General features: G+C 46.1%; 51 protein-coding genes and 3 pseudogenes (2 of these 54 cut by a window edge). 11 read left to right on the forward strand and 43 right to left on the reverse strand.

What is annotated here, in order from left to right:
• The 9 genes from L6442_RS15500 to L6442_RS32850 all read right to left on the reverse strand — a co-directional run.
• On the reverse strand, positions 1–123 hold the 5' portion of the coding sequence (locus L6442_RS15500) for an ABC transporter ATP-binding protein (protein ID WP_212977912.1). The gene continues 903 nt to the left of window position 1, outside the view; the window shows 123 of its 1,026 coding nt (coding positions 1–123); the start codon lies at positions 121–123; the stop codon falls past the left edge of the window.
• Positions 120–932, reverse strand: coding sequence for an ABC transporter permease (locus L6442_RS15505; RefSeq protein WP_212977911.1), 813 nt, complete (start codon positions 930–932; stop codon positions 120–122). Before L6442_RS15505 ends, L6442_RS15500 begins: the two co-directional genes overlap by 4 nt.
• On the reverse strand, positions 929–1,777 hold the full coding sequence (locus L6442_RS15510; RefSeq protein WP_212977910.1) for an ABC transporter permease: 849 nt from the start codon (positions 1,775–1,777) through the stop codon (positions 929–931). The genes L6442_RS15505 and L6442_RS15510 overlap by 4 nt, the downstream gene beginning before the upstream one ends.
• A gap of 41 nt (positions 1,778–1,818) precedes the next feature.
• Positions 1,819–2,883, reverse strand: coding sequence for an ABC transporter substrate-binding protein (locus tag L6442_RS15515; protein WP_212978061.1), 1,065 nt, complete (start codon positions 2,881–2,883; stop codon positions 1,819–1,821).
• 223 nt (positions 2,884–3,106) lie between these two features.
• Complete coding sequence (rsiV, locus tag L6442_RS15520; protein ID WP_212977909.1) at positions 3,107–3,982, reverse strand: anti-sigma-V factor RsiV; 876 nt, start codon at positions 3,980–3,982, stop codon at positions 3,107–3,109.
• A 2-nt stretch (positions 3,983–3,984) separates the two neighbouring features.
• Positions 3,985–4,488 carry an RNA polymerase sigma factor SigV gene (locus L6442_RS15525; RefSeq protein ID WP_212977908.1) on the reverse strand — a complete coding sequence of 168 codons (504 nt, stop codon included), beginning with the start codon at positions 4,486–4,488 and terminating at the stop codon, positions 3,985–3,987.
• Positions 4,489–4,825: 337 nt separating this feature from the next.
• Positions 4,826–5,803 (reverse strand): hypothetical protein, encoded by a 978-nt coding sequence (locus tag L6442_RS15530; protein WP_212977907.1) that lies wholly within the window; start codon positions 5,801–5,803, stop codon positions 4,826–4,828.
• Positions 5,804–6,152: 349 nt separating this feature from the next.
• A complete protein-coding gene (locus L6442_RS15535) occupies positions 6,153–8,123 on the reverse strand; it encodes an acyltransferase family protein (RefSeq protein ID WP_373871797.1) in 1,971 nt (656 codons plus the stop codon).
• Between the two features lie 244 nt (positions 8,124–8,367).
• On the reverse strand, positions 8,368–8,502 hold the full coding sequence (locus tag L6442_RS32850) for a hypothetical protein (RefSeq protein WP_272880342.1): 135 nt from the start codon (positions 8,500–8,502) through the stop codon (positions 8,368–8,370).
• A 20-nt stretch (positions 8,503–8,522) separates the two neighbouring features.
• Here L6442_RS32850 and L6442_RS33105 point away from each other — a divergent pair.
• Positions 8,523–8,699: pseudogene (locus tag L6442_RS33105) on the forward strand (transposase); the annotation flags it as partial.
• Positions 8,700–8,770: 71 nt separating this feature from the next.
• Here L6442_RS33105 and glsA read toward each other — a convergent pair.
• The 16 genes from glsA to L6442_RS15620 form a co-directional block, all read right to left on the reverse strand.
• The gene (gene glsA / locus L6442_RS15545; protein ID WP_212977905.1) at positions 8,771–9,700 is read right to left on the reverse strand and encodes a glutaminase A; all 930 of its coding nucleotides are present in this window, start codon (positions 9,698–9,700) and stop codon (positions 8,771–8,773) included.
• A gap of 607 nt (positions 9,701–10,307) precedes the next feature.
• Positions 10,308–10,886, reverse strand: coding sequence for a DinB family protein (locus tag L6442_RS15550; RefSeq protein WP_212977904.1), 579 nt, complete (start codon positions 10,884–10,886; stop codon positions 10,308–10,310).
• A 162-nt stretch (positions 10,887–11,048) separates the two neighbouring features.
• Positions 11,049–11,387: an alpha/beta fold hydrolase gene (locus L6442_RS15555; protein WP_212977903.1), complete on the reverse strand. Its 339-nt coding sequence runs from the start codon at positions 11,385–11,387 to the stop codon at positions 11,049–11,051.
• A gap of 407 nt (positions 11,388–11,794) precedes the next feature.
• Positions 11,795–12,328, reverse strand: a complete 534-nt coding sequence (locus L6442_RS15560) for a hypothetical protein (protein ID WP_212977901.1) — start codon at positions 12,326–12,328, stop codon at positions 11,795–11,797.
• A 377-nt stretch (positions 12,329–12,705) separates the two neighbouring features.
• Entirely contained in the window at positions 12,706–13,161 is a 456-nt protein-coding gene (locus L6442_RS15565) for a DinB family protein (RefSeq protein ID WP_212977900.1), read from the reverse strand.
• Positions 13,162–13,840: 679 nt separating this feature from the next.
• Positions 13,841–14,365, reverse strand: a complete 525-nt coding sequence (locus L6442_RS15570; protein ID WP_212977899.1) for an AAA family ATPase — start codon at positions 14,363–14,365, stop codon at positions 13,841–13,843.
• Between the two features lie 251 nt (positions 14,366–14,616).
• Positions 14,617–15,495, reverse strand: coding sequence for an EamA family transporter RarD (rarD, locus tag L6442_RS15575; RefSeq protein WP_212977898.1), 879 nt, complete (start codon positions 15,493–15,495; stop codon positions 14,617–14,619).
• A 634-nt stretch (positions 15,496–16,129) separates the two neighbouring features.
• Positions 16,130–16,501 carry a VOC family protein gene (locus tag L6442_RS15580; protein WP_212977897.1) on the reverse strand — a complete coding sequence of 124 codons (372 nt, stop codon included), beginning with the start codon at positions 16,499–16,501 and terminating at the stop codon, positions 16,130–16,132.
• 234 nt (positions 16,502–16,735) lie between these two features.
• The gene (locus L6442_RS15585) at positions 16,736–17,191 is read right to left on the reverse strand and encodes a DinB family protein (protein ID WP_212977896.1); all 456 of its coding nucleotides are present in this window, start codon (positions 17,189–17,191) and stop codon (positions 16,736–16,738) included.
• A 57-nt stretch (positions 17,192–17,248) separates the two neighbouring features.
• A complete protein-coding gene (locus L6442_RS15590) occupies positions 17,249–17,602 on the reverse strand; it encodes a hypothetical protein (RefSeq protein ID WP_212977895.1) in 354 nt (117 codons plus the stop codon).
• Between the two features lie 395 nt (positions 17,603–17,997).
• Positions 17,998–20,355: a M13-type metalloendopeptidase gene (locus tag L6442_RS15595; protein ID WP_212977894.1), complete on the reverse strand. Its 2,358-nt coding sequence runs from the start codon at positions 20,353–20,355 to the stop codon at positions 17,998–18,000.
• 199 nt (positions 20,356–20,554) lie between these two features.
• Positions 20,555–21,304, reverse strand: a complete 750-nt coding sequence (locus L6442_RS15600) for an ABC transporter permease (RefSeq protein ID WP_212977893.1) — start codon at positions 21,302–21,304, stop codon at positions 20,555–20,557.
• Positions 21,301–22,065 (reverse strand): ABC transporter permease, encoded by a 765-nt coding sequence (locus tag L6442_RS15605; protein ID WP_212977892.1) that lies wholly within the window; start codon positions 22,063–22,065, stop codon positions 21,301–21,303. The genes L6442_RS15600 and L6442_RS15605 overlap by 4 nt, the downstream gene beginning before the upstream one ends.
• Complete coding sequence (locus L6442_RS15610; protein ID WP_212977891.1) at positions 22,062–22,775, reverse strand: ABC transporter ATP-binding protein; 714 nt, start codon at positions 22,773–22,775, stop codon at positions 22,062–22,064. The genes L6442_RS15605 and L6442_RS15610 overlap by 4 nt, the downstream gene beginning before the upstream one ends.
• Before the next feature lie 92 nt (positions 22,776–22,867).
• Complete coding sequence (locus tag L6442_RS15615; RefSeq protein ID WP_212977890.1) at positions 22,868–23,890, reverse strand: sensor histidine kinase; 1,023 nt, start codon at positions 23,888–23,890, stop codon at positions 22,868–22,870.
• A complete protein-coding gene (locus L6442_RS15620) occupies positions 23,887–24,564 on the reverse strand; it encodes a response regulator transcription factor (RefSeq protein ID WP_212977889.1) in 678 nt (225 codons plus the stop codon). The genes L6442_RS15615 and L6442_RS15620 overlap by 4 nt, the downstream gene beginning before the upstream one ends.
• A 128-nt stretch (positions 24,565–24,692) precedes the next feature.
• Here L6442_RS15620 and L6442_RS15625 point away from each other — a divergent pair, with 128 nt between their 5' ends.
• The 4 genes from L6442_RS15625 (at position 24,693) to L6442_RS15640 (ending at position 27,895) form a co-directional block, all read left to right on the forward strand.
• A complete protein-coding gene (locus L6442_RS15625; protein ID WP_212977888.1) occupies positions 24,693–25,034 on the forward strand; it encodes a hypothetical protein in 342 nt (113 codons plus the stop codon).
• 150 nt (positions 25,035–25,184) lie between these two features.
• The gene (gene rsgA / locus L6442_RS15630; protein WP_212977887.1) at positions 25,185–26,258 is read left to right on the forward strand and encodes a ribosome small subunit-dependent GTPase A; all 1,074 of its coding nucleotides are present in this window, start codon (positions 25,185–25,187) and stop codon (positions 26,256–26,258) included.
• A complete protein-coding gene (locus tag L6442_RS15635; RefSeq protein WP_212977886.1) occupies positions 26,255–27,271 on the forward strand; it encodes an aminoglycoside phosphotransferase family protein in 1,017 nt (338 codons plus the stop codon). The genes rsgA and L6442_RS15635 overlap by 4 nt, the downstream gene beginning before the upstream one ends.
• Positions 27,272–27,505: 234 nt before the next feature.
• Positions 27,506–27,895, forward strand: coding sequence for a hypothetical protein (locus tag L6442_RS15640; protein WP_194233184.1), 390 nt, complete (start codon positions 27,506–27,508; stop codon positions 27,893–27,895).
• A gap of 29 nt (positions 27,896–27,924) precedes the next feature.
• On the opposite strand, the gene L6442_RS15645 is transcribed toward L6442_RS15640, so the two are convergent.
• Positions 27,925–29,820: an IS1182 family transposase gene (locus L6442_RS15645; protein ID WP_237100333.1), complete on the reverse strand. Its 1,896-nt coding sequence runs from the start codon at positions 29,818–29,820 to the stop codon at positions 27,925–27,927.
• Positions 29,821–30,227: 407 nt separating this feature from the next.
• Here L6442_RS15645 and L6442_RS15650 point away from each other — a divergent pair, with 407 nt between their 5' ends.
• The gene (locus L6442_RS15650; RefSeq protein WP_212980799.1) at positions 30,228–31,514 is read left to right on the forward strand and encodes a bifunctional DedA family/phosphatase PAP2 family protein; all 1,287 of its coding nucleotides are present in this window, start codon (positions 30,228–30,230) and stop codon (positions 31,512–31,514) included.
• A 326-nt stretch (positions 31,515–31,840) separates the two neighbouring features.
• Here the strand turns inward: L6442_RS15650 and L6442_RS15655 are convergent, their stop codons facing one another.
• Positions 31,841–32,065: a hypothetical protein gene (locus tag L6442_RS15655; RefSeq protein ID WP_237100334.1), complete on the reverse strand. Its 225-nt coding sequence runs from the start codon at positions 32,063–32,065 to the stop codon at positions 31,841–31,843.
• A gap of 155 nt (positions 32,066–32,220) precedes the next feature.
• Between L6442_RS15655 and L6442_RS15660 the strand changes: the two genes are divergently transcribed.
• Positions 32,221–32,424 (forward strand): hypothetical protein, encoded by a 204-nt coding sequence (locus L6442_RS15660; protein WP_237100335.1) that lies wholly within the window; start codon positions 32,221–32,223, stop codon positions 32,422–32,424.
• 17 nt (positions 32,425–32,441) lie between these two features.
• Positions 32,442–33,332, forward strand: coding sequence for an alpha/beta fold hydrolase (locus L6442_RS15665; protein ID WP_212980797.1), 891 nt, complete (start codon positions 32,442–32,444; stop codon positions 33,330–33,332).
• Between the two features lie 279 nt (positions 33,333–33,611).
• Here the strand turns inward: L6442_RS15665 and L6442_RS15670 are convergent, their stop codons facing one another.
• The 9 genes from L6442_RS15670 to L6442_RS15710 form a co-directional block, all read right to left on the reverse strand.
• Positions 33,612–34,889, reverse strand: coding sequence for a response regulator (locus L6442_RS15670; RefSeq protein ID WP_212980796.1), 1,278 nt, complete (start codon positions 34,887–34,889; stop codon positions 33,612–33,614).
• Positions 34,867–36,636, reverse strand: a complete 1,770-nt coding sequence (locus L6442_RS15675) for a sensor histidine kinase (RefSeq protein WP_212980795.1) — start codon at positions 36,634–36,636, stop codon at positions 34,867–34,869. The genes L6442_RS15670 and L6442_RS15675 overlap by 23 nt, the downstream gene beginning before the upstream one ends.
• A 233-nt stretch (positions 36,637–36,869) precedes the next feature.
• Positions 36,870–37,754 (reverse strand): carbohydrate ABC transporter permease, encoded by an 885-nt coding sequence (locus L6442_RS15680; RefSeq protein ID WP_228101281.1) that lies wholly within the window; start codon positions 37,752–37,754, stop codon positions 36,870–36,872.
• Between the two features lie 13 nt (positions 37,755–37,767).
• Positions 37,768–38,667, reverse strand: a complete 900-nt coding sequence (locus L6442_RS15685; protein WP_212980794.1) for an ABC transporter permease — start codon at positions 38,665–38,667, stop codon at positions 37,768–37,770.
• A gap of 92 nt (positions 38,668–38,759) precedes the next feature.
• Positions 38,760–40,436 (reverse strand): extracellular solute-binding protein, encoded by a 1,677-nt coding sequence (locus L6442_RS15690; protein WP_237100336.1) that lies wholly within the window; start codon positions 40,434–40,436, stop codon positions 38,760–38,762.
• A gap of 756 nt (positions 40,437–41,192) precedes the next feature.
• A complete protein-coding gene (locus L6442_RS15695) occupies positions 41,193–41,450 on the reverse strand; it encodes an alpha/beta fold hydrolase (RefSeq protein WP_212980793.1) in 258 nt (85 codons plus the stop codon).
• A 370-nt stretch (positions 41,451–41,820) separates the two neighbouring features.
• On the reverse strand, positions 41,821–43,413 hold the full coding sequence (locus tag L6442_RS15700; RefSeq protein WP_212980792.1) for a SagB family peptide dehydrogenase: 1,593 nt from the start codon (positions 43,411–43,413) through the stop codon (positions 41,821–41,823).
• Between the two features lie 42 nt (positions 43,414–43,455).
• Positions 43,456–45,405, reverse strand: a complete 1,950-nt coding sequence (locus L6442_RS15705; RefSeq protein ID WP_212980791.1) for a TOMM precursor leader peptide-binding protein — start codon at positions 45,403–45,405, stop codon at positions 43,456–43,458.
• Positions 45,402–47,360, reverse strand: a complete 1,959-nt coding sequence (locus tag L6442_RS15710) for a putative thiazole-containing bacteriocin maturation protein (RefSeq protein ID WP_272880343.1) — start codon at positions 47,358–47,360, stop codon at positions 45,402–45,404. Before L6442_RS15710 ends, L6442_RS15705 begins: the two co-directional genes overlap by 4 nt.
• A gap of 269 nt (positions 47,361–47,629) precedes the next feature.
• On the opposite strand from L6442_RS15710, the gene L6442_RS15715 reads away from it, so the two are divergent.
• Positions 47,630–47,833: a hypothetical protein gene (locus L6442_RS15715; RefSeq protein WP_212980809.1), complete on the forward strand. Its 204-nt coding sequence runs from the start codon at positions 47,630–47,632 to the stop codon at positions 47,831–47,833.
• On the opposite strand, the gene L6442_RS15720 is transcribed toward L6442_RS15715, so the two are convergent.
• Positions 47,775–48,026: a heterocycloanthracin/sonorensin family bacteriocin gene (locus L6442_RS15720; RefSeq protein WP_194233170.1), complete on the reverse strand. Its 252-nt coding sequence runs from the start codon at positions 48,024–48,026 to the stop codon at positions 47,775–47,777. The two genes, L6442_RS15715 and L6442_RS15720, sit on opposite strands and share 59 nt — an antisense overlap.
• A gap of 265 nt (positions 48,027–48,291) precedes the next feature.
• Here L6442_RS15720 and L6442_RS15725 point away from each other — a divergent pair.
• Positions 48,292–48,658: pseudogene (locus tag L6442_RS15725) on the forward strand (glycoside hydrolase); the annotation flags it as partial.
• Between the two features lie 71 nt (positions 48,659–48,729).
• On the opposite strand, the gene L6442_RS15730 reads toward L6442_RS15725, so the two are convergent.
• From L6442_RS15730 to L6442_RS15745, 4 genes are all read right to left on the reverse strand, one after another.
• On the reverse strand, positions 48,730–50,121 hold the full coding sequence (locus tag L6442_RS15730; RefSeq protein WP_212980790.1) for a sensor histidine kinase: 1,392 nt from the start codon (positions 50,119–50,121) through the stop codon (positions 48,730–48,732).
• A complete protein-coding gene (locus tag L6442_RS15735) occupies positions 50,114–50,761 on the reverse strand; it encodes a response regulator transcription factor (protein ID WP_212980789.1) in 648 nt (215 codons plus the stop codon). The genes L6442_RS15730 and L6442_RS15735 overlap by 8 nt, the downstream gene beginning before the upstream one ends.
• A gap of 567 nt (positions 50,762–51,328) precedes the next feature.
• Entirely contained in the window at positions 51,329–52,429 is a 1,101-nt protein-coding gene (locus tag L6442_RS15740) for an undecaprenyldiphospho-muramoylpentapeptide beta-N-acetylglucosaminyltransferase (RefSeq protein ID WP_212980788.1), read from the reverse strand.
• Entirely contained in the window at positions 52,408–53,403 is a 996-nt protein-coding gene (locus L6442_RS15745) for a polysaccharide biosynthesis protein (RefSeq protein ID WP_212980787.1), read from the reverse strand. Before L6442_RS15745 ends, L6442_RS15740 begins: the two co-directional genes overlap by 22 nt.
• Before the next feature lie 216 nt (positions 53,404–53,619).
• On the opposite strand from L6442_RS15745, the gene L6442_RS15750 reads away from it, so the two are divergent.
• Positions 53,620–55,938 carry a glycoside hydrolase gene (locus tag L6442_RS15750; protein ID WP_212980786.1) on the forward strand — a complete coding sequence of 773 codons (2,319 nt, stop codon included), beginning with the start codon at positions 53,620–53,622 and terminating at the stop codon, positions 55,936–55,938.
• 442 nt (positions 55,939–56,380) lie between these two features.
• Here L6442_RS15750 and L6442_RS15755 read toward each other — a convergent pair.
• Both L6442_RS15755 and L6442_RS15760 read right to left on the reverse strand, forming a co-directional pair.
• Positions 56,381–56,743, reverse strand: a pseudogene (locus L6442_RS15755) (aminopeptidase); the annotation flags it as partial.
• A gap of 326 nt (positions 56,744–57,069) precedes the next feature.
• On the reverse strand, positions 57,070–57,671 hold the end of the coding sequence (locus L6442_RS15760) for an acyl-CoA carboxylase subunit beta (RefSeq protein WP_212980805.1). 943 nt of this gene lie beyond the right edge of the window; the window shows 602 of its 1,545 coding nt (coding positions 944–1,545); the start codon falls outside the window, past its right edge; the stop codon is at positions 57,070–57,072.

Raw genomic sequence — 57,671 nt, forward strand, 5'->3', positions numbered from 1 at the left:
GCCGCAGCCGCTGGGTCCAAGCAAGGTAACAAACTCCCCTTTTTCTACGCTGAGACACACCTGCTGCAAAACAACGGATTTCCCGAATTGTTTAAAGGCCTGATCAATTTGTACATAACTCATGCTGCATTCTCCTTGTTCACTTCTTTCTGATTGAAACGTGTGCCCAGCTTCAGCATCAGCCAGGAAATCATCAACACGATGACGAAATAGGCAATTACGATGGCACTCGATAAATGTCCGTTCTCATTCAAACGCCGCATCAAATACATTTGAATCGTTTCGTAACTGCCGCCGACGAGAAAATTGGCCATGACAAATTCTCCGATCAAGATCGAAAACGATAATAGGGCGGAAATGATAATTCCGTTCATGATGTTGGGCACGATAATTCGAGAAAATGCCTTCATCTTACTTGCCCCGAGTATTTCGGCGGCTTCCATCAGCCTTCTGGCATCAATCGTACGCAAGCTGTTGCGGATGCCTTGATACATATAAGGGATAATCAACACATAATAAGCGCCGACCAGGATCCAAATGGTCCCGGACAACACGATCGGACCGCTGGAGTATACTTTAATCAATCCTACGGCGGCAACCACGCCTGGAACGGCGAACGGGATCATCGTAATAGCTTGCAGATAACGCTCCAGTTTGGGTAGATACATATATACGACAAACACCGTCACCGACATTGTGACAACGCTAGCCACGAGTGCGATAACAGATACAGTTAGCGTTCTACCAACCGCCGATAAAAAGCGTAAATCAGTAAACAATTCCTTGTACCAGTCGAGCGTGTACGAAATCGGGAGCACCGTATGGCTCCATTCCTTGGCAATTGAATACATAAAGGTTGCTGCAAGAGGTAATACAAGATAAATCAATGTTGCGGAAACAATTAGTAAAGACAACCATTTTTTATTTTTCATCGCAAATCTCTCCTGAACCGCTGCATCAGGCGTTCATTGATCCACATCGCCGCAACCATCATCAGTCCCAAAATAACAGCAAGTGCACTTCCAAGCTGAGGCTGCGTGGCTACGTCCCCCGCAATCAGCGAACCGATACGTATCGTCAATAAATTATAGTTGCTTCCTACAAGGGCATAAGCTGTTGCATAGGCCCCCATCGCATTCGCGAATAGGATGCTGAAAGTTCCGACGATGCTTGGCAATAACACGGGAATGCCAATCCGCGTCCAAAATTGGAGATTCGACGCTCCGAGTAATGCGGCCGATTCGCGCCATTGCTTATGAATGCCTGAGTATGCCGGATAAAGCAGCAAAATGGCCAGCGGGACTTGAAAATATACGTAGACGAGGACCAGTCCGCTCCAACTGTAAAGACTGAACGCATCCGTCATACTCCATCCCCATTCTTTGAACAGGAGCGTGAAAAGTCCGCTGTTGCCTAGAAGAATAATGAATGCAAACGCCAGCGGTACGCCTGAGAAGTTAGACGTCAGATTGGAAAACGTAATCATAAAGTTCTGGATCTTTTTAGACATTCGCGTAATGGAATAGGAGACAACGAATGCGATCACCATGCCAATGAAGCTGGAATAAAGCGAAATCTTCAAGCTGTTGACGATGCCTTTGGAATAATAAGGGCTGGTCAAAGCGGCAATATACTGCTCGAGCGTGTATGTCCTGCCGTCGGCGGCGAGGAAGCTGTCATGGATCATGGCGAACAATGGCAGCATCAAGAACCCGACGACAAGCAGGGCAAACGGAAGCAGCGCAATGATAGCAAACAGCGTTACCTTACGATTCATTCGGATAACCCTCACCTGTCCTTCCGTCAAGCTATGAAAGTTTAGTTCATGTGAATTAAGACTTGATCCTGCCACATCATGGGCAATTGCTTGGATAATTCTTCCCACGCCTTGTAATCTTTGATCGGCTTCGCATTTTTGTATTGCTCGGCAGGAATCAGCTTCTTGACTACATCATCCGGCAGCTTCACGCTCTCGCGGATCGGACGGGCATAACCTTTCGCCAGGTTAATCTGTCCTTCGTCGCTCAGAATATATTCGCGCGTAAGTTTGGCCGCATTCGGGTGTGGCGCATACTTGTTGATGATTGTCGTATATCCGCTGACAACACTGCCTTCTTGAAGAATGCTCACTTCGAAACGGTTCGGATCGATTTGGTCGCGATAGCCCAAAGCATTAAAATCCCACAATAATGCAACGGACACTTCCCCTTTTTCCAAAACCCCCGTGTTGATTTCTAATGTCGTTAATCTATGCTGCTCAGCCAATTTTGCAAAAAAGTCCAAACCAGGCTGTATGTTGCTCTCGTCGCCACCATGCGCCATCGCTGCCGCCAATACGGCCATTTGTGCCTGCGTTCCTTTGGTGACGTCCGTAATCGAAACTTTGTAATCGCCTTTCAGCAGGTCGTCCCAGGTTTTCGGCGGATTCTTCACCTGATTTTTATCGGTGATTACCGCAATCGTTCCCTGATAACCAACCATCCAGTGTCCATCCTTGTCTTTCGCCCAGTCCGGGATTTCATCCCAGTGAGCAGGCTTGTACGGCAGCGTTACCCCTTTGTCCTTTGCGATCGGTCCGAATGAAATGCCCACATCGCCGATATCGGCCGTCGGGTTATTCTTTTCCGCTTCGAATTTGGCGATTTCCTCTGCACTGGACAAATCAGTATCCGAGTGGGTTAAACCATATTTGGCAGAAATGTCGCTCCAGGTTCCCTTCCAATTGGCCCAGTTGTCAGGCATTCCGACACTAACGATCTTTCCTTCTTGTTTTGCTTGTTTTTCTATCTCGTCTAACGTCATTTCTTTGGCAGGCGCGGCGTTGTCATTTGAAACAGGAGCCGCTTGCTGAGCGGAACCGCATGCCGAAATACCCAAAGCCATTACACTAATAACTAAGGCTGATTTCCATGAATGTTGTTTGTTCACGTTGTTCTCTCCTTCATGATTTTGGTAAAATGTTTGTTTATGTTGGTTTTAATGACACTTTAATTATGAATTCGCAACATTAACCACAAATCAACGGGCTGTAAAAGTTTTGTAAATTGGCTTCTTTCAGAAAAAAGAAAAAGACACTAACAAAACGTTAATGTCTTCTTCTGAATTATTATTTTATATACGCATTACTTACTAAAGCATCGGCAATCACATGGGTCGGTATGATAAACTCGACCACGCCCATGTACCCTGGAGCGACTTCGTATTTATCAAAGGAAATGACAAGTTTACCTTCATTGTTTATATAAAAGCTTTGATCTTTTTTGATAGGGTCAATGTCTAACTCACCCTTCCCATCTATATCTTTCGTCCAATATGTCTTGTCAGGGTCTGACTTCATCTGCTGTCTCATTTGTTCTTTAATATTTTCACTGATCAGTTTGATATAGCTGTCATCCTTAAATAAGCTTGGTAAGGTAATTAAAAGTTGATTTTTCTTGTCGATCGTGTCGTATTTAAATGTTGTCGACGATGAACCAACCGTATTGACGACATATCTGCCGATGGCCAGAATCTGATCATTGTCGGTTTTGACTTCATAGCCGCTCTCTACCCCTGTATGACCCCCGCCATTTTTCTTTAATTCCTCCATTTCAGCCGTGAAATCGCTGTACAGCTTTTTGCTTTCTTGCAGGTATTTGTTATTAAGAGAAGCTTCTAACGTCTTATTTTCCAAATTTGTAATGGCAGGTACTTTGATATCGGCATTCGCAGTTTCCTCATCTACTTTAAATTCCGTGAAAGTCAGCACCTTGACGAGTGAACCGACCAATGGCACATCTGATAAGGCTTTTGCGAAGGCCGGGCTGGCATTAATCCCTGTTACAAAAATAATCGCCACTGCCCCGACACCGACGAGACTCTTCATCCAACCACCATGTCTTTTTTTGCTTTGTTTAATGGCTTTCTTGACAACGAAGTCAAGTTCATCAGGGATAGGCGTACTTTTATATTTGTCTTTTAACTGTTCCAGTTGTTCGTTCATTCCTATTTTACCTCCTCTAAAATTTCATCGCTCATTTTGATTCGGAGTTTGCGGAGCCCTTGATACAATCGTGTTTTGACAGTATTGACGTTTTCATTCATGACTTCCGCAATTTCGTCGATTTTTAAATCTTCAAAATATCTAAGAACAATCACAGTACGAAACGCATGGGGCAATTCCTCCAAAGCTTTCTCCAGATCCATGTCAGGGTAGGCATCTTCACCTGTAGGGCTGTGCAATTCCAAGGTCTTGTCATCTACAAATTGAATCCGTTTATGCTTTCTTAGGAAATCGATCGATGTATTCACCAGTATCCTATATAACCAGCTTTTGATTGAACCATCGGATTTCAAGGTTTCTGATGATGTCAGGGCTTTATGGATCGTATCCTGAACAATATCCAGTGCATTTTCAGTATTTTTTACATAACTGAAGGCTAAGCGATACATATTTTCTTTATTTTCCGTGATAAAATGGATGAGTAACTTTTCAAACTTTTTATTCATTATAAAGACTCTCCCTTTGATATGCGCATATCATTTCCTTGCTATACAAATAAGACGTGGATGGTACCTAAAAAAGTTTGTTTTCGTCTAATGAGTATGAGATGTAAAAATTTCAAGTTCAATTTCAACTCGCAAAGTAAAATACATTCCCAAGTGTAAATAGAAACGGCTAAAAGTGCCGACGGAATAAAAAACTCGATGTTCCTTATCTTAAGGAAATCGAGTTTTTCATGCAATTCCAATTATCTCCATCTTATGTTTTATATCTGTATAGATCCTTTTTCATATCTTTTCTATGATAAGTATTGAATTATCGGGTTCTTGAATCTGCAAAAATCTATTTTAGCAATTTGAAAGAACTTTTAATATTCAAATCACGATAGAGTTGGTCAAACAGCTTGCCGTCTTTCGATTGTGGATCAAACGGATTGGACTGCGGAGTTGTATACACATACACCATTCCGTTGGCTTCCGTAATTACGCTGCCTACAGGCGGGCCTTGTTGTTCGCTGGAGAGGCGACTCCAATCATTTTTGGAAAATACGGAGATCATCAGCAACATCTCACTGTCTTTTCCATTTTTCCCCTTGTAATCGAACTGGACCACATGCTTAGCCGATGGCATGATTTTATTTGCGCTTGCTCCTGCATATTGGTTTGCCTTGTAATATCCCTTCCATGAAACGGGCAATTTCAAACTGAAGTTGGCCTGAGAATTCGCGTATAGTTCTTGGTTATCGGCCACAACGCCTTTTGCCAAAACATCTTTAAGTTTATTCCCCTCCCAGGTTAAGATCAGATGATCCACGTATCCGCCATTTCCTCCTTGAGGGGCAGTTACGATAATATCGTTCACTTTGTTACCTGTATAGTCACCAATAATCAAATTCGGTTCTCTTCCAAGCTCTCCGTACAATTTTCCGTCAGTTCCTTTGGACAACCAATCATATTTAACGTATTTTTTGGTTTTCCCATCTTGCACGATGACGGATAAATTACTCGCATAAGCATCTAGTTTTCCGTTAATCTTTTCTTTTGTACCGACCAATATCACTTGATCTTTAACGGAATCCCCGGTAACATCGGATATTTTGTAATCAAGTGCATACGTATTTTCCTTCAGTTTAAGTTCGGGCACTCTAATTTTTTGACCAATTTCTATTTTCTGCAGTGTTTTTTGAGACTGCTGATTCACCACTTTTGGAGCTGCGTTTCCCTGTTTTGCTAATGAAATTTGTGGCGACCCGATTCCAACCGCACAAATGAAACCCGCCAGGGCTAAATATGGAATTTTTTTTGCAATCTGCTTTTTCATCTTACAGACCTCCGTTTATTCTTGTTTGTCCCTTACATAAGTAAGACGAATGAGGTAACCTAAAAAGTTTGTTTCCGAGTTGGAGAAAAATTTATTTTTTTACAAGTTGATCTTAAAAGAGGAGATGAAGTGCCTGCCACGCTAACCCGATCCATTCCCCATTATTTTTGAAAATGGTATAGATTTGATTGTTCATCTTACTTGCTCTCCTTTAAGGATTGGACTTTCATCTTTATTCATAACATCTGACGTCCCCTGATTGAGTCTTATTAATCACCGAACATGTGTTTACAGGAGTAGCATGTTTAAATTAGAGGGAAAGTTGGTGTTATCAAAGTATCTTTTTTTATTATTCCTTCCCTCTGATGGCATTAACAAGAATCGTGGCGTAAAATTCCGCCCCCTCCCGTTTCAAATGTACTCCGTCGCGGTAGAAGTAGTCATCTTTTCCTTCACTAGCCGAATACCAATCTACTACCGTCGTATTGCTGAATTCCTTGGAAACTTTTTCAATCGCTGCATTAACGGTATCCTGCCAGTTTCTGGGGACACGGGAATTGACCAATATAATCTGTTTGGCACCGTCAAGGGATTGGAGCAATTCCCGTAATTGCTTGGTATTAAACGGTCCGTTGGTACCAAGCTCAATAATGACACGATCCCCCATCTTACCTCCGGCTTTCAATTGGTCAACGACATCCTTGGCCTGCCGCATTTGGCGACCGACTTTACCGTTCACGACGATACCCGGCAGCATTTTTTCCAAAAACGGCTTTGCGTCCAATATGACGGAATCTCCAATGGCTGTGATCCCCTCTCCGGATTGGATCCCTGCTGTGATGGACTTCTTGGTTTCAGACCGATGCGGGTTGTCTGATGCAGAAGATACGGACGTTTCCTCCGTCTTCTTGGTTTCGTTTATCTCTGTAGTGGATTTTGATGGATTGGAAGTTTCCCCTTTATTGGGACTTTCTATTTGTTGATGCATTGCGTTACTTTCATTTGACCCCAAACTCTGCTGTATTTCGCCAGCCTCTTCGTTTTCAACTGGTGCCTTGGAATTGGACAAATTCGCATTGCAAGCAAGCGGAATGAAAATAACCAGCAATATCGCCGCGAGAATAACCGGACGAAGTCGGCGACGGTGACGGCGACGGCGAACCGGGAACCCATGGGCCCGGGATTCTCTGAATCTCCCGCGTCTCAGCGGCTCTTCGATATATTTAAAGGATAAAGCCGAAAGGATCAGGCTGGCGGCGAGCTGCAATATGATTCGGCCCACGCTGATACCGTCCGTATTGACGGCAGGGCTCGTTAGAATAATAACGGGATAATGCCAGATATACAGGCTGTAAGATCGGATTCCGACCCAGCGCAGCGGCCTAAGGCCCATGATTCTGCCCACGAAGCTGGAAGGATGCGCAAGCACGGCAATGACCGCCGCAGTAATAAAGGAAACGAGCACAAACCCTCCGCGGTAAAGCGAGTCATCGTATTCATTAATGCGGTTCATCAGGACCAAAAGAACTGCAATCCCCAGCACCCCGGTGATATCAAGTACGCCGCGGGCTACGCCGGATACTTGCTCGCTGAGTTTTTGGCTCGGCCATACGATGGCCAGCGCTGCACCGATCAGAAGGGCGAAAGCGCGGGTGTCCGTTCCGTAATAAACTCTGCTTGGATCCGTACCGGGTACATAGGTGATAGCCATGGCCAAAGCGGATACAGCCGCCAAACCCAAAATCATTAGGACCAGTTTTCTCCGACGGCGTGTGAGCTTGAGTCCAAACACGAGCAGCAGCGGCCAAACCACATAAAATTGCTCTTCTATGGACAGCGACCAAAGATGGCCAATCGGCGAAGCCGGTCCAAAACTTTCAAAGTAAGATACTTCATGAAAAATGAGATACCAGTTGTTGAAGTAAAACAGGGATGACAGATAATCTCCTTTTAATGCTTCCAGGCGGGAAGCATCTATGCAGAGCAGCCATAATGCCACGAATAGCAGCATGGCAATCATCGCCGGCAGCAGTCTGCGGGCTCTACGGATCCAGAAATTCATCAGGTCGAGACTATCGTTCTTCTTCCATTCGTTTACGATTTGGTCTGTAATGAGATAACCTGAAATGACAAAAAAGATCCCAACGCCAAGAAGTCCTCCCTGCGCCCACTTCAAATTCAGGTGGTACGCTATGACGGCAAGCACGGACAAAGCTCTGAGGCCATCGATTCCCGGCATATAACGTTTACTATTTGTTCGCTGAAGAGATGACATTCTATGAAAGTTTTGCTGTCTGAACAGCCTCGTGTTGTCTATCATTCTAGTTCAGTCCTTACCCATGATTTCGTTGTATATAAGTAGGACGAAAGAGTGGATACAAAAAGTTTTTATTATTGTTAAAGTTGATTTTTCCATTTATTTCTATATAACTGTAAAGTTACATTCGGTTCCATATATAGTGGGAATATCAACATAAGTTCTATGTAGTAAAAAACTCGATATTCCTTAACTACAGGAAATCGAGTTTTTTATAACCGAAATACTCTTCTCTTATCGCGGTTCATTATAAAGTGACGCATGCTTTTGGGGCTGATGTTGCCTCTTTTGCAAATGAAACTTGAGGCGCACTCATGCTTACTGCACAAATGAAACTTGCCAGCGCTAAAAGAGGGATTTTCTTTGCATATTGATTTTTCATTTCCTAAACCTCCATTTCTGACTTGTCAGCTTGGAGCGCCTGAGTGCCGATCCGAATCGAGTCGTGATTTTTAAAGCCTTGAAGGTCGTGAAATTCGAGTGGTTACCGATTTGTTGCAAGTAACTGCCGAGCAAATTGCTCAAATATACAAGGCCCGCTGGCAGGCAGAGGTCTTCTTTCGTTGGATTAAACAACATGACATAAAAAACGAACTATGTATTTATCCTTGAGAATGTGTATCGTCCTATTGAAGGGATGAAAAAATAACTTAAAACATGCTTAAGGAGTATTTATGAGACATCTTCTCCAATAACTTAATACCAGCTATACTATTCCCCTTTTCATCTAATGATGGACCGAATAATCCGATCCCGCATTTTCCGGGTACTGCACCCATAATCCCACCTGAAACACCGCTTTTTGCCGGAATACCAACTTTTATTGCAAATTCGCCAGAAGCATTATACATTCCGCAGGTGACCATAAATGTCTTGCAGATGCGGGCAATGTCTTTGGGAATTATTTGCCTCCCGGTAGACATTTCAAACCCATCCATCGCTAAAACGCAACCGATTTTTGCTAAATCCATGCAAGTTACTTCAATAGCACACTGCTTAGTATAAAGGTTTATCAAATCCTCCACGTTTTCATCGATGACATTATGCTGTTTCAAAAAATAACAAAGCGAACGGTTTAAGTTGGCTGTCTTAAATTCAGAGCTAGCGACCTCTTCATTTACTTTTATTTGATCATTTCTTGTAATGTCATGTATGAAGGTCATTAATCTGAGTAATCGCTCCTCTATATTAGCACCTTTTATCATATGAGTAACAGCTAAAGCACCTGCATTAATCATTGGGTTCAACGGTTTCGAAGGTTTATTCGTTTCTAATTTTGCAATCGAATTAAACGGATCTCCCGTTGGTTCTTGGCCTACTCTTTCAAAAACATATTCAGCACCTCTATCCATGATTGCAAGTGCTAAGCTTATCACTTTTGAAATACTTTGCAGCGTCATGGATTGATGGCAATCTCCAGCTGAAAATCCATGACCATCTGGGTAAAATATAGAGATTGACAAATCATCTTGTTTTGCTTTTTTTAAAGCGGGAATATAATCTGCCACCTTCCCTTGTTTTGCATAAACTCTGCATTCATCCACTAATGCTTGTAATTCTTCGCTTGATTGACAATTCAAGTTTATCCCCCACCTGCAATGTTTTCTTCATTTTTCTCCAAAAATAAGTATACACTACCACATGGAAAATAAAAGGTAGAAAAGCTAGCGGGTAGTCTCGTCTCCTTCGTTCCATTCATACAGCAGTCCATCACCGTCATAACGATAATATGCCAAAGAAACCATATGGAAAAAAGTACTTCCATGTGCTTAATTACTCCCTAGTTTACCTCTTATTCCATTGTTAATAAATATAAAGATCAAAGTCAAACTCAGCCTTTATTCTGTTGGCAAATGAAATCGTATCATGTTCAAGACTCATCGCCGGAGTTTCGTTATTTTCGATTCTAATTGACAGGCTAAAAGCGAGACCGATCCCAAGATAAGAAGAATTGCAATCTCTGAGTTGTATCCTGGGAACTGCCGGGTGTATGATCCGTGTCATATTATATTCCCCATTTTTTCAGATGCAAAATAATAAGTTGGTTTTGAACATAAAACTGTTTAAATAAGCGATACAACTAAAACAGTTTTTCTATTCATGGACATTACTTGAGATACAATTACTGTTCAAGTCCTACAAAATTGCATCGCCAATTTTAACCGTAACTTAAAAAAGCTGCTCCTGTCAGTAAACAGAAGCAACTCGCTCGATACAAGCATCAATATGATAGTATTTTTCAATTATCTTAAAATGATGCATCTCATGAATCGCCAAGAGCTGAACGGCCTGAATGAGGTTAGGATACTTGGCAATCGGATCCAAAAACACAATATGTCCCGCAATATCTTCTTCAATATTGCCTACTAATGCTCGCATTTCATTTGTCTCCTTCAACAGCAATTGCACCAATTCTCGTCCATCCATAGCATAACGAATCTTTTTAGGCGGGATTAGAATCCAAGGAGCTTTCATCCCTCTTCCTTTTTTTTCTTTAAATTCTGTGTAAATATCATGTATTTCAGTCGCAAACGGTTTGTTTCTTTTCATTTTGGCATATGGAATCAGCACAAATGACCATTTTGTTGCGATTTTAACCATTCTCATAATTAAATATAAATGGTATACATGCTCCCCGACAGACCATTTCCCCTCTTCGTTTCGATTCCATAACTTTTCTTGCGAGAGGTATGGTATTTTGATCAAAAATTGATTTCTCTGCTCGGTTAATGTTTGAAAATGTTTTGATATACTTTCAGACTTCATTCGTAAGAATCCTTTCGTCATAAAAATACTTCACGTAATCCTTCGTCGGTGGTGAAGACGACATGCCGATGGTTCACTTTTCAAAAGCCGCGCAAAAACTTAAAAATCATTTCATTTACTAATGTCGGGTTTTCCCTTAACATATGCGGTCTATGGCTCCCGCTAAGCTACTCTGTCCGAGTGATCAACGGCAAGATGAAGTCCTACATTTGCTCCTAAGCTGTAACCGACCAGATGAGCGGTTGAGATATCCATTTGATTCATAAATTCAATTACATCATCGGCAATTTGAGGTGTAGACCACTCCAGGCTTTCACATCTTGTTCTGCCGTGCCCTCTGAAGTCGGGAAAATAACAGGTATACTTCCTTTGGAAGTCGAGCATTTGACTGGCAAAAGCCAGTATCCCTCGAGAAAAGCCGCTATGTAAAAATAACACCGGATCGCCGACGCCCATGCGCTCGTAATATATCTCCAAGTTACTACATTGTAGATATGGCATCACTACTCAACTCCTTAATTTTAAAGATGTGTTTTTCCAAATTGAAGTAATGGTTGCATGTCTTTGCAGTAAACTCGAATACACAATAGTCCGGATCATTAACACCAAGAGGATAATACTTCTCATCATCTTCAGCCCAAAGCATTTCTTTGCTTTCCCGATCCAGACAAACGTTCATTTCACCAATAAGCATTAGTCATTATTTCTTCCAACAAAATAAAGGCTGGCCTTCGGATTTTCCACAAATTGCTTAGTACGTAACGAAGACGTATTGGTCGAAAACCAAAACTTGTTTAATCCATCGTGCGCACTTTTGAACATCTGTTTTCTGTTTTGAATTAGGATAGCCGTTCTCATTGACAGAACTAACTACAATCGTTTCTTTGTAGGCAGATAATTTGAATTTGTTAAGCTAATTCTTCATCAACAAACTGTATTTTCCGCCCCGTCTCGTCAATATACGAAATAGCGATACAATCAAAGCCATCAAGCAAAACCGTTTCCCATGATATTCGTCGACCATCAACTAAAATTACCAAACCTTTTTCATCAAAATCGTAATCTTCTTTTTCTTCTTCATAGTTTATACTATACCCTACTTCTATCATGATTTTTGAGGGTTGAATATCAAGCTTCTGTAAAGTTCGACTGGAGAGCTTTTCTGCATCATGTACATCACAAAACATATTGTTATAACCATATTTACTTCCATCAAAGAGTATAATTTCTTCTCCCGTATCTGGCACTTTTGCCACAATCAACATAGGTGCTTGATCGGTATTAACAATGTAATTTTGCTCTTCATCTTTCACTAAAAACAAATGCCCATAATACCATATTTCAAACAACTCTTTACAACCATTAGAACACAATGTCATAGTTGCCAGCTCGTTGTCTTCATAATTTTTTATATACTTTTTTAAATAAGTTGGTACTTTCATATATTTCTTTCCTTCTTTAATTTCGATTTGGCAAATCAAACTACTAAAATCTAAAAAAAGTATAAGAATCATAACCACTCGTCAAACGAGTGGTTTGCTCTAAGGCTATGAGCCTTTATTGCCGTCTCGCGTCTAAAGGCGCTAGCTCTTTCACTTCGTACAAGCTACTATGCCATTGCCACTTTTGCCTACCCCTGAAGGGGGGCGTTTAATACCAGCCATCCCTTGAAGGGACTTTGATTCTCTTTCACACTAAGTTTGCCAAGTGCATTTAATAAGAGCCAGGTGTATCAATATTAACCATCCAAGAGTAGCTGTCAGGAGCTTTTACCTTTGTACCCTTGTTTTTTGAAATAATAACACGTTATTAGGCCCTGTTAGAGCCTCGCGAAAGTGATATAATCGATTTGGACAGGCTCTGCCGATTCGATCCGAAGTGCCCGGTTGATCTGTCCCCGGTGATATTGGCCATGTAAAAGGACCTGCAACAGGATGTCCCGAACGGACGTTCGGAACGGAACCCCGCTCTGGTTCGCATAATCGATCATCTCATCCAACTCGGATTCCTCGAGCCCTTCGATATAGACACGATATTGCTTGGCGTTTTCTTCGAACATCGTCCGGATCTCTGTCAGGTCTTCAGCCTCCTCCCACAACGAATATTGAGCACTGGCTTTGCCCTGCAATCGGGAAAGCCAGACTCGTTCCGCGACCGCGATGTGCCGTACGAGCTTCAGAAGATCCTTATTCTTCGTCTCACTCTCTTCGAGCGCATCCAAGATGCGTACGTCCGCCCAGTACAGGTGGTCCATCATGCACTTGATCGTCTTCATTTCGGTTTCCCCCTCTTCGTTTCATCACATCCCACAGATTACATAAGAAAGGACTGGATAATCTCATGAATATCTTAATTATGATCAGTTTGTTTATTGTTCTGCTCGGAACAATTTATCAGTTGTTTCGTTATCAATTCAAGCCACGCTTCACTAACATTGGATTATCAATTATGGGGATTTTACTTGTTTTCTTAAGACAAGATTTTAAAGATGAGTATATTTTCTTGTTCTACTTTTTTTTAATATCATTTGTTATCATGGGTGTATTACCACTAATAGATCTTATCTTAAATATATTGAAAAAGAGCAAAAGATAGCTTGTTTGCTACTTAACTGGTGGTTATTTAAGGATCAATTTATACAAACCGATAAAACCAGCGCTGCGGTCCCTGGAATGTTTCCACGTTTATTACTCCCCTTGAACGTTAAGCACTTTTCAACCTCTTCCGCATCACTTTCCTTACGTTAGATGTGCCTTTAAACAATAAACTTCGTAAAGACTGGATCACATAGCAGCCCTGACTTGGTCCAGTTTCTCATTTTGACCAGTGCTCTTATTGTAACTCCAGTCCTTTAATCCAGTGTCTCTCATCCCCTTCCTTGAGGCAGATCATGTCGATGTCCACGATGATGCAGGACACTTCACGTCGTTCAAATCGTACAACTGAATACTGGATTAAATTTTAACAATAAATCCAGTGTCATTAATTATTGCCTCTACTATTTCTGTTGAATTTCTTAGAGTGGTGTCAAACAGAAATTGTTGATTCGAGGGGGTTGATTCTAGTTTGTTTAACAAAAACAAAGAGCGTTCTGTTGAATCAATATCCCCCCTCATACGTATGCGTTCAATTAGTTTTTCTTTACTTGCTCTCAATACGATATATTTCAATGTTACTTGCAAATCGGATATATGTTTACAAAACCAGTCAAACTCATCTTCTACTACAAAGTCAACGACGACATTGAAGTCATTTTGAATTAAATTCCTGGTCAAAGTAAGAATATTATCCCACGTTAGACTTAGGCGCTTCTCCCAAGATGTTTCTGCTCCGTATTCAAACATTTGCAGGATAGAATCACCTTCAAGAAGAACACATTTCTTCACTACTTGAGCAAGTTTTTTTGATGTAGTAGATTTTCCAATCCCGACTGGACCTGAAACGAGATAAATTACATTTTTTTTGTTTTCATCTGACAATTGTGAACATCCTTCCTAAGCCAATTATTGAAGTACAAATAGCATATCATATAATCATACAAATAATTATGTGCTGGCGTTGAGTCTCCCAATCGTCCCCACAGCTATTATGTGGATAAATAATAGAAGGTTTTAAACTGCTGCATTCAATTAGCGTATTCCGTTAGCATAACCTCAAACAGAAAACAGCCATCTCCTCCCCAGCGGACGGAAATGGCTGTTATGACGGTACCGGGCGGATGAGATTGCCTTCAACGCGCCTTCGCGAGTTTCGTGCCGCGAACCGATGCCGCAGCGTATACGACAAGCGCTGTCCAGATGAGCGCGAAGCCGCTGAGAAGAACCGGCGAGACCGATTCCTTAAACACGAATACGCTCAGTAACAGCATGATCGTCGGCCCGATGTATTGTACGAAGCCGAGCGTGGACAGCGTCATCCGGGCGGCCGCTCGTGCAAAGAAAAGCAGCGGTAGCGCTGTGACCACGCCGGAAAGGAGCAGTCCGATGAACGTGGACACAGGTAGCGTCCATGCCGTCGTCTTTCCCACGGCGGCCAAATAGATCCAGTAGCCGAGCGCAACGGGCAGGACTACAGCCGTCTCCGACAGCAAGCCTACAGAAGCATCTTGTCCGATTTTCTTCTTCGCGAGGCCGTACAAGCCAAACGTTGCGGCCAGTGAGATTGAGATCCATGGGAACCGTCCGTAGTCGATGGCGATGATGAGCACCGCGGCGCCAGCGATGGCAATGGCGAGCCATTGGCCACGGTTTGGCTTCTCACGAAGGAAGACAACCGCAAGCAGCACGTTCAGCAACGGGTTCAAATAATAGCCGAGACTTGTCTCGACGACATGGTCGTTGTTGACCGCCCAGATGAAGATGAGCCAATTAGCAGCGATCAGCAGTCCGCTAGCGGTGAGCGCCAACAGGAGCGAGCGGCTAGCAGCAATCCGCTTCATGTCACCCCAGCGACGCTGGGCGGCGACGAGAATTCCCATAAAGACGAACGACCAGACAACCCGATGCGACAGAATCTCGCCTGCCGGCACATCGTTAAACAACTTCCAATAAAGCGGGAGAACCCCCCACATGATATACGCGATAATAGCATTGACCAATCCATTGTTCATAATCAATTTCCCTCTCCTCACTCCGATGTCTTAACGGATTATACGCCTCGATCACTGTTTAAGTAAAGGGAATATATTTTGTACCGATAAAACAAAAAAAGCCGCGAAAATATCGACTATCAACGGGTCCATGTTCTTGACCCTCGACATTTTTCCCTATTAAAAATACTAAGTGTCAAAATAATCCCTATTTCTTTCGCTGACGCCAGATAATCCCGATCCCGCATTCTGCTTTGACACGTGCGTTCACGAGAGGTGCAGCGACCCTGAAAAATACCAATGGGCGTTCCTCGCGAGATTGGATTTTACCCCCTCCCCCGGCTAAAAAAGAGTTGGAGTTCACTCCTGTTCCTTCCAAATTCTTTGCCAATTTGAAAGCAAATATCGTCCTGGCGAACAGAGACTGGCTGGTTGCACGCATCGTGCTATACTGGTGCTCCATTTGAATATCATCGAAGTTAATGATGGAATTCTTCAAAAATCTAGGGTTGCCCGACACTGTGATGACGCGTGCAGGTCCGCTTTCTTGGAGGATGTCGAGCAACCGCTTAGTCAGCAGATAATGACTATGCACATTGACCGCTAACATACGAGAGGTTAAAGCTTACGGTAAAGGATGTTCTCAATATCTTAATCATTTTGATTTACTTCTAAAACATATGATGTTGCCATCAGGGTCTCGAAAATGTACGGACCTGACTCCCCATGGATAGGTTGTAGGCACAGTTACAAATTTAACATCAAATGCTTTTAGTCGCTCATACTCCACATCAATATCATCAACATCAAAACTCAGTGTAATATTGCCCGATCCCCAAAAACTTGAAAAATCAAATTTCATATCTGATTCTGCAGCTTTTTTCGAATATATCGTCAATCCAGTACCTTCCGTATAAATTATTGCATGGACATAATCCCCTTCGGCTTTTGCATGTAAAATAACTTCATAAAACTTAGTTAAAGTTGTTACATCCTCTGTAATTAGACATACATCTGAAAAATACATAACCCTTATCTCCTTTGGAAAAGTTTTAGGGTCTGACACAAAAGTTACTACCTAATAGTGTAGAATTCTCGAAGCGAATGATTTATTCCTTTCAAGTTACAACAATCCAGACCGATAGCGTAACACGGCTGCCGATCCATGCTGGCAGCCGTGTTTTAGTTTATTTATTGAGCTATCGTGTTCCGTTAGGTCAATGCCAATCCCATTCCGAGTAATGTTGATTCTTAGGCCCTGTTAGAGCCTCGCAAACGTGATGTAATCGACTTGGACAGGCTCTGCCGATTCGATCCGAAGTGCCCGGTTGATCTGTCCCCGGTGATATTGCCCATGTAAGAGGACCTGCGACAGGATGTCCCGTACGGACGTTCGGAACGGAACCCCGCTCTGGTTCGCATAGTCGATCATCTCGTCCAACTCGGATTCCTCTAGCCCTTCGATATAGACGCGATATTGCGCGGCGTTTTCTTCGAACATCGTCCGGATCGCCGTCAGGTCTTCCGCTTCCTCCCACAACGAATATTGCGCGCTGCCCTTGCCCTGCAATCGGGACAGCCAGACTCGTTCCGCGACCGCGACGTGCCGAACCAGCTTCAGAAGGTCCTTGTTCTTCGTTTCACTCTCCTCGAGCGCATCCAAGATGCGTGCGTTCGCCCAGTATAGGTGGTCCATCATACACTTGATCGTTTTCATTTCGGTTTCCCCCTCTTCGTCTCATCGATTACTTAAACTTACGGTTTCCCGATTGAACTATCGTTTCCCGTTAGTTGAAAGCTGTAGCTCTTCTTCAATATTTTCCCATTCGACAGTAACATTGATTATTTCGTCTTTCTGCGCAACGGCACCATTACCTCCAGATTTATGAATGATTTCTTTGTGTTCTGATAATTCTGTTTCTCCACTTCCTCCATTTGGTCCTGCAGAAAATTTATATTTGACTTTACCTACCTCAGAAGGGTTATCCCCTTTGTATGTTAATGTCAATGTGTTAGTATGATACTCACCATTGAGGTTTGTAACGGCATAGCTTGCTGACCAGTTCTTACTTTCACCAGTAAATAAAATTAAGGAGCTATTTAAACATCCAGATAAAAAAATAACCACACATAAACAGATTAGAACTCTTTTTATTGGAATCCCTCCCTCGAGTATTAATGAAGCTCACATATTATAAAACGAAAGGGGAACTAATTTGTTACGTTATCCTGCCCGTGGGACTTGATCCCGTCAGCTATCTCCTTGAAAATAAAACGGATACTCATTTTGGTGTCCGTTCTTAGATGAAATACTTATTCATTGAATTGCTCAAAAACTTCTTTTATTCAAATGTCATTGTTTGTACGATATATTCTTCTAGTTTAATGACCATATCAGCTAGTTCAGATTTAGTAATATAGTAAAAAAGCTGGCGCCGGTAGGTTTCCGGAGCCAGCTTTTTTAGCTTCGTTAATTTCATTGTCCCTTAATCGGGGCAAAATAGAAGGCTTATTGATTGCAGCTTACCAAATGCTCACGCGGTCTTTAGGAGCGACGTACATGGCATCCTTTTCGGTTACTTCGTATGCTTTATAGAACTCCGGGAAGTTGGAAACGGTACGGTTTACGCGTACTTTGTTAGCTGAATGTGGGTCGATTGTCGACCGATATGCAGCCGACTCCTTACTCATGGTCATACGCCAAATCGTTGCATAACCTTCAAAGTAGGCTTTGAAGTCTGGGTTTTCCATTTTGGACAGCACTTGAAGCGATACGGCCATACCGCCAAGGTCGGCGATGTTTTCGCCTACTGTCAGCTTGCCGTTATTGTACACGCCAGGAATCACTTCAACATGATCATAGTAGGAAATAACCTGATCGCATTTTTCCTGGAACTTTTTAAAGTCTTCCGGAGTCCACCAGTTGACCGCATTTCCGTTTTCATCGAATTCAGAACCTAAATTATCAAAAGCATGGCTGATTTCATGCGCAATGACCATGCCGATCGCTCCCAAATTCGTTTCATGTTTGGCTTTGATATCATAAAACGGAGCTTGCAGAATACCCGCCGGGAACACAATTTCGTTATTCAGCGGAATATAATAAGCATTGACCTCATAGACGCTCATCATCCAGCTGCTCTTATCGACAGGTTTTCCAAGCGAAGCGATCCTTTGTTTTTTGGCTTCTTTATTGATTGCCACCATGTTGTCAAACAGCGATCCGCCGTCCGCAAAAGTTTTAATGGAAACATCCTTCAAGGAATCTTTCCACTGATCCGGATATCCGATTTTGATCGTCATTTTATCCAGCTTTTTGATGGCTTTAGCTTTGGTTGCTTCAGACAGCCAGTCCAGCGTTTGGATCCGTTCTTTATAAACCTCGATGAACTGCTTAACCATTTGTTCAACGTCTTTCTTGGCCTCTTTCGTGAAATATTTTTCTGCGAATTCCTGGCTGAGATACTGACTCATGACGGCTTGGGTGGTCATAACCGCCATTTCTTCATTTGTCTTTTCGCCTTCAATTCCAAACCGTTGGGCTTCAAATTCATTTGCCAATTTCAGAAAATCTTCCGATAAACTGCCGCCGGCATTCATCAACAAAGTGGCTTTGGCGTAGGCTTTGAGCTTGTCCAGATTTTTCTCGTTCAAAACTTCCGCTGTTTTATTTAATAATCCAACGTCGGTTACAATCACTTTGTCTGCTTTATCGACTTGGAATTCTTTCATATATTTGCCCATATCGATCGTTTTAAAGAGCTGAACGAATTTTTCTTTGGTGTAAGGATTATAGGAAATTTCCACATTTCCCTGAATTTGTGGGTCCATAGTGGATGCAGCGAGTTCTTTTTCGAATGCATACACATCTTCGGCTTGCGCTTTTGCCGTTTTCTCGTCGGTACCGGACAGTACAAACAATTTGGCTAGATAGTTCGTGTACACTTTTTTGGTCTTTTCGTCGTTGGAGACATAGCTGTTTTTGTCAAGGCTCGTGTTAAGGCCAAAGAAATACAGCGTATTGACATTACTGTCCTTCGCGTCGCCTAGCACGGCAAAAGACAACAAAGCGCCTTTCGAGATTTCGTTCTCCATCTTCATGCTGGCAGCAAATAATTCCTTGACGGAGGAAGCCTTGTCCAGAGCGTCCAAATAAGGTGCAATCGGCTTGATTCCTTGCTTGTTGCGGTTTTCTATATCGAATACCGATTTGTAGAAATCGGCGATTTTTTGCTCTTTAGAGCCTGCTGGGTTTTGTTTTTTTACAAGTTCATCGATGATTGCTTTAATCCGGTCCTCGTTGGCTTTTGCCAGCTCTTTAAACGCGCCGTTGGACTTTTCGCCTGCCGGGATCTTGGAGTCGTTCAGCCATTTTTTATTGACGTATTCATAATAATCATCACGTGGATTCGTGCCTTCAAGGGCCATGAAACGTTTTGTCAGCGTAATCAGTTGTTCTTTCGTAAGATGATCGGAAACGCCGAGTTTGCCGTCCGGATAACCGGTGATCACACCAGAAGCGATCAGCTTGCCGATTTCGTCTTGTGCCCATTTCGGCACGTCGGTAAAGGATGCGGAGGTATTGGCTACGCGCAAATCATGGCCTTTTGGCGCAGGCAGGTCCGAAAACGCGCGGCCAAGCATGATCAAAGCTTCAATTCTGGAAACTTCCTGATCTTCTCTCGCCTCTCCTTTGCCGTAACCTTTCAAAATATCTTCTCTTTTGATGCCCGGATTGTAGAAATCTGCGGCATTCAGCAAAAACTCTACAACTTCTCCCCGTGTCATTTTGTTCGGTTTGGTTTGTTGTGCCAGCGCGGATGTCGGCAACGCGGTCAGAAGCAATGATGTGGACAATAATAACGCTGCAATTTTTTTCAAGTCTTCTCCCCCTACAATTTGGATTGAACACCTCATAGATTCCATAGACCTAAATGGTATTTTTTCAACAATTCATCAGTTATGCTGACTCCAAACTCAAAAGTTCTTCGCTTTTGCTCTTCATAAATCGGTTTAAGGCAATCCTTTTCCAGAGGGGCAAATTCATTTCCTTATTTTGTCAAAATGATAAATCCTAAACTTAAGCATCTCGTTTACGGTAAAATACAATAGCTGCTGTAATAAAGATCAGTGTCCATAACATTGAAATGCCTGTCCCTTGCATTGGTGTAAGGACATTGATTTCATCAGAGGAAGGCGGCATATACATATAAGATCCTGCCGTATCCGGCAAATATTTAGGTAGAAAATCTCTCGTCAATGGACTGACAATGTAATAATAACCAAGCAGTATCACTAAAGCAGGAGTGGTTCGTCTTAATAAAGCACCAATAGCTGCACTAAGAAGTGTAGTTAATGTTAGATAGCCTGTTGCACCTACTAATGTTTTTATCATTATGTCTATTTCAAACCCTACCGCTGTGTCTCTCAACCTAATAAAAGTATAAAGTACACCTGATGCAGCAATAATAAAAGCCGCTGGAATGGTTATCGCTGCCAATGCCAAATGCTTCGCGGATAATTGAATCCCACGCCAGGGTATCGCAGTTAAAGTAGTTCGAATCTGTCCGCCAGTATACTCCGAACAAGTAGCTGAAACACCAAGAATAATGAACCCTGCTTGAAGATATCCCATAGAAGCAAGTCCTATATTCAGTATATTTTGCGTTCCTGCTGCCCCTTGCAGACCAGCCGAAGTAAAAGCTGCGGCTAAAACTAAATTAAGAATGAATGTACCAATAAGAGTGCGCCATATCAATGGTAATGTAACTAATTTTTCCAGTTCAGCACCAAGGATTTGGGTTATCTTTCTACTCGAAGAGACACTCATGATGCAACGTCCCTCCTATGGAATACAATAGCTGCAGCAATGAAAAGAACGACTACCCAGGCAAACATGACTAAACCGCCTGTGAATGGGGTGTAAAATTTGTCGAATATGCCGTGAGATCTGTCGTTAAAAAACATAAACATTTCAAGACCAGCCCGATCTGGTAAGTAAAACGCCAACTTTGTAACCTTAGAAAGCAGGACACTAAATGATACAACGGATGAATTTATGATGAGCACAGCAAGCGGGATAATGCCATTCTTCATTAGAACAGTCATCCCAAATGCTAAAAGAGCATTGAATGTCCAGTAACAAACCACGCCGATAAGTCTAGACCATTCAAAAAATACAGGGGCGTATTCACCAAGAATAAGCTGCGTTGCTGACGCAGTTGTCATCATAGCAATAATACAAAGCAGTATGCTGATCACGGTCACAGCGCCTGCTTTTGCCAGCAAAAAATGAAGCCTTGATGAAACAACAGTTAAACTTGTTGTAATCTGTCGCCCTCCACCAGATTCACTGCTCTCTGTCAAATACTCGCTGCTGACAGCAAGCACACCAAGAATAATGACACCTTGCACGCCAAAACCTAATCCATCATAGCCGGCTTCCGATAACCCTGTAGCTATAATCTCCGCTTTTTGTTGTGTAATGACCAAGGCTGCAATGACCGCTGGGGCAAATGCTCCAATAAGAAAGGCAAGCCAAATGCCCGGCAGGGAGAACAATTTAGATAGTTCCGCGTTGAATGCTCTCATACAACATCACCTGCATGTTCAGATGTCAGGGCAAAAAAGGCTTCCTCCAGCGTAGAATGGTTACCTATTATTTCTTCCAATGTTCCATCTGCAACGATTTTTCCATGGTTAATAATCACCACATCATCAACCGTCTCTGCAAGCTCTCCCATGAGATGACTGGATAGCAACACCGTGTTACCAGACGCAGCACGTTCACGTAAAAATGTCCGAATCCAGCGAATTCCTTGTGGGTCGAGCCCATTTACGGGTTCATCCAAGACCAATATTTCGGGATCACCAAGTAGTGCAGCTGCCATTCCAAGTCTTCTCCCCATACCGAGGGAATAACTTCCAACTCTTTTGCCAGCTGCATTCGTAAGACCTACCATTTCTAGAACTTCCTCTACACGTGAGCGAGGCAATCCTGCGGCACGAGCAATCCAACGTAAATGTGCCCGCCCTGTTCGCATACGATGAGCTCCAAATCCATCAAGTGCGGCACCTATTGTTGCTAGAGGATTATGTAATTCTGCGAATGGCTTTCCATTAATTAGTGCACTCCCCGAGGTGGCACGATCTAATCCAAGCAGGATGCGAAGCGTAGAACTTTTACCTGCCCCATTTGGACCTAAAAAACCAGTTACTCTTCCCGGTCTAGCTTGAAAACTGATGCCTGATAAGATTTCCCCAGTTCCGCGATGTTTGACTAAGTTATGAATGGTAAGCAACCATAACACTTCCTTTCTGTTATGGTTCTCATTATAAAGAAGCAAAGTTACATCTCGGTTATCAACCTGTTTACTTCTGGGTTAACTTTAGGTTAAGCTCTACCAATAGCTACTCTCGTGCCATTTTCATTAGATGTAAAGTCAGCTTTCAGCTTCATTTTTTTCAACATAAAATTTGATGTCGACAAACCAATCCCCGCCCCACGCTCAGAGGAAGAGTTATCCATACCTGGGCCTCTGTCTGCAACAATGATCTGTTCTTTTTCTACATCAACCACAATGTTTGCATATTTCCCCTCTGCTGCATGGCGAACAATATTCTGAAATAAATTATCCAGAACCCGTGACATCCATTTAGGATCTGCTTCCCAATAAAAAGTCTCCTCTGTCGGTAAATCAACATCGAGCTGAATTTCTTTTTCTTCAAATACAGGATACCACGCAGCAACAGACGCTCTTACTAAACGTCCAATATCTGTTGAAGCGGGATGAAAAGGATGTTTCCCTGATGTAAGCAATGTATAGGAAAGTAAGTCATCCATTAGCTCTCCGACTCTTGTAATCGTATGGTTCATCTCTGTTAATGAGTTTTGTCCTTCTAAACTCATTGATTCTTTATTTAATCTGGTGATATGTCCTCTCAAAATGGTAAGTGGCGTTCGTAAGTCGTGAGATAGATTCGCAATGAGACGATGTCGTAATAATTCCTCTTCATATTCTCGCTTGCGACTGTCTTCAAGCTGCTGAATCATCCAATTAAAAGAACTTCCTAACTGGTCTATCTCATCCATACGATCCGTTTGAACAGATATAGGTTTAGGATATGAGTTATTTTTAGCTGAAAATGACATGACTTCCTGTAAGCGTGTAAGACGTTTACGAAGTCTCAAGAAGAACAGCCAAGATAATATAACAAATGCGACAATAATAAAACCAAACAATAGCAAGGTAACGTAAAATAGATGTAACGTATTTAGATCTTCACTATTGATAGAATCTCCATTGATAGAAAACCCAACAAACGCACTCAAGAAAATAAGCACAATGGGCGGAAGAAAGATAAATAGAAAATGTCCTTTTAGAAAACGACGAAATAATGATCTGTTCTGTTTCATAGTTTCACCCGATAGCCTATTCCCTTCAGCGTTTCAATAATCTCTGGGGAATCTGGATGACGTTCCAGCTTTTGACGCAGTCGATGGATATGCACCATTAATGTTTTATCACCCGTTATATAAGCTTCTTCCCAAATAGCTTCATAAATTTGTTCTTTTGGTAAAACTTGATTAGGGTGCCGTAAGAAGTACATTAAAATTTGATGTTGTTTCCCTGTCAATATAATTTCTTCTCCCGTGCGTTTGTCATATACCATTTGGACTTCCGGATCTACTTCAATATGATCTCCTAATGAAATGCGTTCGGATTGTGTTCCACCACTTCGACGGATTAATACTTCTAATCTTGCAACCAATTCATCCGTATGGAATGGTTTCGTTAAATAGTCATCAGCAAATTGTAAACCATCTACCTTATCATTTATCGATGTTCGGGCAGATAACAGCAATATAGGAACAGCAGGAGCTGCCTTTTTTAATCGTTTTCCCACTGTAAATCCGTCTAAACCGGGTAACATGATATCCAAAATAACGATTTCATGCTGATGTACTTCTGTTTCGGCTCCTTCACCAGAAAGCAGCCACTGAACTGAAAATCCTCGCTGTTCCAATTCTTCTTTTAGCAGGCTGCCTATTTTCTCATTATCTTCAATATATAATACGTTTCTTTTCAAGTAACTTCCCTCTCTCTAAATTGAGTTCACTATTAGACAGATTAACATAATCTAAAAAATGGTTTCCAGTTAAGACAGTTTTATCGTTCGTTAATAGAGTTTCATAAAAAAGAGGCACGTCTAACTGATTGGCTCTTTCCGAGTCGTTCGAAGAACAGGACGGCATCGACGCCTTTTCCTTCAAACAACTTGAGGAAGCACTCACGATGGCTTTTGATGCTCGCGAGTTCTCTTTATCAACGGCAGACTCGATGGAGCTGGCTGACACAATCTTCCTGTCCAGTATTGATTTATTTACCAAAATAGGTTATTTTATAGACAGCTTAGTGATAAGCAAGTTCCTGACACGAAGGGAGATGTGTTTTAATGGCAACTACTTATATGGTGGTTTGGTCTTAAAACTGAATAGCAGGCATACGCGAAAAAAAGCGGGAAAACGCCCGTATTATTTGGTATGCCATCCAAAGTAACCTTTCGTGAATATTGCTGTTTGCAGGATACGATGAAGGTCGTATCTTTTTTTGCGTCCTGATGCCGCGCGACAGCAGCTTCTTTAGAGGCTGCTTGTCCGCGGCATTTTTGCGTCCAAAAAACAACATTAAAGGAGCTAACAAAAAACCATGATGGATTTGAAAACCTATGGCTACACAGAAATAGAAGCAATTCAAGGCGGATTATTGCCTGGCAGGGTGACGGAGCTTCGGCGTGAGCGCTTCACGGTCATGACCGAGCGCGGCGAAGTAGCGGCTGTGCTCAAAGGAGCCTTCTATCACAGCGCGGAAACGCGCGTAGACTTTCCGTGCGTCGGTGATTTTGTATTACTGCACTACAACGAGAGCGGAGATTCTCTCATCGTTAGGGTACTGCCCCGCCGCTCCAAGTTTTCACGCGCGGATTACTCAGGGCATGCGGCAGGCTATGCCAAAACCGTGCGGGAACAGGTCGTTGCAACCAACTTTGACTATGTGTTCATCCTTTCTTCTCTGAATTGGGATTTCAACATTACCCGCATCATGCGGTATCTGACACAAGCCAGGCAGAGTGGCGGCCAGCCGGTCATCATTCTGACCAAGGCTGATCTCGCCCCAGATTATAATCTCACGCTCGCAGAAGTCACGCAAAGCATCCCTGATGTGCCGGTTCACGCGATCTGCAGTCATACGGGCCTAGGGATGAACGAACTCGCTCCCTACTTGATGCCTGGTAAAACAGTCGTCTTTCTCGGCATGTCCGGCGTCGGTAAATCGTCTCTGCTAAATGCGTTGATAGAACAGGACGTAATGAAGGTTCAGGCGATCCGGGAGGTCGACAGCCGGGGGCGGCATACGACAACGCACCGTCAACTGTTCATGCTCCCCTCCGGTGCGATGGTCATCGATACGCCGGGAATGCGTGAGCTTGGGCTTTTTGATGCCGACGAAGGCATACGTGCAAGCTTTACCGATGTGGAGGAATGGTTCCTGCAATGCCGATTTACGGATTGCCGCCATCAAGCCGAGCCGGGCTGTGCCATTCTTGCCGCACTTGCCGACGGTTCGTTGCCGCGTGAACGCTGGGAGCATTATGTTGCCCAGCAGCATGAGAACAAGTATGTCCAGGATAAAACGAGCTACCTTATCGACAAGAGGGCTCGAAACAAGACGATCGCCATGTGGAGCAAGCAAACGAAGAAAAACGGAGGATGGAAGAAATGAATATTAAATTCGAAACGCTGATCAATGCCTTAAGCCGACGATTCAAGAAGGATATCATCTCGGCAGACTATCAAACCATGCCGTTACAGGGCGGAACTGTGGGAAATGTGCAACTGGTAACGGGGATCGCCGAAACCGCGGATGGCGACAAATTGCCGTACCGCATCGTGCTGAAAATCCAGAAGAAATGGGAGCGTTACGGCGATCCGGGTTCATGGCGACGGGAATATGATCTCTATGCGTCTGACTTGGAAGCGACGTTCTCGGATACCTTCCGCTGGCCGACATGTTATCACGCCGAGATCAATGCCGAAGAAACAGAATTCGAGCTGTGGCTGGAATATATCGATGGCGTAACCGGTTTAGACTTGACCGGTGACATGTATGAACAGGCCGCGCTGGAGTTAGGACGCTATCAAGGCAAACTGTATGCGGAGCAGCCCGATGTGCTGCAGAGCCTGAACAACCTGAGCCATGCGGATCTCATGAAGAATACGTATCTGCATTACCGCTCATGGCCGGTCGTCTACGATTATATACGCTCGGAGGACTGCGAATTCCCGCAGCACGTGCGGCAAATGCTCATCGACATCGATGAGCACGCAGACGAGATACTCGCCCGCATCGAAAAATTGCCCCTCGTGCTATGCCACCGGGACTTCTGGGTGACCAACCTGATCTATGCCGACGGAAAAATCGCGATCATCGACTGGGATACATCCGGATGGGGCTACCTGGGCGAAGATCTCGCAAGCCTGATTGCGGATGAAGCGGATGTCGATCACATGGTCGAATACTACCAGCGATGTGTCCCCGCGTATTACAAAGGCTTTTCGGAGTATGCGGATGTATCCCCAATCGCCGATGATTGCGTCTACGAGATGATTCTTCTCGTATTCGGGTACAGGCTTGTGGAGTGGTATCTCCACACAGAGGACGATGATGAGAAGACGAAGCATGTCCATACGCTCCAAAAAATCTATGAAATGAAGAACAGCCCTGCGCAGGGTTGACTCTAAAAAAGAATTCCGAAAACCCTTGAATGTAGTGGGTTTTCGGAATTCTTTCATTACTCCCATTCGATCGTCGCCGGCGGCTTGCTGGTGATGTCGTAGAACGACGTGAGGCACTCCAGTCGGCGAATCGAAAGTGGGATTGGGCATGCATCCAAAAATCGAAGTCTGAGGCGATTATCGCTGTCGATTACATTTCACCCTCCATATAATGCCCCTAGGGAGGTGACGTGAATGGCGAAAACTGTACAGCCGATAACTATTGGAGCGAATAGTATTGCAAAGATCGGCAACCAATTTTTCCTAATTGTTGAAGTGGAGGCTAAGGCACCTGGGGTTGAAATTGACCCGGTATTTGCCGTCCGAACGACTGCCAAACAAGCTGCGAGCCTCATTCGTGCAGGCGTGATGCGGACCATCTTTCGAGATACGCCTCCAAAACCGAGTGCTGGAAAGAAAGTTGAGTTGAAAGGCGTATTGTTTGCTAATAATCGGATTTTTTCAGTCTTTGACGTTGAAAACTCGACAGACGTTTCTGTTTTAGTAAGAATAAACCGTGACGAAGCAAATAAGCTTATCCGAGGCGGTGCACGCATCATCAAAGTAATAAGAAAGCCATTTTAAGCCTCCAATGAAAAGCGATCATTTTTGATTTAATCATCCATGATACAGATATTTGCGAAGGGGCTGTCCAATAAGTCCCCAAAATAAAAAGTTGGACGGGAAAACGTCATGTTTTCCGTCCAACTTTTTTTGTTCTGTCGCTTTTGCAGGAAAGTGGCTGAGCGGATGCCCGCCACCTTCAGTAGATTGTGGGCCAAAGCCACAATCCCAAATTCGGTGTGAACCTTCTCCATCCCTCGCAAGGAGAAGCGACGGAACGAGCGATTGCCCTTGATGTGACCGAATACGCTTTCTACCTCGACTTTACGCCGAGCATAGATCGCAGATCTCTCGTCATCCTCAAGGGCTTTCTTGGCCTTTGCTTTTAACTCTTCCCAGATTGTATTCCAGTGTACCTGGCGGTTCCCCTTGGCCTTGGTGCAGCTTGCCTTGAGTGGACAATCACTGCAATCTTCACATTCATAAATCTTAAAGCTTTGCTCCAGGCCAGACGCGTTTTTCTTCATTTGGTATTTCTTAAAGCGAACGTACTGGCCATTCGGGCAAATAAATCGGTCATCTTGCTCTTCATACGTCCAATTGGAGGCATGTCGGATGTCCTTCTTGTAGCGACGCGCTTTCTCTTTCATATAACTGCCGTAAGGAATGAGAAAATCAAAACGAGGCTCTTTTTCTTCGCCCACCGCATACAAGTAATTTTCCTCGCTGCCATAGCCTGCATCGGCAATCACCGTTTTCGGCATCGGCAAAGCAGACGCAGCCAATCGCTCCATATGGGGGATGAAGCAACGTGTATCTGTAGGTCGCTGATGAAGGCTGTAAAACAAAATGAACTGGTTTTCTGTCGCTATTTGCACATTGTAACCCGGTTTCAGTTGACCATTCTTCATGTGGTCTTCCTTCATCCGCATAAACGTGGCATCTGGATCAGTTTTGGAGTAGCTGTTGCGATTGCCAAAGCAGGCTTTCTGCTGCTCATACTTGGCGAGCCGCGGAAGAAAGTCCTCCCAAATTTGTTTCAGTGGCTGCTTCAGGGCACTGCGCTCTTTGCGTAAGGCTTTTCTCGCTCCGCTGTCGTTTGCCTGAGCCATTTGTTCGGTGAAATCCTCCACTTTTTCTTCCAGTAGGGCGGCTGCTTCTTCGAGTCTTACAGGAAGTTCATCCGGGGCTGCCGCCGCGTATTCGTCGGCTTCTTGCTGTGTGAGCGTATGAATATGCGCAAGGGTCGCCTGTACCTTTTCCTTGAGCTTCTCTTCAAAGTGAAGGGTGGATTTTTTCCACACAAAAGAATACTTGTTAGCATCAGCTTCGATCTTCGTGCCGTCTAAAAAGTAGTTCTCCATCGTGATGTAATTGTCTGCGATGAGCTTTTGGATCATTGTTTCAAACAGCTCGTCCATAAATGCTTTCATACGCACGCCACGGAAGTCGTTCAAGGTACGGAAGTCGGGCTGTTGCATCGCCGCCAGCCACATCGCCGGGAGGTTCTCTTGCAGCAGCTTTTCAATGCCTCGGCAAGAGTAAACCTTTTGCGAGTAACCGTAAAGGATCACCTTGAGCATCATTTTGGGATGGTAGGGACTGCGGCCTCCGCCTGTGTAGTGGGCAAACAGTTGCTGATCTGGAATGGATTCGATCATTTCATCAATGACATGTGCCACATGGTGGTCAGGAATGAATAGTTCCAAATTCAGAATCATCTGAGCTTGCTTGTTATCGTACGGCTTGAAGGTAGGGGCAAGATTTCGTTTAGGTATCACTTTTTCTTCCACATCCTCTAGAGGAAGTGTCACTTGCATGGTATACTGTTCGGTAGTAGTCGTTAGATTACGCAAAAAAATCGCCCTTTCCTGAGTTGGTTGTGTGGTAACTTCCATTCTACAAGAATTGGCGTTTTTTTTGTTCCTTTTTTTAACATCCAACAAAAACGGGGCGTCCAGCATCAGCTTTTACTGACTTTCTGGACAGCCCCGTTTTTATGTTCGTTTAATTCAAGTCACCATGAAGTATTTCACCCTCAATTTTTCCTTCAGATTGGTATACTTGGTCTGTGAATTGAGCTAATTTGATCTCGCAATGATCTAATTGATTTCTCGCCAAAGGCGCATTAGCACTTCGGAAAATGAGAAAAACAACTGCCGATGATACCCATAGCATTATAAATCGGTTAGAAAACAGTCCAAGCTTGATTAAAGGCTCCCTTTCTGTTGTTATTTGCTGTAGCGGATGATTTATTTTCACGATGCAACTCATTTATGGGGATAAGAAAACCGAAATAGGTGAAAATGATTAATTACTGGACGGTATTCTTTCAAACAGGAGGAATCTAATTGTGGGACATTTAGTCAACTGGTTAGAGCATTACGGATACCTTATTCTTTTTGTTGGCCTCTTTCTTGAAATGCTTGCCTTACCGCTTCCGGGAGAAATACTAATGAGTTATGCGGGTCTTCTTGTTTTTCAAGGGAAGTTGAGTTGGTTCTTCTCCATTTTATCTTCTGGTCTTGGTGCTATATTCGGAATGACACTAGCCTATTGGATCGGTTCGCGATTAGGTACTCCATTTTTCGAAAAATATGGCTCATACATTCATTTGGGAACGGATAAACTTCATAAAGTTTCACACTGGTTTCAAAAGTACGGAAACAAGTTAATATTCATTGCCTTTTTCATTCCTGGAGTTCGCCATATCACGGGTTATTTTTCCGGTGTGACACGTATTTCGTTTCGAAAATATGCTCTTTTTGCTTATAGCGGCGCTTTCTTCTGGACTACTACCTTTATCTCCTTCGGTAAAGTGCTGGGTCCAAAATGGGAGCTGTATCATCATAAATTTAGCAGGTATATGCTTATTGCCGGATTTATCGCGGCAGGCGTCGTTATCGTTTTCTATCTGTATCGGAAGTATAAAGAGTCGTTAACAAGAAAATTGATAAATGCCTTGGAAAAGGGACTTCTACGATTTCAATCCTTAGGTAAAATTCGCTTTTTTATTCTGGCCATGTTCACTTTATTTGTTACCTGTATTTCTCTCATGATCGGTTTAATTCAGGATTATTTAGCGAAGGAGTTTAGCGAGTTTGATGAAATCACTACTTTCATCATTCACAGTATATTTGGTCCAAGCTGGGGCGCATGGATGAATTATTTCACCCTTTTAGGAACCTACTACGTGTTTGTACCAATAATCATCATAACAAGTCTGTGGATTTTGTTTAGGGGGAAAGATCGTTTGCTGGAATTAACATCCTTCGCATGGGTGATAGTAGGTGGAGAAGCGCTGGATGAAGGACTCCGTTTGCTGTTTCATCGCATTGGACCTGCCTCCATTGGCTCTAATTCGCCTTATACCTTTCCAAGCGAGCAAACGTTAATATCTATGACGGTATGCGGATTTGCAGCTTATTTATTAATTCGGCATTACGGCAATGCTTTAATTCGGGCAGTAGCAATATTCTTTGTTGTTTTCCTATGTTTGCTTGTAGGCATAAGTCGCGTCTACTTTAACATACAGTATCCAAGTGATGTTGTTTCTGGTTATGTATTTGGTGGGGCGTGGCTGAGCCTAAATATCATTCAATTAGAAGTTTTTCGGATACTTAAAAAAGATGCGAAATAACAATTCGTTGGGATTTAGCCACTGATTGCGAGGGATTCTTCGACCCGGAGTTGCCCAGGATCGGGAGTGTATCAGACGGCACGATCTCGACAAACGTAATGCTTACGTTTTGCCCCTGTTCCATCTTCGGCTTGCCATTTGTTTCGGGAGCTTAAGGTTTTTAGCGATTGCCTTATCGTCCTCAACCAAAAATATTCGTAGCATTAGCCAGACCTCCGTTTCCTTATCCATACTTGATAGTCCATTCCGAAAATTTCTTACTCGCCGCTTATGACAAAAAAACCGCATCCGTCAGACGCGGTTGTATCTCGTTGCATGCACGGGAATCAGCGTACTTCCAGCCACTTGCGGATCACTTCGGCAAGCTGCTCCTTCTTGGCTATCACATCCGCCATATTTTTCAGCTTAACCGTTGCGCGGTCGGCGGCGGCCCATTTCAGCAAACCTGTCGTATCGTCAATCAAAGGCTCGTTGCCCGCCCGTTCCTTCACTTTCGCTCCGCAGTGAAACACGAGTAGAAATCCGTCTTTCCCCCGCAAATTGAATGTCACGCGGTCCTCACCTTGATAGCGGTAGCTGGGTGCGTTCCATTTGATATACAGCCAATCCTGAACTAACACCGGAAGTCCCAATTAGCGGTGCCGAAGCATTCAACCACTATATTGAGCACACCCTCCCATTTCTCCGTGAAAGCGGAGGTGAAATCGTGTTTCTTGGCGATGGCGGAGAGTTTCTTATCGGACCCGAGGACGAGAAATGGGATCTTGTCATGCTTGTCCGCCAGTGCAGCGCGCAGTCATTTCTAGCTTTTTCAAGTCATCAAGACTACCTGGCCGGTATCGGTCACCGGACTGCAGCGATAGAAGATTCACGCCTTCTGCCTATGGCAGAACTTCCGAAACCGAATTAATTAAAGGAGAAAATACCATGAACATTCTGAAAGTTAACGGTGTTGAATTGGCCTATGACAGTTTCGGTAACGAAACTGACGAGGCTATTATCCTAATCGCCGGTCTTGGAACCCAGATGATTCGATGGACGGGTCCATTTTGTCGGATATTAGCAGCGCGGGGCTTTCGCGTAATTCGCTTTGACAATCGGGACGTAGGTTGCTCGACACATTTTAGCCATTATCCGGCGCTGGATTTTGACGCACTGGCAACTGCTCTCATGTCGGGAAAGCGACCGGACATCCCTTACACTCTCGATGACATGGCAGCCGACGCTATCGGACTGCTCGACGCCCTTTCAATTGACCGGGCACATTTCGTTGGCAGGTCGATGGGCGGAATGATCGCCCAGATTGCAGCCAGTGGTTACCCTGAACGGGTGTTATCACTCACCTCCATTATGTCTAGTTCCGGTAATCCCGCCCTTCCGCAAGCTTCCCAGGAAATCATGGCGATGATGACTACACCGGCGCCGAACCCCTTTGAGGATGAAGCTGGATTTTTGGCGCACAGTCTCTCTTTTGCCAAACGTATCGCCGGCACTGGCTATCCGTTTGAAGAAGACGCTTATCGTACGCTCATTCTGGAGGAAGTCCAGCGAGCCTACGATCCAGGCAGTATCGGGCGACAAATTGCTGCGATCGCTGTCTCCGGTGATCGTCGTCCACGGCTGGCGACCATTAAAGTACCAGCTCTTGTCATTCATGGGGCGGACGATCCCCTGTTCGTCCCAGCATGTGGCGAGGACACGGCTTCTGCCATCCCGGGCGCCGAGCTAATGTTGATTGACGGCATGGGACACGACCTGCCGCACCAACTGTATAAAGTAACCGCTGATGGCATAGAGCGAACGGCTCGTCGCAATTGACACGCGCTTTCTGAATAGCAACCAGCCGGAGTCCCGCGGTGCCCAGGCCTAGGGGCGCAGCGCTGATCCATTTGCGCTCTTGGGGTTGGAAGCGGCGGTGCTCTTGGAACGGTTGTTAAAGCAGCTCCATTTGAACGTATATGTGGAAACGATCGAATAAGCGCCGGTTTAGATTGGTTCCAGTCTACATGTCCAGCGATCATATACTTTTAGAACGTCAACAGGGTAGGCAGCGCTCTTTCCGTGACTCGATCTCCTTCGGGTGCTAGTGTTCCAGATTTAAGGACGCAGTTCATCCACGCCCGCATTGTATTCCTTACGGCGGGAACCGATCAGGCTCCGCCGCCTGTACTCCTCGGGCGTAATGCCGTTCTGCTTTTTGAAAAAGCGAATAAACGCCATACTGGAATGATAGCCCGTCTTCTCTGCGATATCCTGAATTTTCATCGCGGGCCGCTGCAGCAGTTCCTTCGCCTTTGCGTTCCGAATGTCCGCGATGTAGTCCGACAACGCTTCTCCCGTCGTCTGCTTATAGAATCGGGAGAAGTAGGACGGATTGAAATTGACGTGCGCCGCCAGTGTGGCCAAGGACAAATCATCCGCTAGATGCGTTTCGATATACGCATGGACTTTGTCGATAAAATCATGCGCATTCACGTTCATCGCGCTCCGCTTGAACTCGAAAATCGACGCGGCTAAGTCCCGAAAGCGGCCCTCGATCGTCCTCCACGAGCTTTCCTCGCCAGACTGGATGCGCTTGTACAGCGCCCGTAGTAGGGTCAACTCGTTCTGCAGCCCGCAAGCCGCCAGGCTCGGGACGTAAACGACGTTGAGCGCATGCAAGCATTCGAGCTTGTGCATATACCCTGTCTCGTCGCCGAGCAGGAACGTGCTCAGCTCGCCGAACAGCTTATCGAACTCGGCTTCGCGCCCGCTCTCCAAGTAGTCGCCCAGCAAGCGAACTTTATGCAACTGAAAATAGGCTTTGCCCGCCTGTCCAGACGTTTCCTCCGCTATCGGTTCCGTGGAGCCGGCTTGCTTTCGCTCGGCCGCAAGCCCCAGCTCGCGAAGCGTGCCGCGGACAGCTTCCGACCCGAACGGCACGTCACGCATGGCGCCCCCTCCGTCGGCATCCAGCAGTTCCCGGTACGCTTGCTGAATCAAGCTTCTGGCCACGTTTTCTTCATTCAGGCTATTGATCGCCCTTTCGATCGTCCGGATGATTTTTCGGTCGTCCTCGACCTTGAGAATATATTCAAACCCGCCCAGCGACATCGCGCTGCGGACATATTCGAAATCGTCGTATGCCGTTAGGAAGACGACTTTGCAATGCGGCCAGTGGAGCCGTATCTCCTTCAGCAAGTCGATCCCTTCCATACCGGGCATCCTTATGTCGCTCAGCACGATGTCGATCCGCTTGCTCCGCAAAATATCAAGCGCCGTCGAGCCGGAACACGCCTTATACAGTTCGACGTTCAGATGAACTGCTCCCCGCAGCAGTCCCTCAAGCCCGTCCGCCACGATCGGCATGTCGTCAACGATCAGTAACCGGTACATCGGCATCCTCCTCATACCATGGCCTTAGTTTAATTTGCACGTGCAGCCCGCCAAGCAGCGAGCGGTCGAACACGATGCCGCAGTCTTCCCCGTACCGCAGCTGTATGCGCCGGTGAACGTTCGTGATGCCATTTGATTCCCCAAGTTCGTCTTCGCCCTGTCCCAGCCAGCCGTTCAAGCGCTCGATCGTCCAGTCGTCCAGCATGCTCCCGTTATCCTCCACGTGCACGAACAAAACGTCTCCATCCTTCTCCATATGAATCCATAGAAAGCCTTTATGCTCCTGCTTCTCGAATACATGCTTATATGCGTTCTCGATAATCGGCTGTAGCACGAGACGGATGACCGTTCCGCCTTCGTCCAGCCAGTCGGGAACCTCGAATTCGACCCGAACCCGCTCCCCGACACAGACAGACTGGATATCGAGGTAGGTTTGGGCGTGCTTGATCTCGAGCGCGAGCGGAATTTCATCGACCCGATCACGTGTCACATACTGGAAATAATTCCCCATGTATGTGCAAAATTGATATGCCCGCTCCGTGTCAACCGTCTTGATCAGCCGGCACAGGACGAAAAAGCAATTGTACAGAAAATGCGGGTTGATCTGTGATTGCAGCCGTTTCAATTCGGACCGTTGGCTGCGAATTTTCTGCTCGTACACTTCCTGAATCAGGCTTTTCAAGCGTTCGACCATGTCGTTGAAGCCCCGGTATAAAAACCCGAATTCGTCTTTCCGATTCTCCGGCAAAGTCGGGTACGTCGGCATGTCCCCCATTCTATTGAAGGTGCGGACGAGTTTGTTCATCGGTCGACGAATGACGTTGTTGATCGAATAAGAGAACAGGATGATGATCAACACGGAAGCGGCGGACATGACCCAGAACCATTTTTTGAGCGTCGTCAGAGCGCCCAGCACGTATGTTTCGGGTGTGAACGTGACCAAATAAGAATTGATCGCCGGCGAAAAACGGTACGAGACGATCATTCGCTTGCCGTCCATGGACATCGTCGACATCCCGTTCCGATCCCCTTTGTCCTGGTGGATTTGCAAAAATCGCTTTAACTCCTCGACATTGGAAGCGCTAACATAATTAGAAACCGACCAATCCTGCTTCAGATTAATCAGCGCTGCACTCCCTTCGCCCGGGGTAACGACGGTAGCCAACATGTCGTTGACCTGTTTGATCGAAAGCTCGATGCCGAGGACGAAGATCGGCTTGCGCTTCGCGTTCGATGGATAGTCGAGGGCGAGGAACAGCCGATTATCCCAATATATGAGCGGCCCGCCGCTTTTTTGTCGTTGCAGCGCCTCGAATTCCGGCAGATCGATGTTTGCATCGTAGTTCGTGCTGGAGACGGTTCGGCCGATCAGCGGAATGTAGGCTTTGGCGTCGGCGATGAACAGGCTCGAGTATTTCATCAAGTAGAGTCGCCTCTGTAAGGCGTTGACAAGCTCCAGCCGCTCGTATTCGCTGATCTGGTTGCCGATCGCGCTCAGCTTCCGCAGGTCTTGATCGACGACATATTCCGGCATAGAGGCGGAAATCCGGTCGATCTCCCGCTCCAGCATGTTCATGAAGTAGTCGGTGCGCGCCTTGATCGATTCGGTCATTTCGTTCCGGATGCCCTCGGAGCCTTTTTTGATAATGCTGAGCGTGATCAAGTACAGTGGTGCGATCACGAGGAAAAACGTAAGAAACAGCTTCAAAAAAATCGAAGGATTTTTCAGTTTCTCGATCAGCTTCATTTGCGTTGCACCGCCTCCGTCTAGATATTGTCTTCTTTAATAGTTGCACATTTTAGGCGGTTTCGGCAAAGGGAACATTTTATGGACATCAGAGCAAACAAAAAAACAAAATAAGAGGAAGGGACCTCTTATTTTTCAACATATCAAAAAGTATAAACTTCCGGGGTCCCCACAAAGTAATCGGAATAAGCTTCAAAAGCTACACGTCACTTTGTGAGGTTATTTTATGCACTTTATTCTTTTACGCTCCCCATGACGATCCCTTTAATGAAGAACCGCTGCAGGAAGGGATAGACGATCAGAATGGGAAAAGCGGCGATAAAAATTTGCGCGGCCGTGCTCGTTCGGTCGGACAGCTGCCGCAAAATATCCAGCTCATCCGAGGAAATGAACCGAAAATCCTTCTTAATGATGATGGTCTGCAGGAACGTCTGCAGCGGGTAATTCTCGGGACGGTTCATCAAGATAAGCCCGTCGAACCAGCTGTTCCAGTGTCCCACAATCGTGAATAATCCAATCGTAGCCAGAGCCGGCGTCGATAACGGCAAATAAATTTTGAACAGCGTAACGAAATGGTTCGCCCCGTCGATTTTCGCCGACTCCTCCAGCTCTTTAGGTAGCCCGCGGTAAAAGTTGAGCAGCAGAATGACGTTGAACACCGGTACGGCGCCCGGCAGGACAAGCGCCCAGATCGTATCCATCAGACCGGTCGCCTTGATCGTCATGTACCACGGAATGAGGCCCCCGCTGAACAAGATTGTGATGACGCAATACCAGGCATAGGCGGTGCGGAATTTGAATTGCGACGCTTCTTTCGATAACGGATATGCGGCCAGCACCGTAAGCAGCATGCTGATGGAAGTACCGAGCACCACCCGTTTGAGCGTCACCATGAACGCTGTAATATATTGCGGCTTGCTTATAATATTTTGGTAAGCGACGGTCGTAAACTCGACAGGCCACAGCGTCACTTTCCCGGCGGCGGCAGCGGAGCCCGAGCTGAATGACAAGGCCAGTATATGAATCATGGGCAAGATGCACATCAAGGAGAGAGCGCCGAGAAACAGGTAGTTGAGCAAGGTGAACGTCAGCCTGCCCGGGGTCGTGCGGGTTATCAATGGGCATCCCCCTTCAGAAAATTCTATAGTTGGCGAATCGGTAGGCGAGGAAATAAGACAACGAAATAAATATGAGAGACACGACCGATTTAAATAGTCCTACGGCCGTCGCCAAGCCATATTGAAACTGTTCCAGGCCCAATCTGTAAACGAGCGTGTCGATAATGTCGCCGCTCTCGTACACTTGCGGGCTGTACAGGTTGAAAATCTGGTCGAAGCCGGCGTTCAGCACGTTCCCCAGACTCAAGGTCGCAAGCAAGATGATTACGGGCATAATTCCAGGTAGCGTAATATGCCAAGTTTGTTTCCACCGGTTAGCACCGTCCATTTCAGCAGCTTCGTACAGCGATGGATTAATGCTCGTCAACGCGGCCAAATAAACGATCGTGCCGAAGCCGAATTCCTTCCATACGTCGGAAAACACGATAACCACCGGAAACCAATGATTGCTCCCAAGAAAATAGATCGGATTGATGCCGACAAAGCTGAGCGCTTGGTTGACGATCCCCGTCGACGGCGACAAAATATCGATCAAAATGCCGCCGAGCAGCACCCACGAAAGGAAGTGCGGCAAATAGACGAGCGTTTGAAACACCCGCTTGAACAATTGCTTCCGAATTTCATTCAGCAGAATGGCGACGACGATCGGCACGATCAGGCCGACGATCATTTTCATGATCGCGATGCTGACTGTATTGTACATGATGCGTCCGATATCGGGATATTCGAGGAGCAGCTGGAAATTTTTCCAACCGACCTTCGGAGAATGCAAAACCCCTTTGGCCGGCATGAATTTTTCGAAAGCGATCGTAATGCCGACCATCGGAATGTAACTGTAAATAAACAGAAGCACCACGCTCGGCAAAATCATTAGATGCAAAGGCCATTCCCTTATCCATCGTTTTTTTAGCATTCTTCCACCACCACATGTTACAGGATAAAGACGGCAGGAGGGATAACCCCCCTGCTATGTCGGACCGCCTGTGTTGCCACATAAAGCCATTCTTACTTCTGCTTCGCGTACCAGTCATTGACTTCTTGCGTGATTTTGTCGCCACCGAGGCTCTTCCATTCGGCCACGAACTTGTCGAACTCGTCGATGGACACTTGGCCCATGATGATTTTGGTGAACGTTTCTTGTTCCTTCGCGTCGAGGATCGACTTTTTGTCCTGCATCGTCTCGGTAGGCGCGCCGAAGAACTCGTCTGGCTGATACCGATTTTCCTGCAAATACTGATTCATGATCGAGAATGAACCGCCCGGTTTAGCGATCATCCAGTGTAACCAGCCGCTCACATCGCCGTTCAAGTAGTGCAGCGAGGTATCATACCGGTTCGTCCAATCCGGATCACCTTTCAGAAGGCTCGGATCTTTCTCCTGGATCGCTTTCGGCAGCACGGCACCGGCTTGCACGTTTCCGTCCTGTGAATAGAGGCGGATCGGGTTGATTTTGAAGTACAGGTTCCCGTTTTCTTTCAGCCCTTTGCCGTTCATGTACAAGTTCCGCTCATCCGTCACGCCGTTTGAGTTGATTTTAACCCATTGGTTCAAAATTTGGATAACGGCTTCCGGGTTCTTGCAATTCTTCGAGATGACGACGTACCCGTTCAAACCGAGACCGACCTGGGATTTGGCAGGCGATCCGTCGATCGACGGCAGGCCGTACACTTCCCATTCCTGCACCTGCTTGCCGTCTTTGATCACCGCTTTCTCAAGCGGCCATGCGCTCAGCCAAAATTCACCGTAGGCCATCCCGATTTGGTTGCCGGCAACCAGTTCGTTCTCTTTGTCCACATCCTTCGTGCCGAACTCCGGATCGATTTGACCCGACTTATACATGTCTTGTAACTGCTTCAACGCGGTTTTCATTTGCGGCTGGATGCTGCCGTAGACCAGTTTGCCGTCAGCGTCTTTCTGCCACGTCTGCGGATAAGCATGATAGCCGTTGAAGAAGCCGGTTAGTCCGTATGTTCCGTACAAGTCCTTGTTCATCGCCATTCCGAAAGACTTGCCCGCTGCGCCTCCAGGGTTCTGCTTCGCGAATGCCTCGGAAATGTTCAGCACGTCCTGCATCGTTTTTGGTTCCGGCAAGTTGAGCTTCTTCAGCCAATCCTTGCGCACCCATAAGTAATAGGAAGAGTTATATGGACTGTCCGCGAGCGGAATCGCCATTAGCTTGCCGTCAGATTTCGCCGACTTCATCTGGTTCCCGCCGTCTTTCGTAAACCAGGCTTTGGTTTCCGGAGTGGCGTATTTATCGAATACGTCGCTAATATCCATAATCATATCCGAGTCGATCAACTGCTGCAGTTGCATCTGGTCGCCTACCGAGAAGAAGTCGGGAATGTCGTTCGACGCGATCATCATGTTGAGCTTCTGATTAAACTGTTTCGAGTCGGCTACCCAAAGGTTCTTGATGTGAATGCCCAAATCTTTCTCATAGGCGTCATATACGGCATTCTTGTCCATCGACTCCCCTGGATCCCACTTGATGTCGGATGGGTTCGAGCGAACCGTCGTCAATTCCACGATTCCTTTGGTGGAATCGGACGGCGGCGCCGATGCCGAAGATGAATCGCTTGGCGACACTTTCGAGCCGGAACTGGAGTTACTGCACGCACTTACAAGGACAAGCGCGCTGCACATGATGCCGAAAGTCATTGATTTTAGCCATGTTCCCACTTTGAATACCCCCTATAATATTAGGTCTCTAATGAATACGCTTTCATAATGATTATAAGCCCGCCGTTCGGCCGCAATCCATCTACAAGTTTTTACTTTGTATACCATTTGATACTTCTTTACTTTGTTGCTAAAGAACGCCCCGATGATTTCAGAAGACCTTCATATGCCTGCGCACAATCTCCCCAAAGCTTGGGGTCTATTCGGTAATAGAACCAATGTTCTTGTCCTTTACGGCAAAACATGGTCATTGGAAGCAGGTGGGAGAACAGTTTTTGTTACGGGATCTTGTCCCTTAAAGCCGCACGTTCTCCCGGCTACCGCCATCTTAAAGCACCTACGAAAATAAGCCAACCAGAAATCTCTGGCTGACCTAATAATACGAAAAAGCCGCAACTACGCGACTTTTAAGTATATAGTTCTTGTCACACAACATTTTTTCGATCATTGTCGACTTCCCAGTATTTTCCTATTGGCAATTTGCTGTTGCCGAACCCTGCCTGTCATCTAAATACTTTTGTATTATTAGTTATTATTATTCGTAACTTGATTAACGATGTTTTGAGTTGCTTTCTGAGTTTTATTCGCGACATTTTTCGCGGCATCCGTCGTCGATTTAATCGCATTTTGAGCTGCATTCGTTGCGGTGTTTATAGCATTTCCTATGGCATTGGTATTTGTTTGTCCTATATTTTGTTTATTATTATTCTGGGTTCGTTGTATGCCCGGTCATGATCGGTTTCGGCCTGCTTCGGTCTATGCGGTCAAAAAACGATCCAACCGCTCGATGATCCGCTCATGCGCCTGCAAAAATACTCCATGTCCGGCGTCCGGCACCATTAAGAGCTGGGCATCCGGGATGCGTTGAGCCAAAGTTTCTGCGTGGGCGGGGGTGAAAATCCAGTCCGCTTCTCCGTGAATGATCAGTGTTGGAACAGAGATGGCAGGCAAACGATCGTTAGAATCGAAGCTTTGATAGGCAGCGTCATGAATGGATGAGGAAGATAGATGCAATCAATACACTCAAAAGCTTCATCTTCAAAAGCGCTGGATTTGGAAGTGCCTCCCCATAGTTCTTTTTTATTTCTGGAGAAGAATACTGTTTATCCAGGAAAGTATAAAAATCATCCTCGTCAATATTCATATATGTAAACTCATTCCGACAGTTCTCAACAGTTCAGAAATTGTCTTTATTTTTTCTGCATACCTACCTATAAATAGATCATAGAGAAAACCATTGGCAAAAAGCCAATGGGTAAGGTTTAGACTTTTATATGAGTGTTATAAGGTTGCTGATAAGGCTATGCAAAAATCTGCATCGTCCATTTAACTTCCTGACGACATGACCGTTTGCGTCAATGTCGTTAGCAATGATTTTTTTATTTTAACGGCTCAAACTACCCGCCAACCGCAAACGTTGACGATAGGGACCGACCGGTATAAAAATCAGCCCCGTTTCATCCCGAGAAGCCGTCCGATAAAGCGCATCGCTGGAATTGGCGTCAAACCCGAGAAGCGGACGTCCTCCCATCCCGAGGGCGGATGCCGCCAGCAATAATCGGTGCACGAGCATCCCTGCTTCCATTTGTTGTATGCGGTATCCCCGCTTGCCGAGCTGCGATTGAAAGAAACTCCTCTTCCCAGCCACATGAAAGCTGAGCGGCACTTGAAACAAATTGATATTGGGCAGCGACATTCCCTCCTGCATCCGTTGCCGGTGATCTCCAAGACTAACCGGCTGCAGCGCATGCGCGGCGTCATCGTACCGATAAGCGCCATCCGGAATGTCATCTACTCCATAGAAACAGCCATATAGGCATACACGCGGTTCCGGCCGCTCATGCGGGCCATCCAGGTCATTGCGATACGAGAAGGAAACCGTCGCTTCCCGAAGCAGAGCTGCAAGCCGGGAAAGAGCGATCGGCTTCAAGATAAATTCCGTCTCGGGCGAGAACCGGTTGCGGCAAACCGTCGCCAAATCATACGACAAGCGCTCTACAGGCGGCAGAGGCAGTGCGAGCGCTTGATCCGGGATTGCTTGTTCATCCCTTACGAACTCTCGAAACGATCGCGCCGAATCCAGTCGGGACGCTTCGCTCATTCGAAGCAGCAACGGATAATCTGCGATTCTCCGTGACCTGACATAGTGATCATGCCTGACAGTCGACAACTCCCGGCACAGCTCGGAGGCGGAAACCGTGTCCTCATCCTCGTTCCCGCTTTCCATCCACCGGATCACCGGATCAGTCGATAACGGGATAACCGCATACACACTCTCCTCTTGTTCTGATAGTCCGAGCAGATGATTGACGGCTTGATCGAGAAATTGAAAATGCACGCTAGACGAAAATCCGAATCGTTTCGCGATTTCAAGCAGCTGTCCGATCAAAATGCCAGCATCTAGTCCCTGCAGCCGGTAGGCAAAATTATTGTATTTGTAAAAATTTTTCCAGTAAACCGTAGATACGAACGCGGCTGCGAAGCAACCGTTCGTGTCGCGGCGATTCCCGAGCGACCTCGCTAAATAATCATCGAAATTTCCTTCGCGCAGCAACGCCAACCGATGATGCGCCGCATCATAATGGTATATGCCGGCAGGCAACTCACCAAGCTTCAGATAGAGATACAGTTCACTCGGATATAGCCCTCCTCCGGAAGGAACGAAGCGCCGGCACATCTGCAAGACGCCTACCGATTCTTTCGATGGTTCCCGTTCCATGACGGATTGGGTCAATTGCGTAAGCCCGAATGCATAGTAAAGGAAATGTCCGATATCGCGAAGGATAGGCACGCCGGTCGTATCCCTGCCTTCGAGCGTTGCCGGCACTTCCCTGGATAGCGGAAACATTGGCAAACCGCGATAAAGCTTGTAAGGAAGTGGTGCGTCATCCCAATCCGTCTCCCAATCCAAGGGCTTGACCTTATCCGGATCATATTGCAAACGGTGAAGAAAAACGTCCAAATTCATAAGACTCATCGCTTTCCTCCTTGTCTTCAACTGCGCCGCCCATAGCCGTGATTATGGGAACGGGTGCGGGTATGGATTAAGCTGCTCGGGAGACAAGGGCTTCAGCGAATAAGACAGCTCTGCAGGGACCCTGAGCACTCTATCCAGTCCCGTCAAACGGATGAGATGATGCCCGAACGTCATCGGCAGCATGCCGGGAATGAGCACTTTCACGCAATGGAGTCCGTTGCGACGCGTCTCCGGGGTTGACTGGTCGATCACGATCACTTCAAGATTCAATTGGCGAAAAACATGCAGCATGCCCTTCAGATCATCGGTCAGATCTGCGTTCCAGTCCCTCGGTTCAAACGCTTCGTCGAACGTTTGCATCGGACGATCGTCATTCAGCAGGAAATCGAGCCGTTCCTCCGCTTGTTTCAACCCGTACAGCATGGAATGGTCCTCCATCTGACGGACCTGGTACGGATCGAGAAGCATCCGTTCATACTGCTGACGGTTCTCCTCGAATTTCTCGCTGACCGTGAGCAGCATGCCCGCCACCTCGTGGATCGCGCTCTTGGCCGCGCGGATCGGATCCGGATGGGCGCCCGCCGCGCAGATGAGATTCACACCCCGCTCTTTCTTGTTTTTCGCGAGCGCCCACACGCTCGGTATGCCGTGCTCCATTGTCGATTTATACAAATGCACGTCATAGCCCGCCAAGGCCTCTATACGATCAATCATCCATCTCATTTCCCGGTCCTGTACCGAACGGTGGTCCAGACGCGGCAGGGGCAGCCGCGCATACCAGGTCATGAGGAAGGAGTCGCGTTCCACCACTTCCAGCATCCCGTAGAAAATCGCTTCCTCCAGACTGCCGCCCAGCGCGCAGCCATTGGACGTTTCGTAGACGAATCCGTGTCCGCAGCCCGCACTGTAATAAGCCAGCAGTTCCGGTACGAGAATCGGACGCTGCTGCAGGAACGAATAACCCCATACCCAATCGATCGGCCGTTCGGGATCGAATGGTTTGAACGGGAAGCCGGAGCGTTCATACTGTTCCTTCGCATGGACGCCTACGCGGAGTGGATCGAGCGCCTGGTCTTGCACATTGATGAAACTGTCATGAACGACGGATCGTTTGCCGCGGGGCGACAGACCGCAATAACGCTCCAGTCCCTCCAGAATGGCCGTCATTTCGCTATCCGCATAGGAGTGGGTCCGACCTGCGCAAGCCTCGTCTCCGCCAAACAAGGGCAAATTGATGCTCGCATCGGCAAAAGGAGACACAAGGTCAATCATTTTCCCGTTCAGTAAACCGGTCCTGGCATCGAGGTATTCTTTGGCCAAAACATCCTTCAGCTCATCCATCGAACGGCTGCGATACGTTTCGACGCTGATTTTCAGGCTTGGCTGCAGCGCAACGCGGGCCGTCTCCGCATCGTCTTCCGGCAATCGCCCGCAGATCGGACATAGCGGATCGGGCAGGAAGAAGTGCAATGAGCTTTTCATCGTACGCAGATTGATCAAGTACATCCGGCCTTCAATCTCCGGCTGAATGCCCAACAGCACCTTAACGGCTTCTGCCGCGACAACGTGCGCCACCTGCAATAATCCCGTACGCGACGCCCATGCGTCCCGGGCGATTCCCCCAAGCGACGCCAGCTTTTGCTGAAGGTCCCACGATTCCCTTCGGTCGCTTCCAGCCAGCAGGAGCCGGATATCCGCGCATTGCGAGCACCCTTGCCCCTCCGGGCGAACCAGCGGACCGACAATCCCCTCACCGAATGCAACAAAACCGCGCAGCCAGGGCGTTCCCGACTGTCGGAACCGAGCCTCCGCAGCAGCATGAACGGAAGGATCCCATGCATCGTTCAACATCAGCGCCAAGTCTCCTGTTGTCGCCTCTCCAGATTCAATGCTCTTCTGCCGGATCAGCCGATAGCGGTCATCCGCAGACAATAACTTGCTTACCAAATCCGCGAGCTGTCCTTCCCCGATGACCGTCACGATCGCGTTCAAAGCGTTTCCTCCTCTCGCAGCGATACGCCAAACACGCCTGCCAGTTCTTCCTGCATAAACGGTTCTGTCGACAGATCAACGACCGCGATCCTCTTACGGTTCGATTGCAGGATCTGCTGGACGGATTGCAGTGTCATGCCGTATTCCGACTGATCAAAGCTGTGAATCGTCAGGTTCTGCGGCAAGGCATCTTCCACCTTGACCGAAGAGCGCTCCAGGATTTGGCCTTGGATGTCCATCGCATCGTTTTGGGTCCTCATCAGCGCCTGTCGAAGCGCTTCTCGTAGCGCCATCGTGCGGTTAACTCCGACCCCGCCGTACCAGTACCCGTTAGTACCGACCCAGACGACCGGAAAACCCGCTGCTTCTTGACCCAGACCGATTACCGGGGCGTCCCGCATCGTACTCAATACGCGCAAGTAATAGCGTGTGATACCATCATCAACCTCGCTGAGCTCGATTCGATAAATGGAGGGCATGCTGGATTCGGAACGGCTCTTCAGCTCCTCGAACAGACATTTCTGCAGTCCGCGGAGGACCGCTTCCGCTACCGTCTCTCCCGCTCCAATCCCTACATATTCATGTGGCTGAGACTCGGTCGGACTTGTGGTATCCGGCTGCGCAGGACTGGCCGCCTTCAGAACCCCGGCCAGTCGCGACACGTACGCCTCGATGCCAGCCAAGCCCGCTTCCTTCCTGGCTTCATGATGCGTCATTCCCGAACAGATGATCTGCGGCAGCAGCTCGGCGGGGCCTTCCGATAACGGGTCAACTGCCTGGACGCGACACTGTGAGAGCGGAAGCTGTTTCGAGTCCCCTTCCTCCCAGCAGTGAAGAATACCGGTCTCCGCCGAAGTCAAGCGATTGAAATACGAGAGGAGACGCTCCGTCTCCTGTTTCTCTGTATGCCGATCGACTGGAAGTTCGAACGGGTCCGTAGGCTCAGCCGGACGAAGACCTCTGACCAGCGGATGGGGAAGGAACGAATGCCACTCGCCTTCTAACGTCTCCGGATTCAACAGGAACAGCTTTCCATTCAATTCGGAAACCGTCGCCCCCGAAACGGTCTTAAACCATTCGAATACGACCACATTCGCGAGCATGGCTTCCGACGTAGTAGAGACGGCAGTCGGCCGATCCGCATCGCCAAGGGCGGTTCGGTGTATCCTGCGCCATGCGGATTCGAAGCAGACGTCCGAATCCGGGTGCACCAACGGCCCTGCTATGCCCAACTGTCGGAAGTAGATGGCAGGCAGCAGCAGCTTCTTCGCGTCCCTGCAGGCCGCATGCAGTGCTCTAAGCTCTCCGGGATCGTCATCCTGAGCGACGTAGAGAACGGAATCCGCCAGCCGCACGACCTCCGGCCAATCGGGGAAGCCGTCATTCGACGGAAAGATCTCCTCGACCTCGATCTCGTGGTCCGATAGACGCGCGGTCGCCGTCAGCTCGGAGATCCGCTGGCGATCCGTGGTCGCCCGGTTCATGATCAGCATACGAAACCGAGGCAATCCAGATTCCAATAAAGCCGCAACGAGCGAGACAAATATCGGACCGGAACCGACGGCAATCGGATTAGCCTGGCGATAGGCTTGAAAGCAGTGAGCGCCCGAACCGCCAAAGCTGTCCAGAAATTCGATCTGTGCGGCATACTTCCGTTCGATCGCTTCCGGGAGGCTGTGTGGGCGGTCTTGGCTGGTATCCCGGACAAAGCCGTTATTGAGCAGTACTTCCGCTATTTCATAAACCCGTACCCTGTGCGGTTCTGGCAGCCCGTCCGTCAGATCCGCCATGGAATAATCCCCACTCCACATGGGCATCAATTTTTCGATCCACAGATCGACCATGTCACCTTCCATTCGGAACGAACCCGTATTGTTGCGAAAATAGACGCCTCCATTCGAGTCGGGGAGAAAGAACGTATCCCCTTTCACTTTCAGACGCATAGAAGGGTTCAAGTTTTTATTCCTCCTTAAAGTTTTGCCGGACGCAAAACCGTTTCGTAGGTAAAAACTAAATTTTTGCCGGTGAAAACCGCATTGTACGCAGGCTTTCGGTTTTCCCTCATTTTTAAGTTATGTAGAGCGTTTTGTCCGTCATGCCTAAAAGTGCGTGTTCAAAAAGGTCGGTTTTCAGCACCGAGAAGGTTGGATGAAGCTAGGGACAGAGGAGCGGAGCGTACGTTAGGTACGTGAGCACCGGAAGTCCCGGGTGAATTCAAGATTCGATGCCGAGTCACTTCTTGATTCGCTTCGTGATCAAAAGCGGACTTTTTGAACAACCTCTAAAACTAAAAAAGGAACAGCCCCTGCAAGACGAGACATTTGCAGGGGCATACCGTTTTGCGGATCGCCAAGCAAGCTTTTCGGTGCTCAACGGCAGCGTGCGCAGCTTCCGCAACGTGCGCAGCCACTGCAGCTGGCGCAGTTGAAGCAGCTACTGCAGCGGACACAGTTGCTGCATGAACAAAACCCGCCGCAAAAGCCGGCGCAAAAAAAGCAAATACCAACACATAAACGGGGATCCACCTGATAGTACTGATTTTGCCCCGACGTAGGTGTCATCCCCGTCGAATTGAACTGGCCGACATTCAAGTTTTGCAGATCCTTCTGGAAATCGTTCATTTTATACCCTCCGAATCATTCATTTCCCTGCATGGGACAATTGTTATACGAGAATGTTTAGATCTGGATCCGACCGGCATACAAGCCCATCCCCCCTTCTCGACTAGATAATTTATGAAATTAATTCCACTAGTGTTCCTATGACATCCGCCTACCAAATAAAAAAGAACCCAGCAGACTTCTTCTGGTAGCCGGATTGAACGTAACCGCCCGTGGAACTTGATCCTGAGGGCTATAGTGTTCCCCCTACTAGTTATGACCATATATCTATACCGATCCGTTTTACTCTTTGCCGTTATATAAGCTTGTTTACAACGATTCAGTGATCACTACGCATCATTGGGAATGGGGAAGCCTTAAGATAAAGGACGAAATCGGAAGCAGGATGCTTTCAGAGCTTCTCTACAACGTCCCGCCGCTTTATCATATTGATCAGGACAGCTGGAAAAAGAACAAGAAATTAATTACGGGTAATCTGAAGGTGTAAGTCCACCTCCTACGGCGATCAACTGCGGATTACCGTCAATTTTTCAGGCAAAGACTTTGCGTATAAGCAGCAAACAATTCCAGCCAAATCGGCCGTGATCGAAGACGGCGCCAAGGTGACGACCTTCCGTACACCGAATATCTAAAATGCAGCTTGAATTCTCGTTCAGGAAAGTGTAAGTCGTTTTACTCCCAAAAAAACAGCCCTTATTCTGCTTCATGTAGAATAAGGGCTGTTTTCTTTGAAATAGATGTAAAAGCGGATCGTTTGATCCTTTGTCTCTATATGGCAGCGAAAGCCGTGCCGTTCCAGAACCGTTTTGACAATCGCAAGCCCGAGGCCTGTGCCAGACACCGCTTTATGCCGCGAGCTTTCCTCCACGTAAAAGGGCTCCCACAGCTGGGATGCATCGGCGATCTCTCCCGCAAAGTGGTTGCTCATCGCAAATACGATCTCCTCATCCTGCTTCCCGAAATGCACGTCAATCCGTTCGCCTGCCGCATATTTTACCGCATTGCCGAGCAGGTTATGAAACACCATCCGGATTTTGTCCGGATCCGCTTCAATCAGAGGATTCCCTGGTAGCTCATCGCGAATCACGAACTGCAAATGCCTGGACTTCAGCTCAATGCCGAATTTTTCTGCACATTCATGGAACAAATCCTTCACGGCAACAGGCTTAAGTTCAAGCTCGTCCCTTTCGATTTTCGAAAAATTCAAAAACTCGTCAATGAGCCTAGCCATGTTCTCATTCTGGCGCAAAATCGTAGCCGCATAACTGCCGTCGTCAAGCCCGTCTTGAATCCCTTCGGCATAAGCCTGAATGAGTGAAACCGGCGTTTTCAGCTCATGCGTCATATCTGACATAAACCGCTTTAAGCTCACGTTTTTTCTGGATAAATCCGCGTGCGCAGCGCTCAGCTTGTCGCTCATGGCGTTGATACTCTCCGCCAGCTCTCCGATTTCATCCCGGGTATCGACTCTGGCTTTTCGGAAACGAAGCTCCGATATGTCCTTCGCCACCTGCCCTAGTTCTTTCAGCGGTTTGGTCATCCGATATGACAAAAGCCAGACCACCGACACGATAATCAGCACCGAACAAAGCGCCAGGATCAAAATGAATTCATTGATCATCCGGATCGTATCGCTGATATAAGCCATCGAAAGCCCGATCAGGACGATGGTTTCGCCCTTCGGGATAAAACTTGCGTAAAAGCTGGATTTGAGCTTGCCTTGATCGTATATTATATTGACCCTGGTACCTGCTTTAACCTTCAACAGCGATTCGTCCGTAATCCAGAACTTGTTCAGCGTCACTCTCTTTGTCGCGAGCTGCTGTTTGAACGATTCATTCAGATCATTTTCCGACTTCCGCAAATTGTCATACACAATCGTCACGCGGTATTGCTGCTCAAGCTGCGGGATCGCAACTGCCCAGTTAGCTTCCTGAAGGGCGGAAATCGTTTTCACGGCTTCCCCGAGCTGTTCTTTCGTTTTGTATATATAATATTTCGGCATAAACAGGTTCGCCAGAAGTACGAACATGACGAAAATAAGCAGGACGGCAACCGTTATGCTTGTAAACAGTTTGCGTCCCAGCTTATTCATCGCCGGCCTCCACGCTGTAGCCAAGTCCCCGATGCGTTTTGATCATGTTTTCGCCAACTTTCTCTCGCAGCCTGCGAACATGAGTATCCACCGTTCTTGCATCACCGAAATAATCGAGCCCCCACACGAAGTCCAGTAGCTGCTGCCGAGACAGAATCTGGCCTCTGTGGCGGACAAGGGAGCACATAAGCTCAAATTCCGTTTTTGTTAACTGCAAATCTATACCGTCCTTATATATTTTATTGCCTTCCGGATCGATTCGCAGGGATTGATAGCGCAGTCCCTTTTCGTCGCCCAGCAGCTTTTTGGCCCGGAGAACGAGAATCTTCGGGTGAAACGGCTTGCGGATATACTCGTCCGCACCGATGCTGAGCGCCTTCAGTTCATCTTCTTCTTCGCTTTTTGCTGTCAAAATCAGCACTTTTTTGTCCGAACGCGCTTTGATTTCCCGGCATACTTCTATCCCGCTTTGTTTCGGCATCATCCAGTCAAGAATGGCAAGATCGACTTTCTCACGATAAAAAACATCCAATGCTTCCTCGCCGTTTTCGGCCGTACACACTTCGTAACCTTCTTTTTTGAAGTACGCCGATAAAATCCGCAGCATATCCTGTTCATCGTCTGCAATTAATATCCGCACAGCAATCACCCTTATCCTAATTGATTCTTAAGTCTTGAAACATCGTTATTCTCTATAATAACTGCTTCTACCTTCAAATTCCTTCATGGCTTCATGTCATCGAATCAGCTCTCATTAAGCGGGAGAGCACTTTGGCCATTTCGGCTGTTTATGGACTTGACGATAAGTGCCATTGTGTTCCTTCTTTATATCTAGCAGTCCTTGTTTCTCGCCAATCATCAGCATTCCGTTTCTAGTTTCTTTAAATGTAAAAGCGAAATAGAAATCGAATAAGAGTGCTACAATCGTAAATAAATGTACTATTTTCCGCATTTTTTATCTCCATTTGTTGATCATGTTTATATAATTAAGGAGAGCATAGGAAAATAATTCATTAATTTGAATTCGATTACCTATTATTACATAGGTGTAAGAATACATTATGGACAAGCCCATGAGATTTACTGAGTGCAGACTGATTAACTAAGGATTCATTTTAAACACTGCCAAGCTTATTATTATAAGCCAAAATAAGAAGAATCAGGACGAGCAGAGCGTAAGCAACAAGTAGTATTTTAGGAAAAAACCTCAACCCCCTGTCCCCTCCTTCTGTTTATGAACCGCCATCTCAATGAGTGTCAGCACCTTGTCAACTGCCCCATCCATCTTGCTAGCCTTCATCGCGTCCACAAATGATTTCTGATTACTGTAAGTAACATCCACTGCTTTGAGAAAGGTTTCTTTCGTTAGATCAGCTTCATACAATACCTCTGCATACCCTGCGTCCTTAAAATATTCCGCATTTAATGTTTGCCCTGTTCGAGTTCCGCCGATGGCATGTGGAATCAATAACATCGGTTTTCGTAAAAGCAGCCATTCATGGATCGCATTCGAACCCGCCCTCGACACGACTATATCGGCCATCGCCATCAGATCAGGAAGCTCTTCACGAGCATACTCCAACTGTCTATAACCAGCATAGTGACCAAAAGAAAGATCCATCTTCCCGATTCCGCAAATATGGACGACTTGATAACCCTTTAACAACTTCGGGAGTGCTTCCCTGACAATGCGATTGATTCGCTCTGCTCCTTGACTGCCTCCCATGATCAGAAGAATTGGCTTTTCTTCGTTGAATCCGCAAATTCCGATGCCGCGTGCGCGACTGCCCAGCTTCAGCTCCTCCCTAACAATCGGACCGACGTGTACCATTTTCCCGTCAACATTCCGGTCAAAAGCAGAAGACTTATTGAAGGTTGTACACATTACTTGCGCAAATTTTCGTGATATCCGATTCGCAAGCCCGGGGTGGAGATCAGGCTCAAAAATGATTACCGGAACTCCGTTCAAGGCGGCACCTACCACGACGGGAACTGCGACGAATCCGCCCAAGGAAAACATAACCCCTGGCTTAATCCGAAAAAGGAGTAGGAACGCCTGTACAATACCTAGCAAAAGCTTAAATAGATCCGTTACATTCGCCCATGCCCAATACCGTCTTAGTTTCCCCGTACTAATCGGGTAATAACGAACGTTCTTCAAACAGGCAACTAGTTCGCGCTCGATACCGTACTTGGAGCCAATGTAGTGGATATCCCAGCCTTCCTCTAACAAGCGAGAAATTAGTACAAGATTAGCTGTGACATGACCGGCGGATCCGCCGCCCGTTAGCACAATTCTCCGTTGCATCCTATAAGCCCCCCTTTCCGAAGCAGTTGTTCGATTTCTTTAAGTGACATCATGCAATCCTCCGAATGATAACCTCGACGGGCATCGCAGATTTGAGTTACATTCACCCCTAGCGAGTCTTTTGAGTCTTCGGGCATAATCATAAAGTATTGATCATGAATATCGTTCACCCGACTGCTCTCCGATTCCGTAATCAATGTTTCATGAAGTTTCTCTCCCGAACGAATGCCTACGTAACGAATTTTGATGTGCTTTGAATTAGAGTGATTAATTAATACCTGTGCAAGATCCGTTATTCGACAAGCTGCCATTTTTGCAACGAATATTTCGCCCCCGAGGCTGTTCTCCATCGATGTCAGCAAAATTCGAACAGCGTCCTCCAAAGTAAGAAAGAAACGCGTCATTCTTGGATCAGTTACGCTGAGATCTCTCTCCTCTTTGAGTTGCTGTTTAAATAAAGGCACAACGCTTCCAGTCGTTCCGAGAACATTGCCGCTTCTAAAACAAGCAAACTTTGTAGCTGATCTTCCATTAGCGTATATGATAAGCTTCTCTCCGATCGCTTTCGTCATACCGTAAGTGTTTGTTGGGTTGGCTGCTTTATCAGTTGAAACATACATCACTTTCCGCACGCGGTTTTCAATTGCTGCATCGATCACATTTTGCGTTCCAATTATGTTTGTTTTGAGCGCACTCTCGGGCTGATTCTCACAAATCGGAACATGTTTTAGCGCCGCCAGGTGATAAACCTCGTCTACACTGCTGCAGGCAAGGGCCAATTCCGCTTTATCCCGAATATCGCCAATTATGAATTTTAATCTGGGATCCCCAATTTTTTGATGCATTTGAACTTGCAGCGACTCGTTCCGGGAGAATATCCGAATCTCCTTCGGTTGTTTTTGCAATAGCTGCGTGACTAGTTCCACTCCCCACGAGCCAGTGCCGCCTGTAATTAAAATCGTTTTATTTGTCATCTTTTTCCCCTCCATAACTTGCTCCTATCTGACACCACTATCTTGAGTTCGTTCTGTTACACCAGTGTGACAATTTGAGATTTTAGCCTTGTAACACTGGTGTAACAGATAGTCACTATGATTATCATGCATTCCTGAGTTGATTCCAGTATGGAAGTACTAACTTGAGAATCATCTTATCTTCAGGAACAAACAACTCATTTTTGGAGGTTGCACATGAAAAAGACATTATTGACCGTACTATCAATCGCGACTGCGCTTAGTTTATTCGCCGGAAGCAGTCAAACTCTTGCCGCAAAAGCATGGACAGGACAAGCAGTGAAGAGTAGCGCATCTGTTGCGTACCATGATTTCAAATATAAGGTGGATCCGACCACCTTCGATATCGTGGTCGAAAGAGAAGGAATAAAGGAACATGTATCTGTGCCGTTAAAGCCCCGGGCCGTGCGCGATGTGAAGAAGACAGTAGATCGGATTGAATGGACGTACCCGAATGACAAGGTAAAAGTGATTGTTCAGAAAAAGAATAATAAATATTTGGACATCCGCATTCAGTCTATTGGAGCGGAACAATTTGCTTGGCCAACTGTGCAAGCCGACAACTATATGCTTCCACTTGGGGAAGGCAAACGGATTCCTGCCAACGATAAGAATTGGAAGCAATTTCTGAAGGAGGAGAAGATGACATGGGGCGAATCGTTCTCAATGAATTTCATGGCTTTGAACAAAAAGCATTACTCACTTCTCTTTATCATTGAAAATCCGTTCAACAATGAAGTATCGTTCCAGACGAAGCAGAAGATCGGCATGACATTCGAGCACGAATTTCCATCTATCAATCCGAAAAAGGAGTATGGCTTCCGGCTGTATATAACTGACAACGATCCTGTGGCAGTCGCGAAGCAGTACAAAGAATATGTAAAGGAACATCAAGGCTTTAAGTCATTAGAAGACAAGGCGAAGGATAATCCGGAAATCAAGAAGCTGTTCGGAGCTCCGCATATATACTTGTGGAACAACCAAGCTCTAGAGTCAGGCAATATTCGTTGGCAGAAGATAAAGAATAAGCTGAATGAGCCCATCTGGTCCTGGATCGCGGAGCTTGCTGAACGTTATGCTGGAGGTGAAGCCGAACAATTAGACAGCGTATTGAATGAAATGAAACAACAGCAATTCGCGAACAACTACCAAAAACGAATTATTGTAGATACTCTTAACCAAGTATTGAAGCTAAAGCAGCTCTACCTTTCAGACTATTTTCCTGTACTTGACGATGCTGCCAAACAAGCTGTAGCTGGCGGCGTGGAGAAGTTAAGTGAGCAAAAGCTATACGAGCTGAATAAAAACCTACTCAAGAGCGTTTTCCAGGACGCTATTGATGATCCTGAGGAATGGGGACGTGACCAGTCTAATGTGTTGGAGGAAATGCGTCAGATGGGCATAGAGAAGGCATGGATTGGCCTACCGAACTGGTCGAATGGGCTGATGAATCCTGCTTTCGTCGCGAAGGCGAATAAGCAAGGATACCTAATTGGGCCGTATGATTCTTACCACTCTATCCAGAAAAATGAGGATAAGGAGTGGAACACAGCATTTTTCCCGGACTCGACACTTTATGAACAAGCAACGATCTCAAATAAGAAAGGAGTGAAAATCGGCGGCTTCCTCGATCGGGGGCGGAAATTAAATCCTACTTTTTCACTTCCAAGCGTGAAGCAGCGTGTTGAGGATATTTTGCAGGACGGCATCCTTTACAACTCATGGTTTATTGATTGCGATGCAACAGGAGAGGTTTACGATGACTATACGCCAGACCACATTACAACACAGGAGCAAGATGAGGCAGCACGCTTGAATCGAATGGACTATATCGCGAAAGAGAAGCATATGGTCATCGGTTCGGAAGGTGGTCATGACTTCGCGAGCAGCACGATCGCATTTGCCCATGGCATTGAGACGCCAGTGATCAAATGGAACGATAAAGATATGCGCGAAAACAAGGAAAGCCCGTACTATGTCGGCGGGTATGGCGCAGCCCAAGGGAGCATACCTGAACGATATGTGAAACAGGTACCTGTTAAAGAGTTGTATCAGCATGTATACCTCGATCCTGCCTACTCACTGCCGCTGTTCAAACTTGTATACAACAATTCAGTTATTACGACCCATCACTGGGAATGGGGGAGTCTGAAGATTAAAGATGAAGTCGGCTCACGTATGCTCTACGAGCTACTCTATAATGTTCCACCTCTTTACCATTTGGATAGTCAGGAATGGGATAATCACAAGGAACTGATTTCTTCCTACTTGAAAGTCTGGTCACCGTTCCATGCCAAAGCCGTAACGCAGGAGATGACGGCATTTAAAGTACTGACACCGGATCGACTTTTACAATCCGCAGAGTACGGTCCAAACTTGAAGGTCATTGTGAACTTCTCTAATAAAGACTTGAAGCATGGACATGAAACTATAAAGGCAAGGTCCGCAGTAATCTATGACGGTAAGAAACGCGTTACGTTTAACGGGAATATGTAAGCTAGGATTGCAATAAGCATAGAGATTAATTTACATGTCTCACTTACGATTTGTCCACTGCAAGTAAACATGCGACGCAACTCGCTCTGATGCTAGCTTCTAACACAATCTTATCATTACTTGCTAATGGAAATAGGCGCTCTTAATCATTTGTAAATGTGAACCCTCCATATAATCAGTTACTTAAGCGAAGAAGCTTGACGAATCAGGGCTGGAATGCCTGAAGAAGATTGTGGCGGCGCTTTAATCTTAGATCCGAAAAACGACTAAATGCATATTCTTCCACTAAATACGCCCCTTTCATCTGTTATTCGATTTGGGGGCAACACAAAAGAAAGTGTTGAACTTTCCTGTCCGTTAGTTGAAAAAAGGCAGCCGATCAAAAAGCCGGCTGCCTTCAAATGTCTTTATTGAGCTATCATACCCGTTAGCGTAATTCATTTTATTTTAAGTTCTCAGGATTTAGTCCAAGCAAAGTTTCAGGAATGAATATCCCATCTTTGCGGATTAATATATCATCGAACCACATCTCTCCTCCACCATATTCAGGTCTTTGAATATTCACAATATCCCAGTGTAGTTCCGACCAATTATCATTTCCAGGCGAGCTAAAAGGGACACAACCCGGAGTAAAGTGGTAACTGCCAAATATCTTCTCATCGAATAAAGTATCTTTCATCGGATTCTCTATATAGGGGTTCAGACCAATTCCGAATTCACCAAAATATCGTGCTCCTTGATCTGTATTCAACAATGCGTTTATTCGAACTGGATCGTTCGCAGTTGCATGAATAATCTTGCCATCCGTTGATCATTTGTAAATAATGTTTTCGATATAACCCCATTTTCTCAGGAGAAACACGACTTAATTCACTCATATTATCTCCAGCTCGAATGAGGCTATAGGCTTGCATATGTGTTATTAGACAACCGGTCTATAGCTCTGAAACAATTTATATTCTCACTGTAGATTTCATCAGATAACTCAACACAAGAAGAAAAATCTCTCCTTTTTGATGGTTTATAATTAATTTTGTATCTAATGCTTGGTTCAGCGCTAAATAAGTTTATTCTAAATAATCGTAATGAAGAACAGCTCTTGCCTAAGGACAAGAGCTGACTGTTTGTTTCTTATACAGGATATACTGGATGTTTACGTGTTGCAGATACCGCCCCACGCAAGGAATAGGCTGCAAACCGTTTGATCAGCTCCTCTCGCAGTTCCCCTGCAGGGATAATTCCGTCAATTACCATATCAGAAGCGAGTCGATATAAATCAATATTTTTACGGTAATCTTCTTGCTTTTCGGCGATGAATTCTGCACGTTCAGACTCTGCTACCTCGGCAATCTTATTCGCATATACCGCATTTACCGCAGCTTCGGGTCCCATAACGGCAATTTGCGCTGAAGGCAATGCAAGGCAGCAATCAGGCTCAAATGCAGGTCCAGCCATTGCATATAAGCCAGCGCCATACGCTTTGCGGACAATAACCGATATTTTGGGAACAGTAGCTTCGGAAACCGCCGCGATCATTTTGGCGCCATGACGAATAATCCCTGCCTGTTCGACTTTGGTGCCGACCATAAATCCTGGGACATCGACGAGGAATAACAGCGGTATGTGGAAGGCATCGCATAAACAAATGAACTTGGCTGCCTTATCGGCAGAATCGTGAAACAGGATACCTCCTTTGGCACGTGGTTGATTCGCAATAATTCCGATCGTCTTTC

Origin of the sequence: Paenibacillus azoreducens, assembly GCF_021654775.1 — a bacterium.
Lineage (GTDB): Bacteria > Bacillota > Bacilli > Paenibacillales > Paenibacillaceae > Paenibacillus_AQ > Paenibacillus_AQ azoreducens.

What these genes read in the sequence shown, in the direction of transcription:
- L6442_RS15505 (WP_212977911.1), bottom strand. Translation starts at nt 932, where the DNA reads ATGAAAAATAAAAAATGGTTGTCTTTACTAATTGTTTCCGCAACATTG.
- L6442_RS15510 (WP_212977910.1), bottom strand. Translation starts at nt 1,777, where the DNA reads ATGAATCGTAAGGTAACGCTGTTTGCTATCATTGCGCTGCTTCCGTTT.
- L6442_RS15515 (WP_212978061.1), bottom strand. Translation starts at nt 2,883, where the DNA reads ATGGCTTTGGGTATTTCGGCATGCGGTTCCGCTCAGCAAGCGGCTCCT.
- rsiV (WP_212977909.1), bottom strand. Translation starts at nt 3,982, where the DNA reads ATGAACGAACAACTGGAACAGTTAAAAGACAAATATAAAAGTACGCCT.
- L6442_RS15525 (WP_212977908.1), bottom strand. Translation starts at nt 4,488, where the DNA reads ATGAATAAAAAGTTTGAAAAGTTACTCATCCATTTTATCACGGAAAAT.
- L6442_RS15530 (WP_212977907.1), bottom strand. Translation starts at nt 5,803, where the DNA reads ATGAAAAAGCAGATTGCAAAAAAAATTCCATATTTAGCCCTGGCGGGT.
- L6442_RS15535 (WP_373871797.1), bottom strand. Translation starts at nt 8,123, where the DNA reads ATGATAGACAACACGAGGCTGTTCAGACAGCAAAACTTTCATAGAATG.
- L6442_RS32850 (WP_272880342.1), bottom strand. Translation starts at nt 8,502, where the DNA reads ATGAAAAATCAATATGCAAAGAAAATCCCTCTTTTAGCGCTGGCAAGT.
- L6442_RS15550 (WP_212977904.1), bottom strand. Translation starts at nt 10,886, where the DNA reads ATGAAGTCTGAAAGTATATCAAAACATTTTCAAACATTAACCGAGCAG.
- L6442_RS15555 (WP_212977903.1), bottom strand. Translation starts at nt 11,387, where the DNA reads ATGCCATATCTACAATGTAGTAACTTGGAGATATATTACGAGCGCATG.
- L6442_RS15560 (WP_212977901.1), bottom strand. Translation starts at nt 12,328, where the DNA reads ATGAAAGTACCAACTTATTTAAAAAAGTATATAAAAAATTATGAAGAC.
- L6442_RS15565 (WP_212977900.1), bottom strand. Translation starts at nt 13,161, where the DNA reads ATGAAGACGATCAAGTGCATGATGGACCACCTGTACTGGGCGGACGTA.
- rarD (WP_212977898.1), bottom strand. Translation starts at nt 15,495, where the DNA reads ATGAACAATGGATTGGTCAATGCTATTATCGCGTATATCATGTGGGGG.
- L6442_RS15580 (WP_212977897.1), bottom strand. Translation starts at nt 16,501, where the DNA reads ATGTATTTTTCAGATGTATGTCTAATTACAGAGGATGTAACAACTTTA.
- L6442_RS15585 (WP_212977896.1), bottom strand. Translation starts at nt 17,191, where the DNA reads ATGAAAACGATCAAGTGTATGATGGACCACCTATACTGGGCGAACGCA.
- L6442_RS15600 (WP_212977893.1), bottom strand. Translation starts at nt 21,304, where the DNA reads ATGAGTGTCTCTTCGAGTAGAAAGATAACCCAAATCCTTGGTGCTGAA.
- L6442_RS15605 (WP_212977892.1), bottom strand. Translation starts at nt 22,065, where the DNA reads ATGAGAGCATTCAACGCGGAACTATCTAAATTGTTCTCCCTGCCGGGC.
- L6442_RS15615 (WP_212977890.1), bottom strand. Translation starts at nt 23,890, where the DNA reads ATGAAACAGAACAGATCATTATTTCGTCGTTTTCTAAAAGGACATTTT.
- rsgA (WP_212977887.1), top strand. Translation starts at nt 25,185, where the DNA reads ATGATGGATTTGAAAACCTATGGCTACACAGAAATAGAAGCAATTCAA.
- L6442_RS15635 (WP_212977886.1), top strand. Translation starts at nt 26,255, where the DNA reads ATGAATATTAAATTCGAAACGCTGATCAATGCCTTAAGCCGACGATTC.
- L6442_RS15640 (WP_194233184.1), top strand. Translation starts at nt 27,506, where the DNA reads ATGGCGAAAACTGTACAGCCGATAACTATTGGAGCGAATAGTATTGCA.
- L6442_RS15665 (WP_212980797.1), top strand. Translation starts at nt 32,442, where the DNA reads ATGAACATTCTGAAAGTTAACGGTGTTGAATTGGCCTATGACAGTTTC.
- L6442_RS15670 (WP_212980796.1), bottom strand. Translation starts at nt 34,889, where the DNA reads ATGTACCGGTTACTGATCGTTGACGACATGCCGATCGTGGCGGACGGG.
- L6442_RS15675 (WP_212980795.1), bottom strand. Translation starts at nt 36,636, where the DNA reads ATGAAGCTGATCGAGAAACTGAAAAATCCTTCGATTTTTTTGAAGCTG.
- L6442_RS15685 (WP_212980794.1), bottom strand. Translation starts at nt 38,667, where the DNA reads ATGCTAAAAAAACGATGGATAAGGGAATGGCCTTTGCATCTAATGATT.
- L6442_RS15700 (WP_212980792.1), bottom strand. Translation starts at nt 43,413, where the DNA reads ATGAGTCTTATGAATTTGGACGTTTTTCTTCACCGTTTGCAATATGAT.
- L6442_RS15715 (WP_212980809.1), top strand. Translation starts at nt 47,630, where the DNA reads ATGCCGAGTCACTTCTTGATTCGCTTCGTGATCAAAAGCGGACTTTTT.
- L6442_RS15720 (WP_194233170.1), bottom strand. Translation starts at nt 48,026, where the DNA reads ATGAACGATTTCCAGAAGGATCTGCAAAACTTGAATGTCGGCCAGTTC.
- L6442_RS15730 (WP_212980790.1), bottom strand. Translation starts at nt 50,121, where the DNA reads ATGAATAAGCTGGGACGCAAACTGTTTACAAGCATAACGGTTGCCGTC.
- L6442_RS15740 (WP_212980788.1), bottom strand. Translation starts at nt 52,429, where the DNA reads ATGCAACGGAGAATTGTGCTAACGGGCGGCGGATCCGCCGGTCATGTC.
- L6442_RS15745 (WP_212980787.1), bottom strand. Translation starts at nt 53,403, where the DNA reads ATGACAAATAAAACGATTTTAATTACAGGCGGCACTGGCTCGTGGGGA.
- L6442_RS15750 (WP_212980786.1), top strand. Translation starts at nt 53,620, where the DNA reads ATGAAAAAGACATTATTGACCGTACTATCAATCGCGACTGCGCTTAGT.